This is a genomic window from Streptomyces sp. NBC_01176, from assembly GCF_045039825.1.
GTDB lineage: Bacteria > Actinomycetota > Actinomycetes > Streptomycetales > Streptomycetaceae > Streptomyces.
The window spans coordinates 3,557,356-3,614,481 of record NZ_CP108600.1 but is presented as its reverse complement, the minus strand read 5'-3'; the positions used below and the strand labels follow the sequence as shown (position 1 = coordinate 3,614,481).

Genomic DNA, 57,126 nt, shown 5'->3' with positions numbered 1-57,126 from the left:
GACTCCGGGCTGCACATCGACATCGCGGGTGAGGGCAGCGAGACGCTGCCACGCGACGAGAGTCATCTCCTCGTACGCTCCCTGCGCACCGCCTTCGATCTGCTGGGCGGACAGCCGCGCGGCCTTGAGATCGTCTGCGCCAACCGCATCCCGCACGGACGGGGTCTCGGTTCCTCCTCGGCCGCCATCTGCGCCGGAATCGTCGCCGCGCGTGCCGTGACCATAGGCGGCGACAGCAGGCTCGACGACTCCGCGCTGCTGGAACTCGCCACCGAGATCGAAGGGCATCCCGACAATGTCGCGGCCTGTCTGCTCGGTGGTTTCACGCTCTCCTGGATGGAGGCCGGAGCCGCGCGGGCGATCCGGATGGAACCCGCCGATTCCATCGTTCCAGTGGTTTTCGTACCGGGAAAGCCGGTGCTCACGGAGACCGCGCGCGGACTGCTGCCACGCACCGTCCCGCACGTCGACGCCGCCACGAACGCGGGCCGCGCCGCACTGCTCGTCGAGGCCCTCACCAGGCGCCCCGAGCTGCTGCTGCCCGCCACCGAGGACCGTCTGCACCAGGACTACCGCGCCCCGGCGATGCCGGAGAGCACCGCATTGGTGGAGCGGCTGCGGGCCGACGGCATTCCCGCGGTGATCTCCGGCGCCGGCCCCACGGTCCTCGCGCTCGCCGACGCGGAATCGGCCGACAAAGTCGCCGACCTCGCAGGTCAGGGGTGGGCCGCCAATCGACTGGACCTCGACGCCACGGGGGCGAGCGTGCTGCCGCTCGCGCCGACGGGTGTCCATTAAAAGCGCGCGGTTGCCGGATTTCGAGAGGGGGAATGTTTGTTGGATCCGGTAGTGTTAACCTCAAGTCTGCACCCGACCCCACCATGGCGAGGTGCATCGTGTCCCCGTCCGGGACAACCTTTCTTCCGGGAGCCTCCCAAACTGCTTTGTGCCATGCATTGGGTGCTATGCGCTGAGCAGTGCTGAGCACGCTCCGGAACCGGCGTGACCGTGCCGATGACACCGCAATTCAGTGCCTCGGCTCCGGAATCGTCATCACCAGATATGTCTTCCGCCGCTTTGGCGGACCACCGCCCCGGCGCGGTCCACACCACAAGGACCAAAGCCGGACAGCACAACCGGTCGCCGAGCCAGACAGGCCGACGTCCGCTCCAGGGAAGGACCCTTCGTGAGCGACACCACCGATCTGATGGGCGCGCGTGTCGAGGAGACCGCTGCCGCGCCCGCCACGGACGCCTCTGCCGCGCCTGCCTCCGGTGCCGGCTCCCGGCGGCGCCGCGGTACCGGCCTCGACGGCATGGTGCTGGCCGAGCTTCAGCAGGTCGCGTCCGGCCTCGGTATCAGGGGCACCGCGCGGATGCGCAAGAGCCAGCTGATCGAGGTCATCAAGGAGGCGCAGGCGGGCGGTGCCCCCGCGCAGACCGCCGACACCGCCACCGAGGCCAAGCCGAAGCGCCGGGCCACCTCCAAGGCCCGTACCGGCGACGAGGCCGCTCCGGCCGAGAAGAAGGCCGAGAAGGCCGCCGAGAAGGCCGTGGCCCAGCAGCAGATCGAGATCCCCGGCCAGCCCGCCGGTGGCCCCTCCCGCGCGAGCGAGGCCGAGCAGGACGACGCCCCCGCCGTGGAGCGCCGCCGCCGTCGCGCCGTCGCCGAGGCGGGCAGCCCCGAGACGGTCGCCGTCGAGGCGAAGAGCGAGCCGAGGGCCGACACGGCCGGCGAGGCCAAGGGCGACGCCGGTGACGGCGCCGACGGCCGCCAGGGCCGCCGTGACCGCCGGGACCGCGGTGAGCGCGGTGAGCGCGGTGGGCGCGAGCGCGACCGCCGCGGCGGCAAGGGCGACGAGCAGCAGCAGGGCCAGGCCGGCGGCGGACAGCAGCGCCCGGAGCGCCAGGACCGGCAGGACCGTCAGGACCGTCAGGACCGTCAGCAGCAGGGCGGCGGCCGACAGGACCGTCAGGACCGCCAGCAGCGTGACAACGGCCCGCAGGACGACGACGACTTCGACGGTGGCCGTCGCGGCCGTCGCGGCCGTTACCGCGACCGCCGTGGCCGTCGTGGCCGCGACGAGTTCGCGACCAACGAGCCGCAGCTCGCGGACGACGACGTCCTGATCCCCGTCGCGGGCATCCTGGACATCCTCGACAACTACGCGTTCATCCGCACCTCGGGCTACCTGCCGGGTCCGAACGACGTGTACGTGTCGCTGGCCCAGGTCCGCAAGAACGGCCTGCGCAAGGGTGACCACGTCACCGGCGCGGTCCGTCAGCCCAAGGACGGCGAGCGCCGCGAGAAGTTCAACGCGCTGGTCCGCCTGGACTCGACCAACGGCATGGCCCCCGACTCGGGGCGCGGCCGGCCGGAGTTCAACAAGCTGACGCCGCTCTACCCGCAGGACCGGCTCCGCCTCGAGACCGACCCGGGCGTGCTGACGACCCGGATCATCGACCTCGTCGCGCCGATCGGCAAGGGCCAGCGCGGTCTGATCGTGGCCCCGCCGAAGACCGGCAAGACCATGATCATGCAGGCGATCGCCAACGCGATCACGCACAACAACCCCGAGTGCCACCTGATGGTCGTCCTGGTCGACGAGCGTCCGGAAGAGGTCACCGACATGCAGCGGTCGGTCAAGGGCGAGGTCATCTCCTCGACCTTCGACCGCCCGGCCGAGGACCACACCACGGTCGCCGAGCTCGCCATCGAGCGCGCCAAGCGTCTGGTGGAGCTGGGTCACGACGTCGTCGTGCTGCTCGACTCGATCACCCGTCTGGGCCGTGCGTACAACCTCGCCGCCCCGGCCTCCGGCCGCATCCTGTCCGGTGGTGTCGACTCGACCGCGCTCTACCCGCCGAAGCGGTTCTTCGGCGCCGCGCGCAACATCGAGGACGGCGGCTCGCTGACCATCCTGGCCACCGCGCTCGTCGACACCGGCTCGCGCATGGACGAGGTCATCTTCGAGGAGTTCAAGGGCACCGGCAACGCCGAGCTCAAGCTCGACCGGAAGCTCGCCGACAAGCGCATCTTCCCGGCGGTGGACGTCGACGCGTCCGGTACCCGTAAGGAAGAGATCCTGCTCGGCAGCGACGAGCTCGCGATCACCTGGAAGCTGCGCCGCGTGCTGCACGCGCTCGACCAGCAGCAGGCGATCGAGCTGCTGCTCGACAAGATGAAGCAGACGAAGTCGAACGCGGAGTTCCTTCTGCAGATCCAGAAGACGACGCCGTCGCCGGGCAACGGCAACGACTGACCTCTGCACGACTGAGGGCCGCCCCCGATCCGGGGGCGGCCCTTCGTGCTGTCCGGCATCGGCGGGTGGCCGCGCGTCTCCTGTCAACACACGGATTCCGGCGGGGACTTGACCCGTCGACGCGGACGTCCTCACCCAACACGCGACGACGCGAGAGCGCGAGCACGCGGGAGCGCGAGCGCGGACACGAGCGCGGACACGAGCACAGATACGGGTAGGGGTCCGGGCGGACACCGGCACGGACGCGGGCGTAGGCGCGGATGCGACTCCCCGGCCCGTGCGCCGTCGGCACACCGTGTCCGTACCCGGGCACCGGCATGGTCGCCGGCGAGACCTTCGCCACAGGGATCAAGGCCGGCACCGATTTCGAGCGGGACGGCATCTTCGGCCGAAAGACCAGGTGAGCGCGTTTCCGGCCGGACGCGTCAGGCGTCCGGTGTGCCCGTCGCGGCCGGCGGTGGACACATCGCGTTGTGCAACCCTTTGCCGAGTTTCCCCGTCTGACGGTACGGAGTGACCATGGAGAAGTACGTGTCACGACCGCAGACGGGCCTGGCCCTGACAGACAGGGGTAACCGACAGCACGAGGACTGAGGGAGCACATGCCTGCCGAGAGCACGCCGGGACCCGGGACACCGGGCGAGTCCGGCACGAGCCGCCCGAGCCGCCGTGCGAAGGGCAGCCGCCGCAAGCCGCGGGGAACGCGTCGCAAGGCGTTGCTCATCACGGCCTGGAGCGCGGCGGGCATCGTCGTGCTGGGCGGCACCGGCGTCGGAATCCTGTACTTCAAGCTCAACGACAACCTCAAGACCGTCGACATCAACCAGGCCCTCGGATCGGACCGGCCCACGAAGGCCGACAACGGCTCCGAGAACATCCTGGTGCTGGGATCCGACACACGCGCCGGCGGCAACGAGAAGCTCGGCGGCGGCGCCGACGACGGCAGCGCCCGCTCGGACACGGCGATGGTCGTGCACATATACAAGGGCCACAAGAAGGCCAGCGTGGTCTCCATACCCCGCGACACCCTCGTCCGGCGCCCCTCCTGCACCGACGCCAAGGGCGTCACCCACGACGCCTCCACCGGCGTGATGTTCAACTCCGCGTACTCCACCGGCGGCGCCACCTGCGCCGTGAAGACCGTCGAGTCGATGTCCGGTATCCGCATGGACCACTACGTCGAGGTCGACTTCAGCGGATTCCAGAAGCTCATCGACGATCTGGGCGGTGTCTCGGTCACCACGACCAAGGCCATCAAGGACCCGGACAGCCACCTGAACCTCGCGGCCGGCCCGCACACCCTCGACGGGCGGCAGGCGCTCGGTCTGGTCCGCACCCGGCACGGCGTCGGCGACGGCTCCGACCTCGGCCGCATCCAGCTCCAGCAGGCGTTCATCAAGGCCCTGGTCGACCAGGTCAAGCACCTCGGTGTGCTGACCAGCCCCACGAAGCTCTACCAGCTCGCCGACACCGCCACCAAGACCGTCACCACCGACTCCGACATCGGTTCGGTCAAGGACCTCGCGTCCTTCGCCGACGGCCTCAAGGGCATCGGCTCCTCGCACATGAACATGGTGACGATGCCGGTCCAGTACGACAGCGCGGACGCCAACCGTGTCCTGGTCGACGAAGCCAAGTCCAAGCTGGTCTGGAACGCGCTCAAGGACGACCGGGCGATTCCCGCGGCGGCCACCAAGGGAACCGCCACGGGCACCGCGAAGGGCGTCGTGAACGCCTCCTGAGCCCCGTGCACCGGCCCTGAACGGTCCGTACACGCGCCCGGGAATAGATCATCCATCCCCCCGGTTTTGGGGGATGCGCCCAGTCCTGGCAGACTGGTACGTCGGCTCCGGTTCACGCTCCCGCATCCCGCGGCGGCGACCCGGCGCCCTCCCGAAACTAGGAGACACCTTGAAGCGCGAGATCCACCCCGAGTACGTCGAGACGCAGGTCAGCTGCACCTGTGGCGCGTCGTTCATCACCCGCAGCACGATCGAGTCCGGCACCATTCGTGCCGAGGTCTGCTCCGAGTGCCACCCGTTCTACACGGGCAAGCAGAAGATCCTCGACACCGGTGGCCGCGTGGCCCGCTTCGAGGCCCGCTTCGGCAAGGCTGCCGCTGCCAAGAAGTAGCGAGCCCACAGCGCCGGTCTCCGGCGTCCCCGGCACGGGGGCGCCGGGACCGGCGCTTTGCGGTGCAGCCCCTTCCCCCGGGCTTCCGACCCCGTTCGGGCCGGGGGACCCCCACGCCGTACCTACGTCCCCGAGCCCGTCACGGAGCGGGGGACAGTCCATTGGAGCCGGAGATGTTCGAGGCGGTCGAGGAACTCATCGGTGAACACGCCGATCTGGAGAAGAAGCTCGCTGACCCGTCGGTCCACACCGACCAGGCCAACGCGCGCAAGCTGAACAAGCGCTACGCCGAGCTGACCCCGATCGTCGCGACGTACCGCTCCTGGAAGCAGACCGGGGACGACATCGGGACCGCGAAGGAGTTCGCGGCCGACGACCCCGACTTCGCCGCCGAGGTCAAGGAGCTGGAGAAGCAGCGCGAGGAGCTCACCGAGAAGCTCCGGCTGCTGCTGGTCCCGCGCGACCCCAGCGACGACAAGGACGTCATCCTGGAGATCAAGGCGGGCGCCGGCGGCGACGAGTCCGCCCTCTTCGCCGGCGACCTGCTGCGCATGTACCTGCGCTACGCCGAGCGGGTCGGCTGGAAGACCGAGATCATCGACTCCACCGAGTCCGAGCTCGGCGGCTACAAGGACGTCCAGGTCGCGGTGAAGACCAAGGGCGGCCAGGGTGCCACCGAACCGGGACAGGGTGTCTGGGCGCGCCTGAAGTACGAGGGCGGAGTGCACCGCGTGCAGCGCGTGCCCTCCACCGAGTCGCAGGGCCGCATCCACACCTCCGCGGCCGGCGTGCTGGTCACCCCGGAGGCCGAGGAGGTCGACGTCGAGATCCACGCGAACGATCTGCGCATCGACGTCTACCGCTCCTCCGGACCCGGCGGCCAGTCCGTGAACACCACCGACTCCGCGGTGCGCATCACGCACATTCCCACCGGAGTCGTCGCCTCCTGCCAGAACGAGAAGAGCCAGTTGCAGAACAAGGAGCAGGCGATGCGTATCCTGCGCTCCAGGCTCCTCGCGGCGGCGCAGGAGGAAGCGGAACGGGAGGCCGCGGACGCCCGCCGCAGCCAGGTCCGTACCGTCGACCGCTCCGAGAAGATCCGTACGTACAACTTCCCGGAGAACCGCATCTCGGACCACCGCGTCGGATTCAAGGCGTACAACTTGGACCAGGTCCTCGACGGCGACCTCGACGCGATGATCCAGGCCTGCGTCGACGCGGACTCGGCGGCCAAACTCGCCGCCGCGTAAGAAGCTCACGACAACAGCTCAGCCCCGGAGGACCAGCGTGCAGCAACATCTTGGGGGGCGACCCCCAAACCCCCGCGGCGTGCTGCTCGCGGAAGTGGCCCAGGCCACGCAGCGGCTGGCCGACGCCGGCGTGCCCTCACCGCGCAACGACGCGGAGGAGCTCGCCGCCTTCGTGCACGGCGTGAAGCGGGGCGAGCTGCACACCGTCAAGGACGCGGACTTCGACGCCCGCTACTGGGAGGTGATCGCGCGCCGTGAGGCCCGCGAGCCGCTCCAGCACATCACCGGGCACGCCTATTTCCGCTATCTGGAGCTCCAGGTCGGCCCCGGCGTCTTCGTGCCCCGCCCGGAGACCGAGTCCGTGGTCGGCTGGGCGATAGACGCCGTCCGCGCGATGGACGTCGTCGAACCGATGATCGTCGACCTCTGCACCGGTTCGGGCGCCATCGCGCTCGCCCTCGCGCAGGAGGTCCCGCGCTCCCGCGTACACGCCGTGGAGCTGTCCGAGGACGCCCTGCGCTGGACGCGCAAGAACGTCGAGGGGTCCAGGGTCGACCTGCGCCAGGGAGACGCCCTGGAGGCCTTCCGCGACCTCGACGGGCAGGTGGACCTGGTGATCTCCAACCCGCCGTACATCCCCCTCACCGAGTGGGAGTACGTGGCGCCGGAGGCCCGGGACCACGATCCCGAACTCGCCCTGTTCTCCGGCGAGGACGGACTCGACCTCATCCGCGGCATCGAGCGCACCGCGCACCGGCTGCTGCGCCCCGGCGGCGTCGTCGTCGTCGAGCACGCCGACACCCAGGGCGGACAGGTGCCGTGGATCTTCACCGAGGAGCGGGGCTGGGCCGACGCGGCCGACCATCCGGACCTCAACAACCGGCCGCGGTTCGCGACCGCCCGCAAGGCGATGCCGTGAGTACGCGCATCCCGTTCCCCAGCCAGCAGTACGTGTACGAGGAGGCCCGCTAAATGGCACGGCGATACGACACCAACGACGCCACCGACCGCACGACCGGTCTGCGTGAGGCCGCGTCCGCCGTCCGCCGTGGCGAGCTGGTGGTCCTCCCGACGGACACGGTCTACGGCATCGGTGCCGACGCGTTCACCTCGGAGGCCGTCGCCGATCTGCTCGACGCCAAGGGCCGCGGCCGCAACATGCCCACCCCTGTCCTCATCGGCTCCCCGAACACCCTGCACGGGCTCGTCACGGACTTCTCCGAGATGGCCTGGGAGCTCGTCGACGCGTTCTGGCCGGGCGCCCTGACGCTCGTCGCCAGGCACCAGCCGTCCCTGCAGTGGGACCTGGGGGACACCCGGGGCACGGTGGCCGTGCGCATGCCGCTGCACCCCGTCGCCATCGAACTGCTCACCGAGGTCGGCCCGATGGCCGTCTCCTCCGCGAACCTCACCGGCCACCCGGCGCCGGAGAACTGCGACGCCGCGCAGGACATGCTCGGGGACTCCGTCTCCGTCTACCTGGACGGCGGTCCGACCCCGGGCAACGTGCCCTCCTCGATCGTGGACGTGACCGGCAAGGTGCCCGTGCTGCTGCGCGCCGGGGCGCTGTCGGCGGAGGAGCTGCGGAAGGTCGTACCCGACCTCGAGGTGGCGAATTGACAGCCCCTGTCTCCCCCAGGCTCCCGGGCCCCCTCGACCAGGGGGCACCCCCATGCGTGGCATAGGCACGGGGAGCGCGGGGTCCAACGGTTCCCCCGGGGGGTCCTTCCGCATCCTCCACGTCAGCACCGGCAACGTGTGCCGCTCACCGATCACCGAGCGGCTGACCCGTCATGCCCTCGCCGACCGGCTCGGCGACCCGCTGTGGGGCGGCCTGATCGTGGAGAGCGCGGGCACCTGGGGCCACGAGGGCGCGCCCATGGAGGCCAACGCCGAGACGGTCCTCGCGGACTTCGGCGCGGACGCCTCGGGCTTCGTCGGCCGCGAGCTCCTCGACGACCACGTCATCAGGGCCGACCTGGTGCTGACGGCCACCCGCGACCACCGCGCCCAGGTCATCTCCATGGGCCACTCGGCGGGTCTGCGCACCTTCACGCTGAAGGAGTTCACGCGCCTCGTACGGGCCATAGACACGGCGACGCTGCCCCCGCTGGAGGACGGCGTGGTCGAACGTGCCCGTGCCCTGGTGCGGGCCGCGGCGGCGCTGCGCGGGTGGCTGCTGGCGCCGACGGCGGAGGCGGACGAGGTGTACGACCCCTACGGTGCGCCGCTGCCCTTCTTCCGGTCCATCGGGGACGAGATCAACGAGGCGCTGGACCCGGTCGTGACGGCGTTGACGGGCGTGCGGGCGAGCGCCTGACACGGGCGTACGGGCGACCGTCCGACACGGGCGTGGGACGAGGGCGCGTCCGACACGGGTGGGCCACGCGGGCGCCGGTCCGGGCCGGCGCGGTACCGGACGGGGGTACGGGGCCGGCGAGACCGGGCGGCCTCGGGATCGCGGTTCTACATTGGACGTAGCGCATCCCGCCGCCGAGGACGTGGCGCACCACCTGCCGAGGTCCGGAGACCACCATGCCGGTCACACACACGCTGGAAGCGGATGTCCTGCGTCGACAGGACCCGGAACTCGCCGAGATCCTGCTCGGGGAGCTGGTGCGGCAGTCGACGTCGTTGCAGCTGATCGCGGCCGAGAACTTCACCTCGCCGGCCGTGCTGGCCGCCCTCGGATCGCCGCTCGCCAACAAGTACGCCGAGGGGTACCCCGGCGCCCGTCACCACGGCGGCTGCGAGATCGTCGACGTCGCCGAACGGATGGCCGTGGAGCGCGCCAGGGCCCTGTTCGGCGCCGATCACGCGAACGTGCAGTCCCACTCCGGGTCGTCGGCCGTACTGGCCGCGTACGCCGCCCTGCTGCGCCCCGGGGACACCGTGCTCGCCATGGGGCTCCCGTTCGGCGGTCACCTCACACACGGGTCGCCGGCGAACTTCTCCGGCCGCTGGTTCGACTTCGTCGGCTACGGGGTGGAGCCGGAGTCCGGGCGGATCGACTACGCGCAGGTGCGGGCGCTGGCCCGGGCGCACCGCCCCAAGGCCATCGTCTGCGGCTCCATCTCCTATCCCCGGCACATCGACTACGCGCTCTTCCGGGAGATCGCCGACGAGGCGGGCGCCTATCTCATCGCCGACGCCGCCCATCCCATCGGGCTGGTCGCCGGGGGAGCGGCGCCCAGCCCGGTGCCGTACGCCGACGTGGTCTGCGCGACGACCCACAAGGTGCTGCGCGGGCCACGCGGCGGCATGATCCTGTGCGGCGCGGAACTGGCCGAGCGCGTCGACCGCGCCGTCTTCCCGTTCACCCAGGGCGGTGCGCAGATGAACACGATCGCCGCCAAGGCCGTGGCGTTCGGCGAGGCGGCGACGCCCGCGTTCACGGCGTACGCGCATCAGGTGGTGGCCAACGCGCGGGCCCTGGCCGCGCGACTGGCCGCGGAGGGACTCGCCCTCACCACGGGCGGCACCGACACCCACCTGCTGACCGCCGACCCGGCGCCGTTCGGCCTCGACGGGCGCACCGCACGCGGTCGGCTCGCCGCCGCCGGAATGGTCCTCGACACCTGTGCGCTGCCTTACGGGGAGACGCGGGGGCTGCGGCTCGGCACGGCGGCGATGACCACGCAGGGCATGGGCGAGATGGAGATGGCGCAGGTCGCGGCGGTGTTCGCGGCGGTGCTGCGGGGTGGGAAGGACAGCAGGACCGCACGTGAAGAAGTGCGGGAGCTCACCGGAAGATTTCCTCCCTATCCGGACCTCTGAGGGGTACGCGCACTCGTGTGCACAGCCAGGCGTGCAACCATCGTCGCTACCCGGAAGTCCTCAACCGTATGCGCGCATCGCTAGGGTGTGGGGCTGAGATGGCCAGCGAGACCTGTGGGGAAGCCCGTGCGTGAATATCTGCTGACGCTCTGTGTCACGGCCGCGGTGACGTATCTGCTGACCGGGCCGGTACGGAAGTTCGCGATCGTGGCCGGAGCCATGCCGCAGATCCGGGCACGGGACGTGCACCGGGAACCCACACCGCGGCTCGGCGGCATCGCGATGTTCTTCGGTCTGTGCGCCGGGCTGCTGGTCGCGGACCACCTGACGAACCTCAACGCGGTCTTCTCCAACTCCAACGAGCCGCGCGCGCTGCTCTCCGGGGCGGCACTGATCTGGCTGATCGGCGTGCTGGACGACAAGTTCGAGATCGACGCCCTGATCAAGCTGGGCGGTCAGATGATCGCCGCGGGTGTGATGGTCATGCAGGGTCTGACGATCCTGTGGCTGCCGATCCCCGGTGTCGGCCTGGTGGCCCTCACCCAGTGGCAGGGCACCCTGCTGACGGTGGCGCTGGTGGTCATCACGATCAACGCCGTGAACTTCGTCGACGGGCTCGACGGGCTCGCCGCGGGCATGGTGTGCATCGCCTCCGCCGCGTTCTTCCTGTACGCCTACCGCATCTGGTACAGCTACGGCATCGAGGCCGCCGCCCCGGCGACGCTGTTCGCGGCGATCCTGATGGGCATGTGCCTGGGCTTCCTGCCGCACAACATGCACCCGGCGCGGATCTTCATGGGTGACTCCGGCTCGATGCTGATCGGGCTGGTGCTGGCGGCCGGCGCGATCAGCATCACGGGGCAGATCGACCCCGACGTGATGAACCTCTTCACCGGCTCCCCGCGCAACACCGTGCACCAGACGGTGCCCGTCTTCATCCCGCTGCTGCTGCCGCTGACGATCATCGCCATCCCGGCCGCCGACCTCGTGCTCGCCATCGTGCGGCGCACCTGGCGCGGACAGTCCCCGTTCGCCGCCGACCGCGGGCATCTGCACCACCGTCTGCTGGAGGTCGGCCACTCGCACAGCCGGGCCGTGCTGATCATGTACTTCTGGTCGGCGCTCATCGCCTTCGGTGCCCTCGCCTACTCGGTGAACTCGGGAGCCATGTGGAGCGTGCTCGGTATCGCCGCGTTCAGCGCGGTCGGGCTGGTGCTGCTCCTGCTGCCGCGCTTCACACCGCGTGCTCCGCGCTGGGCCGAGCACCTCGTGCCACCGCGCTACCGGCGTCGTCGCGCCGCCGCCTCGGCGGTCCCGGGCGACGGGGCCGAGGAGACGGCGCAGGGGACCGAGGCGGCGCAGGACGCCGGCTCCGAAGAGCGTGCGCCGGTCGTCGTCGGAGTCTCAGGAGTCAACGGGGCGACGGCAATTGGCACTCGTCCGCGCGTCCTGGACCGTCGCGGGGCCGAAAGTTCACGCTGATGCAAAGTAAGAATTGTGCAAGAGCCGACAGCGGCAAACCGCGTCAATAGCAGACAAGTTGCCCGTTATTTTGCACAGACGCGCGGGTTCACTCTCATGTGTGACAGCGAGCACACCATCTAGGTAAAGACCGCATCAAATAGTTTGTGATACGGTTCACGAGAACCCGGGGTGGAGCCGAAGGACCGTCGAGAGACGGACCCTTGGCGTGAGGATCCCTCTCCGCCCGGGACTACGCTCGTCCATGACGACACCCTGCCCCCCTTAGCAAGCGGAGTTGCCGCCATGCCGTCCAATGACGCCCGGATTCTCCTTCAGGCCGCCGTGCCCACAGCTGCCGTCGGCGCGATCGCCGCCGTGGTCAGCGGTGTGGTCGCGGGTGGCAAGGGAGCGCTCGGGGCGGTCGTCGCGACGCTGGTCGTGATCCTGTTCATGGGCATCGGGCTCTACGTTCTGCAGCGCACCGCCACATCGCTTCCGCACCTGTTCCAGGCGATGGGCCTCCTGCTCTACACGGCACAGATTCTTCTGCTGTTCATCTTCGTCGCCGCGTTCAAGAACACGACGCTGTTCAACCCCAAGGCCTTCGCGATCACCCTGGTCGCCGCCACGCTCGCGTGGATCGGCGCACAGGCGCGTGCCCATATGAACGCCAAGATCCTTTATGTCGAACCCGACTCCGCGAAGGGCGACAAGCCCGAAAAAACGGGGCACTCGTCGTGAGGGGTAGGGCCGGGATAAGTGCCTGTAGGAGATCCTGCTATGGTCCGGTGCCAACTGCGGCATCGCGGGCGCGGGCATCTGAGCTGACGCCTGCTCAATCGCGAGGCTTGATGCCCCACAGCCGCCCCCCCATCCGTAACACCAGTCCAGTGCCGAACCGCGGCTGCGCGCCGCGCCGACACAACGAGGTTGCCGTACCTATGCGCCACGCTGAAGGAGCCCGCGGTGAGTGCTGACCCGACGCAGGTGCTCGCCTTCGAGACCGACTGCCACATCTTCGACGGCTGTGGCTTCCCGGCTCCCGGCCTGCACTCGTTCCTGTTCAAGCCCCTCTTGGGCGACGGGGACAGCAACTTGTACTTCAACAAGACGATGCTGCTGGCGCTGCTCGGCTCGATCATCATCGTCGCCTTCTTCTGGGCGGCCTTCCGCAAGCCGAAGGTCGTCCCGGGCAAGCTCCAGATGGTCGCCGAGACGGGTTACGACTTCGTCCGGCGCGGCATCGTCTACGAGACCATCGGCAAGAAGGAAGGCGAGAAGTACGTACCGCTCGTCGTCTCGCTCTTCTTCTTCGTCTGGATGATGAACCTCTGGTCGATCGTGCCGGTCGCCCAGTTCCCGGTCACGGCGATCATCTCGTACCCCGTGGTGCTCGCTCTGATCGTCTACGTCCTGTGGGTCTCGCTGACCTTCAAGCGTCATGGCTTCGTCGGCGCCCTCAAGAACTTCACGGGATACGACAAGTCGCTCGGCCCCGTGCTGCCGCTGGCCATGCTCATCGAGTTCTTCTCGAACCTGATCGTCCGGCCCTTCACGCACGCGGTGCGACTCTTCGCGAACATGTTCGCCGGCCACACCCTGCTGCTGCTGTTCACGATCGCCAGCTGGTACCTGCTCAACGGCATCGGGATCGCCTACGCGGGCGTCTCGTTCATCATGGTCATCGTCATGACGGCCTTCGAGCTGTTCATCCAGGCCCTGCAGGCGTATGTGTTCGTGCTGCTGACCTGCTCCTTCATCCAGGGCGCGCTGGCCGAGCACCACTGAGCGCCCGCTTCTCGACCCCGCAGTCGTCCGGTGGCCAACCCCCACCGGTCCGTAAAGAAAAGGAAGAACTGGCATGTCCCAGACCCTTGCCGCTGTCTCCGGCTCGCTCGGCTCGATCGGTTACGGCCTCGCGGCCATCGGCCCCGGCGTCGGCGTCGGCATCATCTTCGGTAACGGCACCCAGGCGCTCGCCCGTCAGCCTGAGGCCGCCGGTCTGATCCGCGCCAACCAGATTCTCGGCTTCGCCTTCTGTGAGGCGCTCGCCCTCATCGGTCTGGTCATGCCGTTCGTCTACGGCGTGTGACGTCGGATCGACGACAGCCCCCTAGACGAAAGGCACTGATATGAGCCAGCTGCTCATTCTGGCGGCCGAGCAGGAGAACCCGCTCGTCCCGCCGATCCCTGAGCTTGTCATCGGCCTGATCGCCTTCGTCATCGTCTTCGGCTTCCTCGCCAAGAAGCTCCTTCCGAACATCAACAAGGTTCTGGACGAGCGCCGCGAGGCCATCGAGGGCGGTATCGAGAAGGCCGAGGCCGCTCAGACCGAGGCCCAGAGCGTGCTGGAGCAGTACAAGGCCCAGCTCGCCGAAGCCCGGCACGAGGCCGCGCGGCTGCGCCAGGAGGCGCAGGAGCAGGGCGCCACGCTCATCGCCGAGATGCGCGCGGAAGGCCAGCGGCAGCGCGAGGAGATCATCGCCGCCGGCCACTCGCAGATCGAGGCCGACCGCAAGTCCGCGGCCCAGGCGCTGCGCCAGGACGTGGGCAAGCTCGCCACCGACCTGGCCGGCAAGCTCGTCGGTGAGTCCCTCGAGGACCACGCCCGGCAGAGCCGCGTCATCGACCGCTTCCTCGACGAGCTCGAGGAGAAGGCCGAGGCGACTCGATGACAGCGCACGGAGCGAGCCGCGAGGCATTCGCTGCAGCCCGTGAGCGTCTCGACGCGCTGACGGACTCGACGTCCGTGGACGCGGCACGGCTCGCCGACGAGCTGGCCGCCGTCACCGCACTGCTCGACCGCGAGGTGTCGCTGCGTCGGGTCCTGACCGACCCGGCGCAGCCCGGTGAGGCCAAGGCCGAGCTGGCCCAGCGCCTGCTGGGCGGCCAGGTCGGCGGTCCGACCGCGGACCTGGTGGCCGGACTGGTGCGCTCGCGCTGGTCGCAGTCGCGCAACCTGGTGGACACGCTGGAGGAGCTGGCGAACATCGCCGACCTCACGGCCGCCCAGCGGGCGAACACGCTCGACGACGTCGAGGACGAGCTGTTCCGGTTCGGCCGGATCGTCTCCTCGAACACCGAGCTGCGTGCCGCGCTGACCGACCGCGCCGCCTCGAAGGCGGCCAAGAGCGAGCTGGTGCACAGCCTGCTCGGCGGCCGTGCCAACGCGACCACCGAGCGTCTGGTGACGCGCCTTGTGACCGCGCCGCGTGGACGTAGCCTGGAGGCGGGACTCGAGTCCCTGTCCAAGCTCGCCGCCGAGCGCCGGGACCGCATGGTCGCCGTCGTCACCTCCGCGGTCCCGCTGAGCGACGGCCAGAAGCAGCGCCTCGGCGCCGCTCTGGCGAAGCTCTACGGCCGCGCGATGCACCTCAACCTCGACGTGGACCCCGAGGTCCTCGGCGGGATCCGGGTGCAGGTCGGTGACGAGGTCATCAACGGCGCCATTGCGGACCGGCTCGACGACGCCGGCCGCCGCATGGCCGGCTAGCAGCAACTCCATACACGCAACACGTTGTACTTACGGCCCTGGTTGGGCCGTGCAGAGGATTCCTGGGGGCTGACCCCAGACCCCCAAGAACACTTCGGGCCCAACAAGGAGAGCAGGGAACCCAGATGGCGGAGCTCACGATCCGGCCGGAGGAGATCCGGGACGCGCTGGAGAACTTTGTCCAGTCGTACCAGCCGGACGCGGCCTCGCGCGAGGAGGTCGGTACGGTCACCGTCGCCGGCGACGGTATTGCCAAGATCGAGGGTCTTCCCTCGGCCATGGCGAACGAGCTGCTGAAGTTCGAGGACGGGACCCTCGGTCTCGCGCTGAACCTGGAAGAGCGCGAGATCGGTGCGGTCGTCCTCGGCGAGTTCAGCGGCATCGAGGAGGGCCAGCCGGTGCAGCGCACCGGTGAGGTGCTGTCCGTCGCCGTGGGCGAGGGCTACCTCGGCCGCGTCGTCGACCCGCTCGGCAACCCGATCGACGGCCTCGGCGAGATCGAGACGTCCGGCCGCCGCGCCCTCGAGCTGCAGGCCCCGGGCGTCATGGTCCGCAAGTCGGTGCACGAGCCGATGGAGACCGGCTACAAGGCCGTCGACGCGATGACCCCGGTCGGCCGCGGCCAGCGTCAGCTGATCATCGGTGACCGTCAGACCGGCAAGACCGCGCTGGCCGTCGACACGATCATCAACCAGCGCGACAACTGGCGCTCGGGCGACCCGAAGAAGCAGGTCCGCTGCATCTACGTCGCCATCGGTCAGAAGGGTTCGACCATTGCCTCCGTGCGTGGCGCCCTCGAAGAGGCCGGCGCGCTCGAGTACACGACCATCGTCGCCGCCCCGGCGTCCGACCCGGCCGGCTTCAAGTACCTGGCGCCGTACACCGGTTCGGCCATCGGTCAGCACTGGATGTACGAGGGCAAGCACGTCCTCATCATCTTCGACGACCTCTCGAAGCAGGCCGACGCCTACCGCGCCGTCTCCCTGCTGCTGCGCCGTCCGCCGGGCCGCGAGGCCTACCCCGGTGACGTCTTCTACCTGCACTCCCGTCTGCTGGAGCGCTGCGCGAAGCTCTCCGACGAGATGGGCGCCGGTTCGATGACGGGTCTGCCGATCGTCGAGACCAAGGCGAACGACGTGTCGGCGTTCATCCCGACCAACGTCATCTCCATCACCGACGGCCAGTGCTTCCTGGAGTCCGACCTGTTCAACGCCGGCCAGCGTCCGGCCCTGAACGTCGGTATCTCGGTCTCCCGTGTCGGTGGCTCCGCCCAGCACAAGGCGATGAAGCAGGTCTCCGGCCGGCTCCGCCTCGACCTCGCCCAGTACCGCGAGCTGGAGGCGTTCGCCGCCTTCGGTTCCGACCTGGACGCCGCGTCGAAGTCGCAGCTGGAGCGCGGTCAGCGACTGGTCGAGCTGCTCAAGCAGGCTCAGTACCAGCCGATGCCGACCGAGGACCAGGTCGTCTCCGTGTGGGCCGGTACCACCGGCAAGATGGACGACGTGCCGGTCTCCGACGTCCGCCGCTTCGAGAAGGAGCTCCTGGAGTACCTGCACCGCAAGGAGCAGGGCCTCATGACCTCCATCAAGGAGGGCGGCAAGATGTCGGACGACACCCTCACCGCCATCGCGGACGCCATCGCGGACTTCAAGAAGCAGTTCGAGACCTCGGACGGGAAGCTTCTCGGCGAGGACGCCCCGGCCGCTGCCAAGTGACGTAAGGAAGGGACCTGACTCATGGGAGCCCAGCTCCGGGTCTACAAGCGTCGCATCCGATCCGTCACCGCGACCAAGAAGATCACCAAGGCGATGGAGATGATCGCCGCCTCGCGCGTCGTCAAGGCGCAGCGCAAGGTGGCGGCCTCCGCGCCGTACGCGACCGAGCTCACCCGCGCGGTCACGGCGGTCGGTACGGGTTCGAACACCAAGCACCCGCTGACCACGGAGGCGGAGACGGCGACCCGTTCCGCGGTGCTGCTCCTCACGAGCGACCGCGGACTGGCCGGCGCCTTCAACTCCAACGCCATCAAGGCGGCGGAGCTGCTGACCGCCCGTCTTGAGGCCGAGGGCAAGGAGGTCGACACGTACATCGTCGGCCGCCGCGGTCTGGCCCACTACAACTTCCGCGAGCGCAAGGTCGCGGAGTCGTGGTCGGGCTTCACCGACGAGCCCACCTACGCGGACGCGAAGAAGGTCGCGGGTCCGCTCATCGAGGCCATCGAGAAGGAGACGGCGGACGGCGGCGTGGACGAACTCCACATCGTCTACACCGAGTTCGTCTCGATGATGACGCAGACGGCCATCGACGGCCGGCTGCTGCCGCTTCGCCTCGAAGAGGTCGCGGAGGAAGCGCCCACGGGCGAGATCCTTCCGCTGTACGAGTTCGAGCCATCGGCGGAGGACGTCCTCGACGCCCTGCTGCCGCGCTACGTCGAGAGCCGTATCTACAACGCGCTGCTCCAGTCGGCTGCCTCCAAGCACGCCGCCACGCGCCGCGCGATGAAGTCGGCGACCGACAACGCGGGAGACCTGATCACCACGCTCTCCCGCCTTGCCAATGCGGCCCGCCAGGCCGAAATCACCCAGGAAATCAGCGAGATCGTCGGTGGCTCCGCAGCCCTTGCCGACGCGACCGCGGGGAGTGACAAGTAATGACGACGACTTCTGAGACGGCCGTTGCCACGGGCCGCGTCGCCCGGGTCATCGGCCCGGTCGTCGACGTGGAGTTCCCCGTCGACGCGATGCCGGACATCTACAACGCCCTTCACGTCGAGGTGGCCGACCCGGCCAACGCCGGCGAGAAGAAGACGCTGACCCTGGAGGTCGCCCAGCACCTGGGTGACGGCCTGGTCCGCACGATCTCCATGCAGCCCACCGACGGTCTGGTCCGCCAGGCCGCGGTCACCGACTCCGGTACCGGCATCACGGTCCCCGTCGGCGACTTCACCAAGGGCAAGGTCTTCAACACCCTCGGTGAGGTGCTGAACACCGACGAGAAGTACGACGGCGAGCGCTGGTCCATCCACCGCAAGGCCCCGCGCTTCGACGAGCTCGAGTCGAAGACCGAGATGTTCGAGACCGGCGTCAAGGTCATCGACCTTCTCACCCCGTACGTCAAGGGTGGAAAGATCGGTCTGTTCGGTGGTGCCGGTGTCGGCAAGACGGTGCTCATCCAGGAGATGATCTACCGCGTCGCCAACAACCACGACGGTGTCTCCGTGTTCGCCGGTGTCGGTGAGCGCACCCGTGAGGGCAACGACCTCATCGAGGAGATGTCGGACTCGGGCGTCATCGACAAGACCGCCCTCGTCTTCGGCCAGATGGACGAGCCCCCGGGCACCCGTCTGCGCGTGGCCCTCGCGGGTCTGACCATGGCGGAGTACTTCCGCGATGTGCAGAAGCAGGACGTGCTGTTCTTCATCGACAACATCTTCCGCTTCACGCAGGCCGGTTCCGAGGTCTCGACCCTGCTCGGCCGTATGCCCTCCGCGGTGGGCTACCAGCCGAACCTGGCCGACGAGATGGGTCTCCTCCAGGAGCGCATCACCTCGACCCGTGGTCACTCGATCACCTCGATGCAGGCGATCTACGTCCCCGCGGACGACCTGACCGACCCGGCCCCGGCCACCACGTTCGCCCACCTCGACGCGACGACGGTTCTCTCCCGTCCGATCTCCGAGAAGGGCATCTACCCGGCCGTGGACCCGCTGGACTCCACGTCCCGCATCCTGGACCCCCGCTACATCGCGGCGGACCACTACGCGGCCGCGATGCGCGTCAAGTCGGTTCTTCAGAAGTACAAGGACCTTCAGGACATCATCGCGATCCTCGGTATCGACGAGCTGGGCGAGGAGGACAAGCTCACCGTCCACCGTGCCCGTCGCGTGGAGCGCTTCCTGTCCCAGAACACCCACGTCGCCAAGCAGTTCACCGGCGTCGACGGGTCGGACGTCCCGCTGGACGAGTCGATCGCGGCCTTCAACGCGATCATCGACGGTGAGTACGACCACTTCCCGGAGCAGGCGTTCTTCCTGTGCGGTGGCATCGAGGACCTCAAGGCCAACGCCAAGGAGCTCGGCGTCTCCTGAACCTCGTGTTCGTGAGTGAGGGGGGCGGGGCCGCACCTCGCGGGGTGCGTCCCGTCCCTCTCCGTACGCCCATTAGACTTTGACCCAACACCCGGCGGCAACGGCCGGGTGGTGACCCGAGGAGCCCACCTTGGCTGCTGAGCTGCATGTCGAGCTCGTCGCCGCGGACCGCAGTGTCTGGTCCGGCGAGGCCACCCTGGTCGTCGCGCGTACCGCGTCCGGCGACATCGGCGTCATGCCCGGTCACCAGCCGCTTCTCGGTGTGCTGGAGTCCGGCCCGGTGACCATCCGTACGAGTGATGGTGGAACGGTCGTCGCCGCGGTGCACGGCGGTTTCATCTCGTTCGCGGACAACAAGCTGTCGCTGCTGGCCGAGATCGCCGAGCTGTCGGACGAGATCGACGTCCAGCGCGTGGAGCGGGAGCTCGAGCGCGCCAAGGCGGAGGGCGATGCCTCCGCCGAGCGTCGGGCGGATGTCCGACTCCGGGCGGTGTCGGCGCGCTGATCCGGAGGCACCCCCCGGACCCTTAGGGTACTGGGGGAGTGCCGTGTGATGCTTTGCCTCAGCCGCGGCTGGGACCGGATGATTCCGGCCCCGGCCGCGGCTGAGGCGAATGCGGAGGTTTTTTCTTTTCCGTTACCTAGGAGACGAGGAGGTCGGTGTCGATGGTCCTCGCTCTGACTGTGTGCGGATTGGTAGTGGCTCTCGTGGTGGTGGGGCTGTTCGTCTTCGGCCTCCGCCGCCGGCTCATCCAGCGTTCCGGCGGCACGTTCGACTGCAGCCTGCGCTGGGACGTGCCCGAGAAGAGCGACACCAGTGGCAAGGGCTGGGGCTACGGCGTCGCCCGCTACAACGGCGACCGCATCGAGTGGTACCGGGTCTTCTCGTACTCCCCCCGCCCGCGCCGTGTGCTGGAGCGCTCGGCGATCGAGGTGGCCGGCCGGCGTGCTCCGGACGGTGAGGAGGAGCTCGCGCTGCTCTCCGACGCGATCATCCTGGCCTGTGTCCACCGGGGCACGCGGCTGGAGCTGGCGATGAGCGAGGACGCGCTGACCGGTTTCCTCGCGTGGCTGGAGGCGGCCCCGCCCGGACAGCGTGTGAACGTGGCCTGACCTTCGCCCGCCGATGCCCGTGAACCGGGAGGACCGCGGTCGCCCATGAGCCGGGAAGACCGCCGCGGACGGACCCGGAGGCCCGCCCGCGGCGGCTGTGGGGGGTGGTGCCAGGTCAGCTCAGGCCGGTGTTGACGGCGCTGACCAGTTCACCGTTGCTGGTGTCGCCGCTGAAGTCCCAGAAGAACGCGCCGCCCAGACCCTGGCTCTTGGCCCACGACATCTTCGTGCCGATGGTGGCGGGGGTGTCGTAGCTCCACCAGTTGCTGCCGCAGTGCGCGTACGCGGTGCCGGCGACCGTGCCGGTGGCCGGACAGGACGTCTTGAGGACCTTGTAGTCCTCGATGCCCTGCTCGTACGTGCCCGGCGCGGGTCCGGTCGCCGTGCCGCCCGGCGCGTCCTGGGTGACGCCCGTCCAGCCGCGGCCGTAGAAGCCGATGCCGATGAGCAGCTTGCTCGCGGGCACGCCCTTCGACTTGAACTTGGCGATCGCGTCGGCCGTGGTGAAGCCGGGCGTCGGGATGCCGCTGTACGAGGTGAGCGGCGAGTGCGGGGCGGTCGGGCCCTGTGCGGCGAACGCGCCGAAGAAGTCGTACGTCATCACGTTGTACCAGTCGACGTACTGCGCGGCGCCCGCGTAGTCGGCGGCGTCGATCTTGCCGCCGGAGGTGCCGTCGGCCGTGGTGGCCGCGGTGACCAGGTTGCCCGTGCCGAACTTGGCGCGCAGGGCCTGCATCAGGTTCTTGTAGGCCGCGGCACCGCTGGTGTCACAGGACAGACCGCAGGCGTTCGGGTACTCCCAGTCGATGTCGATGCCGTCGAAGACGTCGGCCCAGCGCGGGTCCTCCACGAGGTTGTAGCAGGACTGCGCGAAGGCGGCCGGGTTGGCGGCGGCCTGGGCGAAGCCGCCGGACCAGGTCCAGCCGCCGAAGGACCAGAGGACCTTGATGTTCGGGTACTTGGCCTTCAGCTCGCGCAGCTGGTTGAAGTTGCCGCGCAGCGGCTGGTCCCAGGTGTCGGCGACGCCGCTGACCGACTGGTCGGCGGTGAAGGCCTTGTCGTAGTCGGCGTAGGAGTCGCCGATCGCGCACTGACCGTTGGTGACGTTGCCGAAGGCGTAGTTGATGTGCGTGATCTTGGCGGCCGAGCCCGACGTCACCAGGTTCTTGACGTTGTAGTTGCGGCCGTAGATGCCCCACTCGGTGAAGTAGCCGAGTTTGACGGCGTTGCCACTGGCCGGCGGGGTGGTGGTGCCGCCGGTGGTGTGCACCGAGACCGCGCCGCTGGCCGGACCGGTCTGATCGGCGGTGTCACGGGCCTGGACGGTGTACGAGTAGTCGGTGCCGGCGGTCAGGCCGGTGTCCGTGTAGGTCGTACCGGTCACGGTGGCGACCTTGGCGCCGCCGCGCAGGACGTCGTAGTTCTTGACGCCCTTGTCGTCGGTGGCCGCGCTCCAGGAGAGCTTCACCGAGGTGTCGGTGAGGGAGGAGGTGGTGGGAGTGCCGGGCGCGGAGGGCGGGTTGTCACCCGGGACGGTGGTTCCGCCGTCGCAACTGCCGCCGTTCAGGGTGCAGTTGGAGGGGGAGCCGGAGCCGGCGCCGTTGAAGCCGAAGGAGACGGAGGCGCCCGCGGCGAGGGTGCCGTTGTAGGACTTGTTCTTGGCGGTCCAGTGGGTGCCGGAGTTGGTGACGTCCGCGTCCCACGCCGAGGTGACGGACGTGCCGGAGGGGAAGTCCCAGTTGATCGTCCAGGAGCTGATGGCGGTGGTGCCGGTGTTCTTGACGGTCCACTGGCCGCCGAAGCCCGTACCCCAGTCCTGGGTCTTGGTGTAGGTGGCGGTGGCGGAGGTGGCCGCATGAGCGGGGCTCGCGAGGCCGACGAGGGCGGCGAGGGGGAGGAGCAGGGTGGTGAGACCTGCCACGGTTTTCTGTCGGGCTCTGTGCCGGAAGCGCATGATGCCTCTCCTCGGGGGTGTCGTGGGCATGACTTAGCGCAGTGCGGTGAGAATAGAAAGGTCTGGACCATAGGTCAATAGGTCTGGACCAGTGAACGCAGCACTGTGCGAAGCCCCAACTCCCCCGCCGGAAAGGCGGCTTGGGCCCGGCGATCAGCCGCCGGGCCCGCCCGGTCCCGGGCCGGGGTGGGTCAGCGCTCCCCGCCGGGCACCCACAGGACGTCGCCGGTCGCCTTGTTCGCCGTCCGCGCCAGGATGAAGAGCAGGTCGGAGAGGCGATTGAGGTAGGTGGCGGTCAGCGGGTTCATGAGCTCGCCGTGCACCTCGAGCGCGGCCCACGTCGAGCGCTCGGCCCGCCGTACCACCGTGCACGCCTGGTGCAGCAGTGCCGCGCCGGGTGTGCCGCCGGGCAGGATGAAGGAGCGGAGCTTCTCCAGTTCGTCGTTGAAGCGGTCGCAGTCCGCCTCCAGTCGGTCGATGTAGAACTGCTCGACGCGCAGGGGCGGGTACGCGGGGTTCTCGGCCACGGGGGTCGACAGGTCGGCTCCCACGTCGAACAGGTCGTTCTGCACACGGGTGAGGACGGTGACGACGTCCTCGTCGAGCCCGCCGAGCGCGATCGCCGTACCGAGCACCGCGTTCGCCTCGTTGGCGTCCGCGTACGCCGAGATCCGCAGATCGGTCTTGGAGACCCGGCTCATGTCCCCGAGGGCGGTGGTGCCCTGGTCGCCGGTCCTGGTGTAGATGCGCGTCAGATTGACCATGGGGTCAGCGTAGTTACGCCCCGGCCTTCCGGTGGGCACGTGTGCCCACCGTCACGGCGGGCGTCGCGGGACTCGACGGCGACCGGGACGCCGTACGGCCCGCGCGCGGTGGGGAGGATGCCCGCGCACCGGTCCCGTACCGGTCCACCGGACGGCGCAGTGGCACGAGGGGGAGGGCACCGCCGGACCGTCGCGGCGGTCGGCGGGCGGGGGGCAGCCGGTCGTAATGCGGACGAAGTGTCACGCGAGGCGGTCGCCCTCCTCGGCGGGACACCGGACCTGTTGGGCGGGAAGGGGCTCAACTAGGGGGTGCGCGACGCGGGGTGAGCCATCCGGTGTGATGTCCGTCAGTTGAGACGTGACGCGCATTACTTACCGGTCACACAGGCCCTCGCGAGCGCTAGTGTCCGCCGAGAGGTAGACATATACAGCGCGTCAGGGGAGTCGCACAGTGGCACGGAAGCTCGCCGTCATCGGAGCCGGCCTGATGGGGTCCGGCATCGCCCAGGTGTCCGCGCAGGCGGGCTGGGACGTCGTCCTGCGCGACGTCACCGACGAGGCGCTGAAGCGTGGCACGGACGGCATCAAGGCCTCCTACGACAGGTTCGTGAGCAAGGGCAGGCTGGAGGCGCACGACGCCGACGCCGCGCTCGCCCGGATCACCGCGACCACCGACCTCGACGCCGCCGCGGACGCGGACGTCGTGGTCGAGGCGGTGTTCGAGAAGCTCGAGGTCAAGCACGAGATCTTCCGGACCCTGGACAAGATCGTCCGTCCCGACGCCGTGCTCGCCTCCAACACCTCCGCGATCCCGATCACCAAGATCGCGGCGGCCACCGAGCACCCGGAGCGGGTCGTCGGTGTCCACTTCTTCTCGCCGGTGCCGATGATGCAGCTGTGCGAACTGGTGCGCGGTTACAAGACGAGCGACGAAACCCTCGCCACCGCGAAGGAGTTCGCCGAGTCCGTCGGCAAGACCTGCATCGTCGTCAACCGGGACGTGGCCGGCTTCGTGACGACCCGTCTCATCTCGGCGCTCGTCGTCGAGGCCACCAAGCTGTACGAATCCGGCGTGGCGAGCGCCGAGGACATCGACCTGGCCTGCAAGCTGGGCTTCGGACACGCCATGGGACCGCTGGCCACGGCCGACCTGACCGGCGTCGACATCCTGCTGCACGCCACCGGCAACATCTACACCGAGACCCAGGACGAGAAGTTCGCCCCGCCGGAGCTGATGCGCCGGATGGTTGACGCCGGTGACATCGGGCGCAAGAGCGGGCAGGGCTTCTACAAGCACTGAAACCGCGTGCACCTCTGGAGCATCACCCCATGAGGTGAATTCGGTATCGGTTCGCTTACAGACGGCAACCTCTGAGCCCTCAGGGCAGTCAGACGGTGCACATGAAAGACGCAGGCTGACGCAGCGTACGAGACGCACTCCCGGGGAGCGCATATGTACATCAGGGGCGACCACGCCGAGGTGGTCGTCGGGGGCCGCCTCGACGTACGCAGCGCGGCGGACGCCCGTACGGTCCTGCACTCGGCCGTCGACGGCGGAGCCGGCGACCTGGTGCTGGACCTGTCCGAGCTGGACTCGTGGGACGCCACCGGACTCGGCGTCATCATGGGGGCCCACCGACGGGCCGGGCGGTGCGGCCGTCGGCTCGTGCTGCGCGGCGTACCACCGCAGATGCAGCGTCTGCTGGTGGCCACCCGGCTGCACCGGATCCTCGCGATCGAGGGCGGCATCGGGGTCGAGTCCCTGCCCCGGGTGTGACCCGGTCGCGGCCCCTCGTGCGGAGCCGGCCGGGTGCGCCCCGGCGTGCGCGCCCCGAGCGACGTACCACCTGAGCGGCGTACGAAACGCACGACGCGCACAATCCTCATGAAGCTGTGACGTCTCGGGCGGCGCGGTACCCCGGCTGTTCCTAGATACTGTGCGAAGGTTTAGGGTTCGGCTGCCCGCCGCCCGAAACCCTGAGAGCGGGCACCGGACCAGAAGCGACAGCGCGGTGTGCAGCAAGGCCGGGAGGGGCTCGGCACACGACGCTTTTGGGGGGCTTGGAACATGGACCCGAACAACCAGGGATCCGAAGAGTACGTCCATGACGACGACGGTCGGGCGCCTCGCCCGCGTCCGCCACGCGATCCGCTCACCGCGGACCTGGGGCAGCACACGCCCGCACTGGCCCGTACCGTCCAGCTGGTCTCGGGCGACTTCCTGCTCACCGTCAATCCCGTCGACGGCAGCGAGATAAAGACCTGCCCGCCGGACGAGCATCCGCCGCGGCCCGTGAAGTTCACCGCCGCGGAGCGCGCCGAACTGAACCGTGCCGCCAAGCCGCCCGTACCGCCGGGACCGGCCCAGCCCCGGCTGCCGCTCCTGGAGCGCCAGGAGGAGCGCGAGCAACTGGTCCGTCTGCTGGCACGCGGGCGCTCCGTACGCCTCACCGGCCCCGCCGGCTCCGGCCGCACCAGCCTGCTCGAAGCCGTCGCCGAGGACTGCGCGGACCTCGCGCCCGACGGCGTCGTCCGTCTCTCCGGCTACCGGCGCGGCGCGAACGACCTCCTGCACGACCTCTTCGCCGCCGTGTACCGCGCGCCTCTGCACCGGCCGGAACGGGACGAGCTGAGCGAACTCGTCCACTCGATCGGCGCGGTCGTCGTCCTCGACGACGCGGAGATCGGCGGCGCCGCGCTGGACGAGCTCCTCGAGGCCACGCCCGAGTGCGCCTTCCTCGTCGCCGCGACCCCCGACGTCCCCGCGCCGTCCGCCGACTCCCTCCTCGAAGGGGTGCACCTCGGCGGCCTCGGACGGGCCGGCGGCCTCGAACTGCTCGAGCGGGCCGTCGGACGCGCGCTGACCGAGGAGGAGTCGAACTGGGCGGGCGACCTCTGGTTCGAGTCCGAGGGACTTCCGCTGCGCTTCATGCAGGCAGGCGCCCTGCTGCGGCAGCGCGACCAGCTGAGCGCGGACCCGGGCGCCTTCGACGCGTACGGCTACTTCGAGGACGCCCCGGTGGACGCGCCGGCGGACGACGACGAGCGCACCGCGGTCCCGCTGCCCTCGCTCGCCGAGGGCGCCGCGCCCGCCTCGCTGCTCGCGTCCCGGCTCAGCGAGTCGGCCCGCGCGACGCTGCGGTTCGCCGTCGCCCTCGGGGGCGAGGTGCCGCACCAGGCGCATCTGCCCGCCCTCATGGGCGACACCCACGCCGACGCCGCGCTCGCCGAACTGGCGAACTGTTCGCTGGTCTCCCCGGTCGGCTCCCGCTACCGGCTCGCGGCCGGTGTGCAGGCCCAGCTGGAGACCGCCGGATACGCCGACGACATCGAGGAGCAGGCCCGCACCGCGGCCCAGCACTACACCTGGTGGGCCGGCCATCCCTCGGTCACCCCGGAGCGGGTCTGCGCCGAGGCCGACGCCGTGCTCGCCGCGCTCGGGGTGCTGGTCCCGCTCAGCACGGCCCCGGCCGACGAGCAGGACGAGAACCCCGCCGTGCTGCTGGCGCGCACGGCCGCGCCCGCGTTCGCCGCCGGGCTGCACTGGAGCGCCTGGGAGCGGGCCCTGCGGGCCGGTGCCGAGGCCTCCCAGCTCGCCGGAGAGGTAGGCGAACAAGCCTACTTCCACCACGAGTTGGGCATCCTCGCGCTCTGCGGCGGCCAGCTGGACCGGGCCCGCGCCGAGCTGGAGGCCTCCATCGGGCTGCGCGGCGCCCTCGCCGACAAGCGTGGCACCGTGGCGGGCCGCCGCGCCCTCGCGCTGGTCGCCGACCGCTCCGGCGAGGTACTGCCCGGCGCCCGTGCGACGGCGGGCGAGGAGGTGCCCGACGCACGGCACGAGGAGTCCGCGTCGCCGCCCGGTGGTGTACCGGCCGCGTTCCCCGCGGTGGCGCTGTCCGATCCGTACGGCGAGGTCTCGACGCTGATCACCCAGCGGTCGCAGCCGGGTCAGGACAAGCACGTCGGGGTCGCCGGGCGTCTGGTCAGCGGTACCCGGCGCAATCTGGTCGCGGCGGGCGCGGGCGCGCTCCTGGTGGCCGTGCTCGGCACCGTGGTGACGCTCGGCGCGACCTCGAACAACAACAGCGACACCCCGTCCGAGAAGGTCGGCGTCAACCCGTCGGTGAGTCAGGGCTCCGACGACGACAGTCTCGGCGCGGACAAGCCGAAGAAGGGCGGGGACGACGGCGCGAGCGGCTCGGGCGTGGAGAGCACGCCGACCGATCCAGGCCCCGACGGCACGTACGGGACCTCGGACGACCCGACGCCGCCGGCCGACGGGAAGCCGTCGGACGACCCGAGCGGAACGCACGGGTCGGGAGGCGGGCCGTCGAAGTCGCCGTCCAAGTCGCCTTCGAAGTCGCCGACGACCAAGCCGCCGTCGTCCTCGTCGAAGCCGCCGACGAGCCCTTCCACGTCGAAGCCGCCGACGAATTCCGGGTCGCCGTCTCCCTCCGACAGCCCCACCCCGTCGATGTCGCCGTCCACCTCGGACACCGCGAGCGGCCCCGCCTCCGGCGCACCGGCTAGCAGCGCCACCGTCGGCGCTCCGGCGAGCAGTTCCGCGGGTGTGCCGGTGAGCGGCGGCGCCGGGTCCCCGAGCGGCGCGGTGATCTGAGACCGGGTACAGCAGGGAGGGCCGGGTCCGTCACCGGACCCGGCCCTCCCTGCTGTGCGCTCGTGCGCGTCGCGGCGACGCGCGTCAGAACAGGCGCAGTTTGTCGTCCTCGATGCCGCGCAGCGCGTTGTAGTCCAGGACCGTGCAGCCGATGCCGCGGTCCGTGGCGAGGACGCGGGCCTGCGGCTTGATCTCCTGGGCGGCGAAGATGCCGCGGACCGGCGCGAGGTGCGGGTCGCGGTTGAGGAGTTCCAGGTAGCGGGTGAGCTGCTCCACCCCGTCGATCTCGCCGCGCCGCTTGATCTCGATGGCGACGGTCCGGCCCTCGGCGTCGCGGCACAGGATGTCGACGGGCCCGATGGCCGTCATGTACTCGCGGCGGATGAGCGTGTAGCCCTCGCCGAGCGTGTCGATGCGGTCCGCGAGGAGCTCCTGGAGGTGCGCTTCCACGCCGTCCTTGATCAGGCCGGGATCCACGCCGAGTTCGTGCGAGGAGTCGTGCAGGATCTCCTCCATCGTGATGATGAGTTTCTCGCCCGCCTTGTTGATGACGGTCCAGACGCCCTCCTCCTCGCCCGTGCCCTCCTTCAGGGTGCACGGCGGCGACATCCAGTTGAGGGGCTTGTAGGCGCGGTCGTCCGCGTGGATCGAGACGCTGCCGTCCGCCTTCACCAGGATGAGGCGGGGGGCCGACGGGAGATGGGCGGTGAGCCGGCCCGCGTAGTCAACGGAGCAGCGGGCAATGACGAGACGCATGGTCGGCAACGCTACTCGACGGGCACAGGTCCACGCGATTCGCCCTGGAAGACGCCTGTTCGGTCGTGGCTGATTGTGGGCCTAGTGGGAGTTCACTATGTGCGCATTCTCCTGGTGCCGTCACGGTCCGTTGCTTACCGTATAAACGGGAGGTCGCGATGCGTGTACTCAGCGTGTTGGAGATCGCGAGTTCCCTCATCTGTCCGGCAACCCCCGCGCTCTGGGGGTGCGAGAGGAGAACCCATGTCGCTCGACGTCTCACCGGCCCTACTCGAAAAGGCCGAGCGAGGCGAGGTCGACGAAGCTGAATTCGTCGACTGCGTCCGGACCTCCCTGCCCTACGCATGGGAGATGATCAGCTCCCTGGTGGCTCAGCTGAAGGTGGACGGCGGCAACTTCGCCGACAACCAGACGCCTCCGCCGGACGAGCAGGCACGTGGCCAGCTGCTGCGTGCGCTCGCGAGTGACGCGATACGCGGCGCGCTGCAGCGGCACTTCGGTGTGCGGCTGGCTTTCCAGAACTGCCACCGGGTGGCGGTGTTCCCACTGGACGCCTCAGTGGACGACACACTGGCACGCTTCACCTCGGTGCGCAGTCAGTTGCTGAACCAGTCACCGGAGTTCCGCGACTGCTGACGCCTTGATGCCGCACTGCTTGCCGCTCCGTACGCGGGAGGTGCATCTGTACCGGGGCGGCAAGCTTCCCGCGTGCGGGGCTCAGCCGAGGTGGGGGAGCACCTCGGCGCCGAGCCTGCGCACGTTCTCCTCCGTCGCCGCCAGATCGCCCGAGCCCTCGACGAGCAGGGCGAAGCGCGAGATGCCGGTCCGCTCCGAGGTCGCCGCGAGCCGGTCCGCGCACAGCCGCGGGGTGCCCACCGGGTGCAGTCCGCAGAGCAGTTCGGTGTACGCGTGCGGGTCCCGCATCGAGCGCGCGCGGCCGTCGACCGTGACATGCGCGTCCAGTCCCTGCTTCAGCCAGCCCGGCATCGCCTTGAGGAGCGTCTCCACGGCGTCGGTGCGGCGGTCCGCGATCTGGCAGACGCCGGCGGACACATGGGCCGCGGCGCGGATCTCGTCCGCGGAGCGTCCCGCCACACGCGCGTACTGCCGCCACAGGGTCACCATTTCGGCCTTCTCCTCGTCACCCACGTGCATGCCGAGAAGCATCGGCAGTCCGCGCTCGGCCGCCAGTCGCACACTCGCCGGTGAGGTGCAGGCGACCACGACCTCGGGACCGGGGGAGCCGCTCAGGGTCTCCGAGGGCCGGGGGACGACGGGGACCTCGCGGAAGGCGAACCGCTCGCCGTGGGCCTCGACGGACGGTTCGCGCAGCCAGCGCACCAGCAGATCGAGTGATTCGGGGAACCCCTTCTCGTACGCCTCCAGGCCCGCGCCGAAGACCTCCAGGTCGACCCAGGGGCCGCCGCGTCCCACGCCCAGCGAGAAGCGGCCGCCGGAGGTCACGTGCAGCAGCGCGGCCTGCTCGCCGAGTGCCACCGGGTGGACGGTGGGCAGTACGCTCACCGCGGTGCCGACGCGGATGCGGCTGGTGCGGCCGAGCAGCAGGGCGGCGAGGGTGACGGCCGACGGGCACGTCCCGTACGGCACGAAGTGGTGCTCCGCCAGCCACACCGCGTCGAGGCCGGCCGCCTCCGTGACCTCGGCCGTCCGCACCGCGCGGTGCAGTGCCTCTCCCTGGCCCTGTCCGGGGAACTGGGCCGCCAGTACAAAACTTCCCACGTGCATGGTGCTTCCTGCTTCCTCGGCTCCGACGCGGAGCTCCCCCGACCGGCATAACCGTCCGACACGTGCCGAAGACACGGCCTGTCGGAGGGATTTCCGGATTGTCTGCAGAATGCTCCGACGGGTGGTCGATCCGAGCGGGTTCGAGGTACGCCTACCCCTGCGCGTGCCGCGTAGGCTGGATGGGGTCTCTGCCCCCTGTACAGCTCCGTGAGGTGTCCTGTGTCCCCGCGTCGTAACCGTTCCAAGGGTTCCGACCCCTCCGGCCGGAGCGCGGAGGACGACCGCTCCGGGCGGTACGGCGGCTGGCAGTCCACGGAGAGCTGGCGGGGCGAGGAGTGGAGCGTGCGTCATGTGGCGGGCGCCAGCGCGCAGGGCAAGACCTACCGCTGTCCGGGCTGCGACCAGATGATCCCCTCCGGCCTCCCGCACGTGGTGGCCTGGCCGGAGCACTCGGGCGTCGACGAGCGCCGTCACTGGCACAAGGCCTGCTGGAACGCGAAGGACCGCCGCACCACGCGGGTGCAGCGGTCCCGTAACGCGCCCAGGTTCTAGGGCGTGTGGCGAAAGTCCCGCCTGCCTCGCGACGCCTGGCACGCCCTGGCGCCGCGGCTCGCGACGGGGTGAACGTCGCCTGCCGGGGCACGGGGAGACGTCACACGTCTCGGCGCTCCAGCAGGACGAACGCGCCGATGATCGCCGCCGCCGTCACCCCGACGAGCAGGCCGAGTTGCGCGCCGCCGGCGCTGTTCTCGCTGTCCAGTCCGAAGATCTTGGCGAGGGAGTTGGGAGCGTTGTACTCCTGCATCTTCTCGCCGATCGTGCGCATGCTCTGGGACATCATCAGGAACGCGGGCATGATCGCGGGCACCAGGACGACGCCGAGCATCGTGGTGATCGCGCCCGCCGAGTGCCGCAGCATCGAGCCCACCGCGAGCGCGAGGACGCCGAGCAGCGAGACGTACAGCGCGCCCTTGAGGACCGAGCCGCCCCAGGAGACGTTCGAGGCGCCACTGTGCATCCCCGAGGTGATCAGGCCGACCAGGCCGATCGCGAAGGCCGAGGCGGCGAAGGCGACCGCGAAGAAGATGATCAGCTTGGCGGCGAGCACCCGGTGGCGCTGGGGCGAGGCGGTGAAGGTGGTCCGGATCATGCCCGTGCCGTACTCGGACGAGACCACCAGGACGCCGAGGGTGATCAGGCAGATCTGACCGAGTATCAGCCCGAAGAAGGCCGGGATCGTGTACGGCACGTCGCCGAAGTCGGTGTCCCGGGTCTGCGCGGCGACCAGGAAACCGATGCCGATCACCAGGAGGAGGAAGATGCCGAGCGTCCACAGCGTGGAGCGCACCGACCTGATCTTCGTCCACTCGGAGGTGAGCGCGTGCCCGAGGTGGGTGCGGGTGATCGGGATCGGCGAGGTGTACGACGCGCCGGGCGCCCCCTGCCAGTGGGGGGCAGCGGCGGTCTGCTGCGGCATCGGCGGCTGGGGCGTGCTCATCGGGCGTCCTCGGGCTTGGTCAGGTCGGGGGCGGCGGGGGCCGCGGGCGGCTGTGCGGGGGCCTGCGGCGCGGGCTGCGCGTACGGGTTGGCGTCCGCGGCGCCGGGAGCGGCCGGAGCGCCGTAGGGACCCTGGCCGGCGGCCGGGGCGCCCGCGGTGCCGTACGGGCCCGCCTGAGGCGCTGACTGGGGCATCGCGAACGGCTGCCCGCCCTGCTGGGGCGGCGGCGGTGCGTACCAGCCCGGCTGGCCCTGCCCCGGCACCGGCATCTGCGGCGGCGGCATCGCGCCGGGCGGCAGCTCCTGCTGGAGTCCGGCCCGCTGGTCGATCGTCGAGCGGTAGTCGACGGCGCCCTGCGTCATCCGCATGTACGCCTCCTCCAGCGAGGCCTGGTGCGGCGACAGCTCCCACAGGCGGACGTCGGCGGTGTGCGCGAGATCGCTGATGCGGGGCAGCGGCAGCCCGGTGACCCGCAGGCCGCCGTCCTGCTCGGGCAGTACCTGGCCGCCCGCCTCGGTCAGCACGGCCGTCAGCTTCTCGCGCTGCTGCGGCTCCGTTTCCGGAGTGCGGACCCGCGCGAAGTCGGCCGAGTTGTGCGAGATGAAGTCCTTGATGTTCTGGTCGGCGAGCAGCTGGCCGCGGCCGATCACGATCAGGTGGTCGGCGGTCAGCGCCATCTCGCTCATCAGGTGCGAGGAGACGAAGACCGTACGGCCCTCCGCCGCGAGCGCCTTCATGAGGTTGCGGACCCAGAGGATGCCCTCCGGGTCGAGGCCGTTGACCGGTTCGTCGAAGAGCAGCACCTGCGGGTCGCCGAGCAGCGCGGCGGCGATGCCGAGCCGCTGGCCCATGCCGAGCGAGAAGCCCTTGGAGCGCTTCCTGGCCACGTCCTGCAGACCGACCACACCCAGCACCTCGTCCACCCGGCGGGCCGGGATGCCCGACAGCTGGGCGAGGCAGAGCAGGTGGTTGCGGGCGTGCCGGCCGCCGTGCACGGCCTTGGCGTCGAGGAGCGCGCCGACCTGCCGGGGCGCGTTCGGCAGCTTGCGGTAGGGGAAGCCGCCGATCGTCACCTGGCCCGAGGAGGGGTTGTCGAGGCCGAGGATCATCCGCATCGTCGTCGACTTGCCGGAGCCGTTGGGCCCGAGGAAGCCGGTGACGGCGCCCGGCCGCACCTGGAAGGAAAGGTTGTACACGGCCGTCTTGGCGCCGTAGCGCTTCGTCAGGCCGACTGCCTCGATCATGCTCCGCACCCATCGAAAGGTTCAGGACGTCGGGGCGCACGCCCCCGTAAGGGTTAGGAGGATATCGGGGCGCTGACGGTTCCGCTCAAGAGAAAGTAAAACCGTGCAGGTCACGCCGGGAAGAGGTACGGGGAAGATCGACGGGAGGTACGGTCCCCGCCCCCGTCCTTGTCAGGTACCCGTCGTCCCAGGTCAGGCCGGAAAGGGATCTCCGGAGCCGGCCGCGCACACCCCGGCCCAGCCGCGTCCTCAGCCCCGGTGCGGCAGTGAGTCGTCCAGGGGCGGCAGGTCGTCGTACAGCCGCAGTTCGGCCGCGTCGTCGACGTACGGCAGGAAGTCCGTCTGCGGCAGTACCCAGCCCTCCTCGCCGAAGACGAGCGTGCCCCGCTCGCGCAGCGCGCGGTCGGCCCCGGCCTGCCGCACCCAGGCCGTTGGATCGGGCCCCAGCAGCTCCCGCAGCCGGGCGGAGCCGGCGAGCAGCGCGGCGAGCAGCTCCGCCTGGTCGCCGCCGCCCGGCCGCGGCTGTCCGGTGGCCGGGTCCGCCAGCACCCCGTGCGCGCTGAAGTAGATGTACGCGCCGCCGAGCCGCTCCCCGGACGGCATCGTCATCTCGAACGCGTCGCCGGGCAGTATCGCCCGTCGGTAGTCCGGGAACTCGGTGTCGTCGACCGCCTTCAGCTGCGTCGGGTCCAGCCAGGTGACGACCAGCGTGGTCGCGGCTCCCCGGTCGACGTACGGCGTCCCCGCCACGTAACCCGCCGGACTGATGTGCCCCGAGCAGCCCACCCCGATGCCGCGCACCCGCACCGGCACCATCGGCACGGTCGCCGGGATGCCGAGCCGGGTGAGCTTGTGGGCGACCTGGCCGGGGGAGGCGTTCGAACCGACCGCGATCACCGGGTGGCGGTTTCCGGTGCCGGCCTGGCCGAGGTCGGCCAGCGCCTCGTCCAGCCGCTGCTGCGCCTGGCGCTCCTCCACGTACCACTCGCCGAGCCGCAGCGGCCGTACATCGAGCTGGAGCAGCTCGCCGCCGGTGAGCAGGGACGGCTCGGGGGTGGGCCGGCCCGGATAGGTGAGCGGCTGCTTGGCGGGCACGTCGTCCAGGCCCAGCGCCTGGAGGCTTCGGTCCTTCGTGGTCACGGTGACGCCCTTCGGGGGTGGTCGCGCGATACGGGCACAGCCTTTCACGCGAGGTGTACCCGGGGCGGGGCCCGCTCTCGCCCGCCGCGGCAGGGTTGGCCGGAACGGACACCGGGAATCATGCCGTCCCATTCTATGAGTGGGGGCCAAGTCGGTTACGGGGGATACGAGTTGAGGCGCACGAGGCAAGGAGCGGACGCCAGGGGAGCGGCGGGGCGGGGCCGGACGCATCCGCGCTTCCGTACGTCCGTTCGCTGGTGGATCGCCGGACGCACCGTCCATGCGCTGCTGTTGATGACGCTCGGCGCGCTGGCCGGGCTCTCCGTCGTCATCGCGGCGGCCTGGACACTGACCGAGCACTCCGCGCGGTCGATGGCGGAGCGGTTCTCGAACGGGGAGCGGCTGCTCGACCTCAGTCTCGCGGTGCTGCGGGCCAGCGTCGGCACGGACAGTCTGGCGCCCGAACCGGACAGCACCGCGCACCAGCTGCTCGCCACGGTCGCCTCCGTCACCGGCGCCATGGTGCCCGCGGTGCTGCTGGGCATCGTGCTGATCAAGATGTTCGCGCTGCGGCCGTTCGTCTGGCGGCAGCGGGCCAGCATCTCGCACGCCTGGACCGCCGACTTCCCGGGCTACTCGCGGCAGCACGCGAACAGCGAGGACGCGATCATCGCCGTCCGCTTCTACAACCGTTTCGACAACCTGTCCGTCGTGGACCTGCGCGCCCGTGTCCATCTGCGTTATCTGGAGCGCTCCCCGCACGACGGCAGCCTGGTCATCTACAAGCAGTGGCTGAAGGTCCTGGACGCCAAGGGGGAGCCCGCCGACGAGCGGTACTGGCTCGCCGTCGAGCGCGGGGCGCCGTTCACCGTGTGGATACCGGTCCAGGCGCCGGTGGCCGAGCTGCCGTTCCGGTATATCCAGGGCAACGACCTCACCGGTTCGCACGGCGTGAAGCTGCTGGTGCGGCTGACGGCGCGGACCGTGGGCCTGGGCACCGAGGTCGCCGACGAGCGCTGGTTCGACCTGGAGGGCGGCGACTTCGAACTCGGCCGCTTCGTGCCGCTGCAGCCCGACCTCGACAGGGACGTGTGGCGCTGGGAGGGCTGGACGGACTTCGACGGGCTGATCCCGGGGCCGTCGCCGGCCGGCGACGACGACGTCACGCGCCCCGTCTCCTGAACGCGCGCACCCTGTCGGTCGGCCGGGCGGCTTGCGCCCCGTGCGGCTTCCGCCCGCGGCTCCCGGCTCTCGGCTCCCGCTTCTTCTAGGCGTCCCGCCTCTTGAGCAGCACATAGCCGCCCAGGAGTGCCGCGACCACCCACAGCACCATGATCGCGAGGCCGCCCCAGGGGCCGTACGGGGTGTCGTCGCCGATCGGGGTCACCACCCGCATGATCTTGCTGCCGGCCTGGTCGGGCAGATAGCGGCCGATCTTCTTGGTCGCGGAGACCGCGCCGAGGATGTTGGAGATCAGGAAGAAGAACGGCATCAGGATGCCGAGCGAGAGCATCGGACTGCGCAGCATCGTCGCCACACCCATCGAGAACACCGCGATGAGCGTCATGTACAGCCCGCCGCCGATCACCGCGCGCAGCACCCCGTGGTCGCCGATCGACGCCCGGTGCGCGCCGAGCGTCGCCTGCCCGAGGAAGAACGCGACGAAGCTGGTGATGATGCCGACCACGAAGGCGAGCCCCGTCGCCACCGCGACCTTGCTGAAGAGGAAGGTGGCACGCTGCGGGACCGCAGCGAGCGAGGTGCGGATCATGCCGGTGCTGTACTCGTTGCCGACCACCAGCACCCCGAAGACGATCATCGCGAGCTGACCGAGACTCATGCCAGCGAAGCTGATGTACGTCGGGTCGAAGGAGAGCCGGTCCTTCGCGTTCATCTTGTCGAACTCGTTCTTGGACAGCAGCGAGATCAGGATGCCGAGCGCGATCGTGACGACGGCGGCGAGGCTGAGTGTCCAGACCGTGGAGGCAACGGACCGGATCTTGGTCCACTCGGACCTGAGGACCTGGGAGGCCGCCATGCTCAGGATTCCTTCCGCCAGTCGCCGCCCCACTCGCGGGGCGGGGTGTCGGAGTGCGCGTGGTATTCCACCGACTCCGCGGTCAGCTGCATGAAGGCCTCCTCCAGGGAGGCCTGCTGGGGACTCAGCTCGTGCAGTACGAGCTGGTGACGCGCGGCCAGTTCACCGATCTGCTCGGACTTGCCGCCGTCCACCTCCAGGGCGCCGCTGCCGCTCTCGACGACGGTGATCCCGGCCTCGTGCAGTACATCGAGCAGCCGTTCGCGCTGCGGGGTCCGGATCCGCACGTACGACCGGGAGTTGCGCTGGATGAAGTCGGCCATGGAGGTGTCGGCCAGCAGCCGGCCCTGCCCGATGACGACGAGGTGGTCGGCGGTCAGCGCCATCTCGCTCATGAGGTGGCTGGACACGAACACGGTCCGTCCCTGGGAGGCCAGCGACTTCATCAGGTTGCGGATCCAGTGGATGCCCTCGGGGTCGAGGCCGTTGACCGGCTCGTCGAACATCAGGATCCGCGGGTCGCCGAGCAGCGCGCCCGCGATGCCGAGCCGTTGGCCCATGCCGAGCGAGAAGCCCTTGGCCTTCTTCCGCGCGACCGCGGTGAGCCCCACCGTGTCGAGGACCTCGTCCACCCGCGCCCTCGGGATGCCGTTGCTCTGCGCGAGACAGAGAAGGTGGTTGAAGGCGCTGCGGCCACCGTGCATGGCCTTGGCGTCCAGCAGGGCGCCGATGTACTTCAGCGGGTCCTTGAGGTGGTCGTAGTGCTGTCCGTCGATCCGTACGTCGCCCGCGGTGGGCCGGTCGAGCCCGAGCATCATCCGCATGGTGGTGGACTTGCCGGCGCCGTTGGGCCCGAGGAACCCCGTCACGATGCCGGGTCTGACGGCGAAGGAGAGCTGATCGACCGCCACCTTCTCGCCGTACCGCTTGGTCAGCCCCTCGAGCTCGATCATGCGGCCACGGTAGGGCGGACCCCAGGGCCGCGCTACTTGAGCGAGCGGGTCTTTGCCGCTTGTTCACCGGGGTTCACGGCCGCGCCGCCGGGCCTTGTCGCGCCGTTCCCCGTGCCCCTGCCGGCGCCCACGGCTGCGGCCCGCACCCGAGGAGGGTGCGGGCCGCAGCCGTGGACAGGAAACGGTTACCGGGTCTGCTGGGCCGGAACCCCGCGCGAGATCGGCTCGTCCTCGGCCGGCGTGCTCGCGGCGGCCACCGCGGCGCCCGTGAGCGTCGCGAGCATCTCGCGGACGTTCGTGAGCTGGGCGTTGATGGAGTCGCGACGGTTCGTCAGCGCCGCCAGCTCGCGCTCGGATTCCGAGCGGATACGGTCGGCCTTGGCGTTGGCGTCGGCGACGATGTCCTCGGCCTGGCGCTGGGCCGTCTCCACGGTCTGGCGGGCGCGGCGCTCGGCGTCCGTGCGCAGCTTCTCGGCCTCCAGGCGGAGCTGCTCCGCGCGGTGCTCGATCTCCGCGAGGCGCTTCTCGGCCTTGGCCTGACGCGAGGCCAGGTCACGCTCGGACTGCTCACGGCGCTTGGCGAGGTTCGTCTCGAAGTCGGCGGCGGCCTGCGCGGCCTTGGCGCGGGTCTCCTCGAAGAGGGCGTCCGCCTCCTCGCGCTTCGACTGGGCGTCCTTCTGCGCCTCCTGGCGCAGCTGAGAGGCGTCGCTCTTGGCCTTCTCGACGATCCGGACGCCCTCGTCCTCCGCCTTGGACTTGCGGTCCGCAGCGAACGATTCTGCATCGTTGCGGACCTGCTGCGCGGCGGACTCGGCGAGCTCACGGTGCTGCTCGGACGCGCGACGGGCCTCGTCGCGCAGATCCTTCGCCTCCTCCTCGGCGAGGCGGAGGATCTTCTCGACCCGCGCGCCGAGACCCGCGTACGACGGTTCGGCGTCGGTGACCTGGGCCTGGGCGTTCTGCGTTTCGAGGTGGAGCTCCTCGATGCGCTTCTCGAGAGCAGTGATACGGGCCAGAGCGCTGTCACGGTCGGAGACGAGCTTCGAAATGCGTTCGTCCACCTGAGCGCGGTCGTACCCACGCCGCACAAGCTCGAAGCCGTAGGGGGAAGTGTCGCTCATGGGGTTCCTGTCGAATGAGACCGGTGAGGTGATAGGGGGAATCCTAGGGGCCAAAGCGGTGTGTCATCGAGCGGATACGTGTTTGATCTGGAGAATGACACTCCTTTTGGGTGGCTGGCCGTCAGAGTGCTTGCCAGAGTCCGCACCAAAGGTCCGAAAGGTGCGGAATGGGATCTTCTGGTTAGCCCTCTGACGACTTGCCACCCGAACGTGGTGCGCCGACGGCGGCGCCCGCCTTGACCCCACCGTCCTTGTTGCCCGACGGGGCCTCAAAGGATTCCAACGCCTCCAGGACGTCCTGGACACGGGAGATCTCGGCGTTGATGTCCTCGCGCCGGCGGACCAGCACCTCCAGCTCGTGCTTGCCCTCCTCGACCGCGCGCCGTGCCTCACGGATGGCCTCGGCCTTGATCTCCGTCGCCTCGGCGACGAGCGAGGTCTTCTTCTGCTCGGCCTCCTTGAGGAGACCCTCGGCCTTCTTGACGGCGGCGATGCGCACCTTGCTCGCCTCGGAGTTGGCCTCCGAGACGAGGTCCTTCGCCTTCGCCTCGGCCTCGGCGAGCTGGTCCTCGGCCGCCTTCACGAGCGCGTCGCAGCGCTCGCCGGCGTTCTTCATCGTCTCGGCCGACTCGCGGCGGGCCCGCTCGTGCAGCTCCTCGATCTCGGAGGTGACGCGGTCGCGCAGCTCCTCCGCCCGCTCCCTTATGGCGGTCGCGTCCCGGCGGGCACCGACCAGCAGCTCGTCGGCGTCCGTACGGGACCGCTCCACAAGGGAGTTGCCCTCCACGGTCGCCTCGGAGACAAGGCGCTCGGCCTCGTTGCGGGCCGCGCCCACCATCGTGTCGGCCTGGCTCTCGGCGTCCGCCGTGGTCTTCTGCGCGCTCTGCTGAGCCTCCGCCAGCAGCTTGTCGGCCTCCGACGCCGTCTCCGAGATGAGCGTGTCGACCTGCTCGGCCGCCTCGGAGCGCCGCTTGTTGGCCTCCTGGCGCGCCGCGTCCAGCGTCCGGTCGGCCTCCTCGCGCGCGGCCGAGGTGAGCCGCTCCGCCTCCGCCTCCGCCTCGGACTTGACCCGCGCGGCCTCGGTACGGACCCGCTCGGCGTGCTGCTGCGCGGCGCCGACCGTGTCGGCGGCCTCGGCGCGCAGCCGCTCCGCGTCCCCGGTCGCCTCGGAGAGCAACTGATCGGCCTTGGCGGTGGATTCGGCGCGGACCCGCTCGGCCTCCGCGTTCGTCTCGTTCGTCAGCCGCTCCGCCTCGGAGCGCGCCTCGTTGATGAGGGTGTCCGCCTGCGTGGCCGCGTCCGAACGGATCCGGTTGGCGTCCTCCCGGGCCTCCGCGCGGGTGCGCGAGGCGTCCTGGTCGGCGTTGGCGATGGCGTCCGACACCTCGGTCCGCACCCGCTGGGCGTGTTCCGAGGCCTCCGAGCGCAGCCGCTCGGACTCCGTGATGGCCTCCGAGACCGTGCGCTCCGCGAGGGACTTCGCGGCCTCCGTCTCCTCGGCCGCCTCGCGCCGGACACGGCCGGCGTCCTCGGAGGCGCGCTCCCGCTCGGCGTACGCGTCGGCGCGGACCCGGTCCGCCTCCTCCTGCGCCTCGGTGCGGGTGCGCTCGGCCGCGTGCTCGGCGGCGGAACGCAGGCCCGAGATCTCCTCCTGGGCCTGCTCGTGCAGCCCGGCCACGGAGTCGCGCACCTGCTGTGCGGTCTGCTCGGCGTTCGAGACCATCTCGGTCGCGCGCCGGTCGGCCTCCTCGACCAGCCGTACGGCCTCGGCCTGGGCCTCCTCCACACGGTTGCGCGCGGAGGCGAGGAGCTCCTCGCTCTGCTCGCGGGCCCGCTCGCGCTCCTGGTCGGCCTCCTGGCGTGCCGAACCGAGCAGTTCCTCGGCCTCGCGGCGGCGCCGGACGGCCTCCTCCTGAGCGGCGGCCAGCGTCTCGGCGCCCTCCGTCGCCAGCCGCTCGGCCGCGGCCTGGGCCTCGGCCCGTACCCGGTCGGCGCTGTCCTGGGCCTCCGACTTCAGCCGCTCGGCCTCCGCCGCGGCCTCCGAACGCAGCCGTACGGCGATGTTCTCGCCCTCGGCCCGCGACGCCGAGGCGTCCGCGGCGGCCTCGTTGCGCAGCCGGTCCGCCTCCGCCTCGGCCTGCGCCTGCAGCGTACGGATCCGCTCGGCGGCCTCGCCGCGCAGCCGCTCCGTCTCCTCGGCGGCCTCGCGGCGGATCCGCTCGGCCTCCGCCCGCGCGTCGCTCAGCGCCTGCTCGGCCGAGGCGAGCCGCTGCTCGGCCTCGGTGTGCAGCCGGGTCAGCTCCTCGGCGGCCTCCGTCCGGCGGGCCGCTATGGCGCGCTCGGAGTCCTCGCGCACCGCCTCGGCGGCCCGCTCGGCCTCCGCCTTGATCGTCTCGGCCAGCTCGACGGCCTCGGCGCGGTTGTTCTCGGCCTCCTTGCGGGTGCGCTCCAGGGTCTCCTCGGCCTGTCGGCGCAGCGTCGTGGCGCGCTCGATGGCCTCGGTGCGCACGCGCTCACTGTCGGTCGTCGCGGTCGTCCGCAGCTCGTCCGCGTCGGCCTTGGCCTTCGCGAGCAGTTCCTCGGCGGTCTTGGCCGCCTCCTCGATCTGCTGGACGGCCTCGCGCCGGGCCTCGCTGCGGATGCGTTCGCCCTCGGCGTTCGCGTCGGCACGCAGCTGCTCGGCCTCGCCGCGCAGCCGGCGCGCCTCCTCCTGCAGCTCGACCGTCTTGGCGCGGTACTCCTTGGTGTCGTCCTTCGCCGTGCCCTTGAGCTGCTCGGCGATGTCGTGCGCCTCGGCGCGCAGCCGGTCCGCCTCGGACTCCGCCTCGGTGCGGATCCGCTCGGCCTCCTCGGCCGCCGCCTTCGTGGTCTTCCTGGCGTCCTCGGACGCCTTGTTGAGCACGTCCTCGGCGGTACGGGCCGCCTTGGACAGCTGGGAGGCGGTCTCCTCCGCGGTGAGACTGCGGGCGTTCTCCTCGGCCTCGGCGACGATCTTCTCGGCCTTGGCACGGGCCTCCGCGACGACCTGCTCGGCCTCGGACCTGGTGGTCTCGGCCTCCTTGGTGGCCTCGCTGACCAGCCGGGCGACCTGCTCCTTCGCCGTGCGGGTGCGCTGTTCGTTCGCCGACTCGGCGCCGGCCAGGGCCTTGGCCGCGGCGTCCTTCGCCTCGGTGACGACCTTGTCCGCCTCGGCCCTTGCCTCGCGCAGTGCCGTCTCGGCGGCCGTCATCCGCTGCTCGGCGGCCCGGCTCAGCTCGGTGGCCTGGCGGCGGGCGCTGTCCGACTCGTTCGCCGTGGAGCTGCGCAGCTGCTCGGCGTGTTCGGTGGCCTCCTGGGCCTGGGTGGACGCGGCGTTCAGCAGCCGTTCGGCGTCGGTACGGGCCCGGCGCAGCAGCGCCTCGGCCTCGGCACGGGCCGACTCGGCGTCGTTCGTCAGCCGCTGGCGGGCCTCGGCCGCGATCCGCTCGGCCTCCGCGCGGGCGGTGCTCAGCGCCTGGTCCGCCTCGACCCGCGACTCGTCGAGGAGTCGGCGGGCCTGCTGCTCGCTGCGGGCGCGCAGCTGCTCGGCCCAGGCCACGTTCTCGTTGACGTGCGACTCGACGGTCTGGCGGCGTTCGGCCAGCTCCTGGTCGAGCTGCTGACGCCGCGCGACCGCCTCGGCGTGCAGCTCGGCCTGCAGGCGGGCGGCCTGCTCGGCGTGCTCCTGGAGGATGCGCTGCGTCTGCGCCCGGGCCTGGCTCATCTCGCGCTCGGCATCGGCGCGCAGCTGATCTGCCTGGATCTGGGCGTTACGGAGCAACTGCTCGGCCTGGTAGCCGAGGTCGCCGCCGCTGTCGTAGGCAGGCCGGGTCGCCAGACTGCGGCGCGCCTCGTGCAGCTTGGCGCGCAGCACCTCGACCTGATAGCCGAGGTCCTCGGCGTGCTGGACGGCCTTCTCCCGCTCGGTCTTCAGCCGCTCCATCTCGGCCTCGAACCGAGAGAGGTGGTCGACGTCAGCCGCCGGCTCTCGCTCCTGGCGTTCGTAGCCCCGCACTGCGCGGTCCCATCCGTCCCCTGGTCGCAAGTCTCTCCAAACGAGCCCCGTCCATCCGCCGAACGGTGCCCCCGGGGAATGGTGTCAGATCAACAGCGGAGCACGGGCTGCTGCCCCGACGCTCGTCCCCCGAAAACCTGGACCCCGGCCCTCGGTCATGCCGTCGTCACGGCGGCACGACCTCGGAGCCCGTCGCCGGACAGGCCCCGGGCCGCCCCGAAATGGCAGCGGCCGCCCCCAACCCTACCGGCCCAGATATACGGAGGTCAGTGCTCAGGTGACTCAACAGCCGCCGAAGTGACCAGTTCTGTCAGCACACCGTGGCAATCCTTGGGGTGAAGGAAGGTGATTCGTGACCCCATGGAGCCGCGTCGCGGCTCGTCGTAGAGGACGCGTACGCCTTTGTCCCTGATGTCGCCCGCGTCGGCGTCGACGTCCGCCGTGCCGAAGGCGATGTGATGGACGCCCTCGCCGTTCTTCGCCAGCCACTTCCCGACGGCCGAGTCCTCGCGGGTCGGCTCCAGGAGCTGGAGGTAGGAGGCGCCGCCGTCGGACGTCTCGTTGATCTTGAGCATGGCCTCGCGCACGCCCTGCTCCTCGTTGACCTCGGAGTGGAAGACTTCGAAGCCGTACGTGGCCCGGTAGAACTCGACAGTCCTGTCGAGGTCGAAGCAGGCGATCCCGATGTGGTCGATTCGCGTCAGCATGGAGCCAGTGCAGCGCTCCCGCGGCGGTTACGCAACGTGCGCGCGATCACACTGACAGCCGGATGACGGGTGGCCTACCGCTCAGTACATTCAAGTAAACCCTCGTTCACTCCTCAGCTGTGCAAGCTGGAAGGGGATCGCACCTCATGTCTGGAACGAACAGCACGACCTCCGTGATCGTCGCGGGTGCCCGCACCCCGATGGGGCGGTTGCTCGGCTCGCTGAAGTCCTTCTCCGGAGCCGACCTCGGAGGATTCGCGATCAAGGCCGCCCTCGACCGTGCGGGGATCGGCGGTGACCAGGTGCAGTACGTGATCATGGGCCAGGTGCTGCAGGCCGGGGCCGGTCAGATCCCGGCGCGGCAGGCGGCCGTCAAGGCGGGCATCCCGATGAGCGTCCCCGCGCTCACGATCAACAAGGTGTGTCTGTCGGGCCTGGACGCGATCGCCCTCGCGGACCAGCTGATCCGGGCCGGTGAGTTCGACGTCGTGGTCGCGGGCGGCCAGGAGTCCATGACGAACGCCCCCCACCTGCTCCCGAAGTCCCGTGAGGGCTTCAAGTACGGCGCCATCGAGATGCTCGACGCCATGGCGCACGACGGTCTGACCGACGCCTTCGAGAACATCGCCATGGGCGAGTCCACGGAGAAGCACAACACGCGCCTCGGCATCGCCCGTCCGGCGCAGGACGAGATCGCGGCCCTCTCGCACCAGCGGGCGGCGGCCGCCCAGAAGAACGGCGTCTTCGAGGCGGAGATCACGCCGGTGGAGATCCCGCAGCGCAAGGGCGAGCCCGTCGTCTTCAGCAAGGACGAGGGCATCCGCGCCGAGACCACGGCGGAGTCGCTCGGCAAGCTGCGTCCCGCGTTCACCAGGGACGGCACGATCACGGCCGGCTCCTCCTCGCAGATCTCGGACGGCGCGGCGGCCGTGGTCGTGATGAGCAAGACCAAGGCGCAGGAGCTCGGCCTGGAGTGGATCGCCGAGATCGGCGCGCACGGGAACGTGGCCGGACCGGACAACTCTTTGCAGTCGCAGCCGTCGAACGCGATCCTGCACGCCCTGAAGAAGGAGGGCCTGGACGTCTCGGACCTCGACCTGATCGAGATCAACGAGGCGTTCGCGGCGGTCGCCGTGCAGTCGATGAAGGATCTCGGCGTGACCTCGGAAAAGGTGAACGTCAACGGCGGGGCGATCGCCCTGGGTCACCCGATCGGCATGTCCGGCGCCCGTCTCGTACTGCACCTGGCGCTGGAGCTGAAGCGGCGCGGCGGCGGTGTGGGCGCGGCGGCGCTGTGCGGTGGCGGCGGTCAGGGTGACGCGCTGATCGTGCGGGTACCCACGGCGTAGGTGCCGCGCCGCGGATGTGCCGCCGCGTTGTTTCGTACGACTCTGAACGGAGCTGTGATGCAGGACGTCTCCTCGCTGGTGGCCCAGGCCAGGGAAGGCCGGCCGCGGGCCGTGGCCCGGCTGATCTCCCTGGTGGAGGGGGCGTCCCCGCAGTTGCGTGAGGTGATGGCGGCGCTGGCTCCGCTGGCCGGCGGGGCGTACGTGGTCGGGCTCACCGGGTCGCCGGGCGTCGGCAAGTCGACGTCGACCTCGGCGCTGGTGAGCGCCTACCGGCGGCAGGGCAGGAGGGTCGGCGTCCTGGCCGTCGACCCCTCGTCCCCGTTCTCAGGGGGCGCGCTGCTCGGCGACCGGGTCCGGATGTCCGAGCACGCCTCGGATCCCGGTGTGTACATCCGCTCGATGGCGACCCGCGGTCACCTCGGCGGTCTGGCCTGGGCGGCCCCCCAGGCGATCCGCGTCCTGGACGCGGCGGGCTGCGACGTGATCCTGGTCGAGACCGTCGGGGTGGGCCAGTCGGAGGTCGAGATCGCCTCCCGGGCGGACACCTCGGTCGTGCTGCTCGCCCCCGGCATGGGCGACGGCATCCAGGCGGCGAAGGCCGGAATCCTGGAGATCGGCGACGTGTACGTGGTCAACAAGGCCGACCGGGACGGCGCCGACGCGACCGCGCGCGAGCTGAACCACATGCTCGGCCTCGGCGAGTCCCGCGGGCCCGGGGACTGGCGCCCGCCGATCGTCAAGACGGTCGCGGCGCGCGGCGAGGGCATCGACGAGGTCGTCGAGGCCCTGGAGAAGCACCGCGCCTGGATGGAGGAGCACGGCGTCCTCGCCGAGCGCCGGCTCGCCCGGGCCTCCCAGGAGGTCGAGACGATCGCGGTCACGGCCCTGCGCCGGCGCATCGGCGACCTGCACGGCGACCGCCGCCTGAGCGCGCTGGCGGAACGGATCGTCGCCGGCGAACTCGACCCCTACCGGGCCGCCGACACGCTGGTGGAGGGCCTGACCGAGGCCTGACGGAGCCTGCCGGCGGCTTGGCCGCGGGACGGTGGGCCTTCTGATCCCGCCGCCCTCGGGACGGTAGCGTCCGCGACCGCGCCGATGTCGGGACGGCGGGCTTGCTGATCCTGCCGCCCCTCCCCGGGACGGTCGGGACTGCGACCGCGCCGCTCCCGGGCGCCGGGCCTTCCGGTCCTGCGGGTCCCCGGAGCGGTCGGTCCTCGCCGTGCCGCCTGGGACGGTTCGCCTTTCATCGTGCGGTCCCCGGAGCGGTCGGCCTCTCGTCGTGCCGCCCCTGGGACGGTCGGCCTAGCGGTCCTGCGGGTCCCCGGAGTGGTCGGCCTTCGCCGCGCCGCCCCTCGGACGGTCGACCTTCCGGTCCCGTGGGTCCCCGGACTGGTCGGCCTTTGGCCGCCCCGCCACCGGGACAGGTGGCCTTTCGCTGCGCCGTTCCCGGGATGATCGGCCTTCCAGTCCGTCGATCCCGGGACGAATGGTCTTCCGGCCGGCCCGCGGCCGGGGCGGGTGGTGGTTCGGCACAGTCGGGTCCGGGGCGGGTGGTCGCATCCTTCGTCGTGTGCCGGGGCGCCGTACTCCGGGCGGGTGATCCTCCCGCCCGTCGGGTCCGGGACCGTTGATCCCTCCGTTCCGCCGGTGCCGCGGAGGGGTGGCCCTCCCGCCCCGCCGTGCGCGGAAGGAGGGTCACCCGCCCCGCCGTACGCCCCGCCCGCGGCCCCACCAGGGCCCCTACGGGACGACCGTGGAATCAGTCGTCGTGGCCGCCCCGGTGCCCCGGCTCCGTGTGGGCGGCGACGACCTTGCCCGTGCCCGCGTCGACGCGCACCTCGTACCAGGTGCCGCCGGTGGCGAGGATCCCGATCTCCCACGTCGGGGTGGAGCGGTCGTCGTCCAGATCGGCGGAGGCGGCGGTGCCCGGTGTGTGACGCAGCGCCGTGGCGAGGGCTTCGGCCGCCGTCACCCGGGCGGACCTCAGCCGGGCGGCGTCGTCGCCGTGATCGTCCGCGCCGGAAGCGTGATGCCCCGTTCGGGTGCGGTCGTCCGGGTGAGGGTGGTCGTCCGTCCGGGCGGGACCGTCCGCCCGTGTCCCGTCGTCCGTCCCGGTTCGGCCGTCCGTCCGCGTCCGGTCGTCCGCCCGGGTGTCGTCGTCGTGGCGTACGTGGTCCGCGCGGTCGTCGTCCGCCGCCCGGGGCGACGACCGGGTGGCGGAGGCCGTGCCGTCGTCCGTGACGGCGAGGGCCGTCGCCGTGCCGCCCCCGATCAGGGCCGCGGCCGCCACGGTGGCGATGACGATGTTGCGCTTCATATCGGTTCCTCCTGATGTGCCGGACCTCTCGGGCGATCCGGGTGAGACCGGCCCCAAGTCGTCCGGTGCGTTGCTGCGTTGCCGACGGGAACCACTGTCGGCGAGGGTCGCTGAACGCAGCCTGAAGCCGCCTGAAGACTTCTTCAGGTTCGGTTTGGGACGCTGGGCGCATGCGCCTGTTGATCGTGGAGGACGAGAAGCGGCTGGCCCTGTCGCTCGCCAAGGGACTGACGGCCGAGGGGTACGCCGTGGACGTCGTCCACGACGGAGCCGAGGGACTGCACCGGGCGAGCGAGGGCGCCTACGACCTCGTCGTCCTCGACATCATGCTGCCCGGCATGAACGGCTATCGCGTCTGCGCCGCACTGCGCGCCGCCGGACACGACGTGCCGATCCTCATGCTCACCGCGAAGGACGGCGAGTACGACGAGGCGGAGGGGCTGGACACCGGCGCCGACGACTACCTGACCAAGCCGTTCTCGTACGTCGTGCTGGTGGCCCGGGTGAAGGCGCTGCTGCGGCGCGGGCGCGCCGCCCACCCGCCGGTGCGGGTCCTGGGCGAGCTCACCGTCGACACCGCCGCCCGGCGCGTCTTCCGCGGCGCGGACGAGGTCGCCCTCACGGCGAAGGAGTTCTCGGTCCTCGAGCAGCTCGTGCTGCGGGCCGGACAGGTCGTCTCGAAGGCCGAGATCCTCGAACACGTCTGGGACTTCGCCTACGACGGGGACCCGAACATAGTCGAGGTCTATGTGAGCACCCTGCGGCGCAAGCTCGGGGCGGCGTTCATCCGGACGGTGCGCGGGGCCGGCTACCGGCTGGAAGCGCGATGAGAGGGCCCTTCGGTTCCGTCCGGGCCAAGGCCACGCTCGGCGCGACCGTCGTGGTGGCCATCGCGCTCGTGGCCGCGGGCACCGCCGTCCTGCTGTCCCTGCGGTCCAATCTGAACGGCCAGGCCGGCACACAGGCGGAGCGCAGCGCCCGCGAGGTCGCGGCGGACCTGTCCGGCGGGGCGTCCTACGACCGGCTGCGACTGGACGACGACCAGCGTCCCGTCCAGGTGGTCGACGCGAAGGGCGTACTGGTCGCCGCCAGCGAGGATCTGCGGCGGATCAGCGGCACGGGGACCCTCGCGGTGAAGCCGCGGCCCCAGCAGACGGCCCCCGCGGCGGGCGCGGGTGACGCTGCGGACGACAGGAGCGGCGACGACCACGGCGGCGACGACAAGAGCGACGACAAGGGCGGCGACGGCAAAGGCAGCGACGGCAAAGGCAGCGACAGCAAAGGCAGCGACGACAAGAGCGGCGACGGCCGAGGGAAGGACGGCCGGGGACGCGGCGGCGAGGACGACGACTACCCCTCTCTCGAACCCGGCCAGATCGGCGCCGAGGTGACCTTCAGCGAGGGGTCCGCCACGCTCGACGGGGACACGGCGGACTACCGGTTCGCCGCCGTCGAGGTGAGCGTCAAGAGCAAGGGCGCGCTGACCGTGTACGCCGGCGCGCCGCTCTCCGCCGAACAGGGCGCCGTACGCACGGCCCTGACGGTCATGCTGACCGGGTTCCCCTTGCTGCTGGCCGTGGTGTCCGCCGTGACCTGGCGGGTCACCCGGCGGGCACTGCGGCCCGTGGAGGGCATCCGGAGCGAGATGGCCGCGATCACGGCCTCCGAGGACCTCGCACGGCGCGTGCCGGTGCCGGACACCCAGGACGAGGTCGCCGGCCTGGCACGGACCACCAACGAGACGCTGGCCGCGCTGGAGACGTCCGTCGAGCGGCAGCGCCGGTTCGTCGCCGACGCCTCGCACGAACTGCGCAATCCGATCGCCTCCCTGCGCACCCAGCTCGAAGTGGGCGCCGCGCACCCCGAACTGCTGGATGTGACAGGGGCCGTCGAGGACACCGTACGGCTGCAGCGGCTCGCCGCCGATCTGCTGCTGCTCGCCCGGCTGGACGCGGGGGAGCGGCCCTCGGGCACCCGGTTCGACCTGGCGGCGCTCGCCCGGGAGGAGGTGTCCCGGCGCCCGGGGGTGACCGTGGAGGGCGCGAGCGCCGAAGTCGTCGGATCCCGGGGGCAGTTGACCCGGCTGCTCGGCAATCTGCTGGACAACGCCCGACGGCATGCGCGCGGCCGGGTCGCGGTCACCCTGCGCACCGAGGGCACGTGGGCCGTTCTGGAGGTCGCCGACGACGGCGCGGGTGTACCCGCCGCCGATCGCGAGCGGATCTTCGAGCGGTTCGTGCGGCTCGACGAGGCCCGCAGCCGGGACGACGGCGGGGCCGGTCTGGGCCTCGCCATCGCCCGCGATGTGGCACTGCGCCACGGCGGCACGCTCACCGTCGGCGAAGCCCGGGGAGGCGGAGCGCTCTTCACGCTCCGACTGCCCGGCCCCGCCGCCTGACGCGGAGCGGAACCGGGAAGCGGAGAGCGGCGTCCGTCCTGCCGCTGCCGCTGCCGCTGCCGCTGCCGCTGCCGCCGTGATCCCCGTGTCCGAGGCTCAGGTGTCCGCGCTCACGCGTCGCACGTGTCCCGCGCTCACGCGTCGCACGTGTCCTGCGCTCACGCGTCGCACGTGTCCTGCGCTCACGCGTCGCACGTGTCCTGCGCTCACGCGTCGCACGTGTCCCGCGCTCACGGGGCGTGCGTTCACGCAGCGCGCGTCCCCGCGTTCCCGCGGAGCGTCACGGCTTGCCGCGTTGCCCCCGCAGGTGTTCCGCGATCGGCTGCAGGGACTTGTGCAGTTCTTCCAGGGCCTCGGGGGACAGCAGGTCCATGAAGTGCCTGCGGACGGACGCCACATGGTGCGGGGCGACCTTCTTCATCGTCTCCAGGCCGTGCTCGGTGAGGACGGCGTACAGACCCCGGCGGTCGGACTCGCAGTTCTCCCGCCTGACCAGGTCCGCGTTCTCCATGCGGGTGATCTGGTGCGAGAGCCGGCTCTTCGACTGCAGGGTGGCGGCCGCGAGGTCGCTCATCCGCAGCCGGACGCCCTCCGACTCGGAGAGGTTCACCAGGATCTCGTAGTCGTTCATCGTCAGCCCGAACGGCTGCAGGTCCCTCTCGAGCTGGTACGTCAACAGCCTGTTGACCTCCAGGTGGGTGCGCCAGGCGCACTGCTCCGCATCGGTCAGCCAGCGCGTGGCCGTCTCGGTCTCCATGAATGAAGTCTACCTAAAATGTTGAAATGCGAACTAGTGAGGGTGGTGTGACGGTGCGCACGCGTTCGATGTCACACTCCGCAGACTACCGCTCACAGCCCGAAGCGACGCTGGAGGTCTCCGAGCTGTCCGGGAAGGCGCGGTGCCGCGGCCTGGTGTCCGTGCTGGCCCTGCTGGCCGGGTGTGCCGCCGCCGCCGGGCACTCCCGGCTCGTGCGGAACGGCCCCGGTGGCCTGCTCGGCCATCAGGATCTCCGTGGACTGGAGCAGCACGGTGCCGGCTCCGACGAACTCGAACTGATGCTCCTCTCCGGAGGCCCCGCCAAGGCCTGTCAGCGCACGTAGGCCGCCCATGACGCCCGTCATGTACCCGTGGTCGTAGTGATGACACGGGGACGGGCAGTCGGCCCATCCCACCAGTGCCTGGGGGTCCACCCGGATCGGGGGTTCCATGAACACCACCGGACCGTTCGACGCCGCCACGAACTTGCCGGTTCCGATGAGTGTCAGAAAGCCCGGCACGATCGACTGCTTGAGCGCGAGACTTGGCTGAAAAGCGAGCAGGTTGCCGGAGCGAATGGTCAGGTTGCCGTCGTCCAGGTCGTACGAATTCACGTCGAAGGCCCGGTCGGCGAGGAGCATCTTGCCCGAACCGTCGGCCACCACCCAGTCGCTCGCGTGCAGAGGCGAATGGAACGAGGAACGGACAAGTCGGTCGAGTCGGCCGTGTCCGACGCCGTTGAACTCCATCGACCCGTAGTAGGCGATCATCTTGCCCTTCTGCAGGAACCACTGGCTCCCCTTGAGCTCCACGCAGAAGGTGTACTTGTTGACGTTGTCGTCGGCGGGCAACGTCATGGGGTCGTGGACCGTGGGGCCACCGGGAGTTCCGTACGCGCTCACAGCTTCTCCTCCGAGGCCTGGACGTACACCGCACCACTGCCGCTCAGCTCGAGCTGGAAGGCCTCGCCCGAACCGCGGCCCACCATGTCGCGCCAGCCGAGCGCGGTGGACAGCTTGTTGCGTACGTCGCCGTGGTGCGCCACGTACGCCTGCGGGTCGACGTGGACCGGGCGCTGCGGGGTGATCGGCACCTCGATGACCCCGCCGTGCGCCATCACGGCGACCGCGCCGTGTCCCTTGAGGGTCGTGGTGAACAGGCCCTGGCCCGTCACCTGGCCGCGGACCATGCCCATGACCCCGCCCTGCGAGCCAAGGAACATCGTGCCCTGCTGGAGCGTGCCGTCGAAGGCCAGCAGCCGGTCCGCCTCGACGTAGAGCGTGTCGCCCGTGAGGCTGATCACCTGGATGTGATGGCCGCCGTGCCCGAACAGGACCGTGCCGCTGCCCTCGACGGTCATCAGCGGGGTGGCCTCGCCCGCGACCCGGCGGCCGAGCATCGACATGACCCCGCCCTGGCCGCCCTGGATGTTGGGCGTGAAGGACACCTCGCCCTTGTAGGCGAGCATCGCGCCGCGCTGACTGAACAGGCGCTGGCCCGGCAGGACCGTCGCCTCGATCATCTTGGAGTTCACTTCGCGGAACGGCATGTCACAGATCCCCCGCGATCGTGTTGCGCTCACTGGGCTGTACGTAGACCAGGCCGTCGCCCTCGAAGCGGATCTGGAAGGCCTCGCCGCCGCCCTCGCCCATGAATGTGCGGAACGTCACACCGGCCTGGAAGGACTGCCTGACGTTGCCCTGGTGCGCGATGTACGCACCCGGGTCCACCGTCAGCGGGTACTGGGAGCTGACGCGCAGCACCACCGCCGGCCCGTCGGACATGATCGCCGCCTGGCCGTGGCCCTCGACGGTGGTCGTGAACAGCCCGTTGCCCTGGGAGGCGCCGCGCAGTCCCGTGAAGGTCGTGCCCGTGCGCAGCCCGGCGTCGGTCGCCAGGAGGTTGCTGGACTCGACGTACAGCTTGTCGCCCTGGAGGCTCACCAGGTTGATCTCGCTCGCCCGGTCCGCGAACCAGCAGGTCCCGTGCCCCTTCACCTCCATCACCGTCATCTGCTCGCCGGTCAGGCGCCGCGTCACCATCCCGCGGATCCCCTCACCGCCGCCGCTCAGCTTCTTGAAGGCCATCTGACCGTCGTACGCGACCATCGAGCCGTTCTTCGCCTTCACGGCGTCCCCGGTCATGTCGACGGCCAGCACCTTGCTGCCTTGAAGTCGGAACATCGCCACAGTTGTGACGGTAGCGGCCGGTTGCGGACGGGGACAGGGGCCACGGGTGGATCTCATCCCTGAGCGGACCCTTAGGGGCCGACGGGGCGACCTGCGAGGCGGCGGGCCGGGCGGAATGCCGGGCCGCGCGGGGCGCGCCGTGCGCCACCCCCGGGCCGGGGCGCGGCGTCCCGGGTGCCACAATGGCCGGGGCCTTGTGCTTGCGTTCACAAAGCTCAGAGCCTGGACGACCACGACTCTCCCCCCGAACCCACCGAAGGTGACCCGTGGACATAAAGACCGCCACCGCCCTCCGCCGCCTGCGCCTGGTCTCGGCCCCCGAGGCCGTCTCCTTCCTGCTGCTGCTCGTCTGCTCGGTACTGAAGCGGACCACGGACTTCAACGCGGTGCCCGTCATGGGCGCGATCCACGGTGTGCTCTTCATCCTCTACGTGATCTTCTGGGCAGACGCCTGGAACCGTGCCCGGTGGAGCGCCGGGACCGGGATCCTCTACTTCGTCCTCTCCGTGCTGCCCACCGGCGGGTTCTTCGCCGAGCGCAAGCTGCGTCGCGAGACCGAGGACGCGGTCATCGCCTCCCGCGCCCGCCGTGAGGGAGTCGTGGGGTCGTCGTGATCGTCGCCTTCTCCGTGACGCCGCTCGGTGTCGGCGAGGACGTGGGGGAGTACGTCGCCGACGCCGTCCGGGTCGTCCGCGCGTCGGGGCTGCCGAACCGCACCGACGCCATGTTCACCTCCGTCGAGGGGGAGTGGGACGAGGTGATGGACGTGGTCAAGCGCGCCGTCGCCGCCGTCGAGGCCCGGGCGCCGCGCGTCTCGGTCGTCCTCAAGGCCGACATCCGCCCCGGGGTCACGGACGGTCTGACCTCGAAGGTGGACACGGTGGAGCGGCATCTGTCCGCCTAGCCCCCGCCCGAACGGCGCGAACACCGCGAACACGGCGAACACGGCACCACCCGGAACCCCGGTCCACAGTGGGCCGGGGTTCCGCGCGCCCAGGGCTCGAGCGGCCGCCGCGACCGTCCACGCCCTACGCGAACGTATGCGCGACCGATAGGCGAGACGGGGCAGACCACGATATGACCGGCGGGTAAGGTCTCATGCCGTGCCGAAGCCGCTCAGCCTTGCCTTCGATCCCATCGCCCGCGCCGACGAACTCTGGCAGCAGCGCTGGGGATCCGTGCCCTCCATGGCCGCGATCACCTCGATCATGCGCGCACACCAGATCCTGCTCGCCGAGGTCGACGCCGTCGTCAAGCCGTACGGACTGACCTTCGCGCGCTACGAGGCCCTGGTGCTGCTCACCTTCTCCAAGGCCGGCGAACTGCCGATGTCCAAGATCGGCGAGCGGCTGATGGTGCACCCCACCTCCGTCACGAACACGGTGGACCGCCTGGTGCGGTCCGGGCTCGTCGACAAGCGCCCCAACCCCAACGACGGGCGTGGCACGCTCGCCTCCATCACCGAGAAGGGCCGCGAGGTCTGCGACGCGGCGACCCGCGACCTGATGGAGATGGATTTCGGGCTCGGGGTGTACGACTCCGAGGAGTGCGGGGAGATCTTCGCGATGCTGCGGCCGCTGCGGGTCTCGGCGCACGACTTCGACGACGAGTAGACGGGCAGGGGCGCGCGAAGATCGCGCAAAAGGGGCCGTTACGCTCGTACGCATGAAGAAGAGCGTGCTGACCCGCTACCGCGTGATGGCCTACGTCACCGGTGTGCTGCTGGTCCTGCTGACCCTCGGTGTGATCGCCAAGTACGTGCTCGACATGAACGGTGCCGTGGACTTCACCCGCGTCGTCGCCATCGCGCACGGCTGGCTCTACGTCGTCTACCTCGTGTTCGCCTTCGACCTGGGCGCCAAGGCGAAGTGGCCGGTCGGCAAGCAGCTGTGGGTGCTGCTGGCCGGGACGATCCCGACGGCGGCGTTCTTCGTGGAGCGCAAGGTCAGCCGCGAGCTGGAGTCGAAGATCACGGACGGTTCCCCCGTGGTCGCCAAGGCCTAGTCCGGGCCGCCGCACCAGCCGCAACCCCCCGGGACGCCTGCCGCCACCGGACCCTCCGTACCGCCGTCGGTGTGGTCCGTGGCGGTTTCCCATCGACATTTACTAGGACGTCCTAGTAAATTTGAAGCATGGACGCTGACGCCATCGAAGAGGGCCGCCGACGCTGGCAGGCCCGGTACGACGCATCGCGCAAGCGCGACGCGGACTTCACCACGCTCTCCGGGGACCCCGTGGAGCCGGTGTACGGGCCCCGGCCCGGGGACACGTACGACGGCTTCGAGCGGATCGGATGGCCTGGCGAGTACCCCTTCACCCGCGGGCTCCACCCGACCGGCTACCGAGGGCGCACGTGGACGATCCGCCAGTTCGCCGGATTCGGGAACGCCGAGCAGACCAACGAGCGGTACAAGATGATCCTCGCCGCGGGCGGCGGCGGTCTCTCGGTCGCCTTCGACATGCCGACCCTCATGGGGCGCGACTCCGACGACCCCCGCGCGCTCGGCGAGGTCGGGCACTGCGGGGTCGCGATCGACTCCGCCGCCGACATGGAGGTCCTGTTCAAGGACATCCCGCTCGGTGACGTCACCACGTCGATGACGATCAGCGGCCCGGCCGTGCCCGTCTTCTGCATGTACCTGGTCGCCGCGGAGCGCCAGGGCGTGGACCCCGCCGTCCTGAACGGCACGCTCCAGACCGACATCTTCAAGGAGTACATCGCCCAGAAGGAGTGGCTCTTCGAACCCGAGCCGCACCTGCGCCTCATCGGTGACCTGATGGAGCACTGCGCCTCGAAGATCCCCGCCTACAAGCCGCTGTCCGTCTCCGGGTACCACATCCGGGAGGCGGGCTCCACGGCCGCGCAGGAGCTGGCGTACACGCTGGCGGACGGCTTCGGCTACGTGGAACTGGGCCTCTCGCGCGGCCTGGACGTGGACGACTTCGCCTCCGGCCTCTCCTTCTTCTTCGACGCGCACCTCGACTTCTTCGAGGAGATCGCCAAGTTCCGGGCGGCCCGGCGGATCTGGGCCCGGTGGATGCGGGACGTGTACGGCGCGAAGTCCGACAAGGCGCAGTGGCTGCGCTTCCACACCCAGACGGCCGGAGTCTCACTGACGGCCCAGCAGCCGTACAACAACGTCGTCCGTACGGCGGTGGAGGCGCTCGCCGCGGTGCTGGGCGGCACGAACTCGCTCCACACCAACGCCCTGGACGAGACGCTCGCGCTGCCGTCCGAGCAGGCCGCCGAGATCGCCCTGCGGACGCAGCAGGTGCTGATGGAGGAGACCGGCGTCGCCAACGTCGCCGACCCGCTGGGCGGTTCCTGGTACGTCGAGCAGCTCACGGACCGGATCGAGGCCGACGCGGAGAAGATCTTCGAGCAGATCAGGGAGCGGGGGCTGCGGGCGCACCCCGACGGGCAGCACCCGATCGGGCCGATCACCTCCGGCATCCTGCGGGGGATCGAGGACGGCTGGTTCACCGGGGAGATCGCCGAATCCGCGTTCCAGTACCAGCGGGCGCTGGAGAAGGGCGACAAGCGGGTGGTCGGGGTGAACGTCCACCACGGGTCCGTCACCGGCGACCTGGAGATCCTGCGGGTCAGCCATGAGGTCGAGCGGGAACAGGTGCGGGAGTTGGGGACGCGGCGGGGCGCGCGGGACGACGCGCGGGTGCGGGAGTCGCTGGACGCGATGCTCGCTGCCGCGCGTGACGGGTCCAACATGATCGTGCCGATGCTGGAGGCGGTACGGGCGGAGGCCACGCTGGGCGAGATCTGCGACGTCCTCCGGGAGGAGTGGGGGGTGTACACGGAGCCGGCGGGCTTCTGAACCCCGGGTGTCCTCGCCCCCGCTGCCCCTGGGGGCTCCGCCCCCAGACCCCCGTTCGGCCCGGACGGCCTCGTCCTCGAACGCCGGACGGGCTGAGACCAATTGCCGGACGGGCTGAGATCAATTGCCGGACGGGCTGATGATGCGGGCCCGGGCTGAAATTCCGCAGCCCGGGCCCGCATCATCAGCCCGTCCGGCGTTTGAGGACGAGCCCTTCGGGCGATGCGGGGGTCCAGGGGGCGCTGCCCCTTGGCGGGGTCTGGGGGCGGAGCCCCCGAGAACGGGACGGGTAGGGGCGGCGGGGGCGCGGGAACGTCCGGTCAGGGGGCGTCGGTGGCGCCCGCCAGGCCGAGCAGGAGAACACGGGTGAACGCCCGCACCCACTCCTCGTCCGCGGCCTCCGCACTGACGAGCGTGCGATGCACCACCGCCCCCGCGACCACGTCGAAGATGAGATCCGCCGTCCGCGCGGACGCCTCGGGATCGGACTCCGGCGGCAGCTCGCCCCGGGCGGTGGCCCGCGCCCTCCCCTCCACCACGAGCCGCTTCTGCCGGTCGACGATGGACGTGCGGATCCGCTCCCGCAGGGGCTCGTCACGGGTGGACTCCGCCACCACCGCCATCAGGGCGGTCTTCGTCTCGGGCCGGTCCAGGATCGCCGCGAACTGCAGCACCACGCCCTCGATGTCCGCCGCCAGACTGCCGCGGTCGGGCAGCTCCAGTTCGTCGAAGAGTACGGCGACCGCGTCGACCACGAGCTCGTTCTTGCCGGCCCAGCGCCGGTAGAGGGTCGTCTTGGCGACCCCGGCCCGGGTCGCCACATCCCCCAACGTCAGCTTCGACCAGCCCAGTTCGACCAGCGCCGCCCGCGTCGCCTCCAGGATCGCGGCGTCCGCGGCAGCGCTGCGCGGGCGCCCCGTACGCGGGACGGAAGAGCGACTCTGCATGTCAGGACCATATCCGCCGTTGTGGGCGGGCAAATCCGGCGGTTCTGTGAAGCCGTGAGGGAGATCACCGGGGGAAGGCGGGCGAAGGCGCTCCCGGACAGTTACGCTACGACCCGTAGCGAAAGCTGCGGACGACGCTCGTACACCATGACCCGTGCGCGAGCGGCAACCACAGGCGCCAG

The 57,126-nt window shown here is 70.5% G+C and carries 53 protein-coding genes (1 of these 53 only partly in view); 35 read left to right on the top strand and 18 right to left on the bottom strand.

Going from position 1 to position 57,126, the window contains the following annotated elements; all coding sequences use genetic code 11:
* The 20 genes from thrB to OG199_RS15190 all read left to right on the top strand — a co-directional run.
* Positions 1-798 carry the 3' portion of a homoserine kinase gene (gene thrB, locus OG199_RS15285; protein WP_266701389.1) on the top strand. It extends 132 nt beyond the left edge of the window, so 798 of the gene's 930 nt are visible here — the last part of the coding sequence; its start codon lies off the left edge, out of view; its stop codon occupies positions 796-798.
* A 388-nt stretch (positions 799-1,186) separates the two neighbouring features.
* Positions 1,187-3,262: a transcription termination factor Rho gene (gene rho / locus OG199_RS15280; RefSeq protein WP_405829891.1), complete on the top strand. Its 2,076-nt coding sequence runs from the start codon at positions 1,187-1,189 to the stop codon at positions 3,260-3,262.
* A gap of 602 nt (positions 3,263-3,864) precedes the next feature.
* Positions 3,865-5,004 (top strand): LCP family protein, encoded by a 1,140-nt coding sequence (locus OG199_RS15275; protein ID WP_356804062.1) that lies wholly within the window; start codon positions 3,865-3,867, stop codon positions 5,002-5,004.
* 169 nt (positions 5,005-5,173) lie between these two features.
* Complete coding sequence (gene rpmE / locus OG199_RS15270; protein ID WP_266701393.1) at positions 5,174-5,395, top strand: 50S ribosomal protein L31; 222 nt, start codon at positions 5,174-5,176, stop codon at positions 5,393-5,395.
* Between the two features lie 173 nt (positions 5,396-5,568).
* A complete protein-coding gene (prfA, locus tag OG199_RS15265; RefSeq protein ID WP_266701394.1) occupies positions 5,569-6,645 on the top strand; it encodes a peptide chain release factor 1 in 1,077 nt (358 codons plus the stop codon).
* Positions 6,646-6,724: 79 nt separating this feature from the next.
* Positions 6,725-7,564: a peptide chain release factor N(5)-glutamine methyltransferase gene (prmC, locus tag OG199_RS15260; protein WP_356804060.1), complete on the top strand. Its 840-nt coding sequence runs from the start codon at positions 6,725-6,727 to the stop codon at positions 7,562-7,564.
* A 53-nt stretch (positions 7,565-7,617) separates the two neighbouring features.
* Positions 7,618-8,265, top strand: a complete 648-nt coding sequence (locus OG199_RS15255; RefSeq protein WP_266701396.1) for an L-threonylcarbamoyladenylate synthase — start codon at positions 7,618-7,620, stop codon at positions 8,263-8,265.
* Positions 8,266-8,317: 52 nt separating this feature from the next.
* A complete protein-coding gene (locus tag OG199_RS15250; RefSeq protein WP_266701397.1) occupies positions 8,318-8,965 on the top strand; it encodes a protein-tyrosine-phosphatase in 648 nt (215 codons plus the stop codon).
* A 215-nt stretch (positions 8,966-9,180) separates the two neighbouring features.
* Entirely contained in the window at positions 9,181-10,422 is a 1,242-nt protein-coding gene (gene glyA / locus OG199_RS15245; RefSeq protein ID WP_405829888.1) for a serine hydroxymethyltransferase, read from the top strand.
* 126 nt (positions 10,423-10,548) lie between these two features.
* Entirely contained in the window at positions 10,549-11,904 is a 1,356-nt protein-coding gene (locus OG199_RS15240; protein ID WP_401799685.1) for an MraY family glycosyltransferase, read from the top strand.
* A gap of 285 nt (positions 11,905-12,189) precedes the next feature.
* Positions 12,190-12,627: a hypothetical protein gene (locus tag OG199_RS15235; protein WP_405829886.1), complete on the top strand. Its 438-nt coding sequence runs from the start codon at positions 12,190-12,192 to the stop codon at positions 12,625-12,627.
* Between the two features lie 225 nt (positions 12,628-12,852).
* Entirely contained in the window at positions 12,853-13,674 is an 822-nt protein-coding gene (gene atpB, locus OG199_RS15230) for a F0F1 ATP synthase subunit A (protein ID WP_356804053.1), read from the top strand.
* A gap of 73 nt (positions 13,675-13,747) precedes the next feature.
* Entirely contained in the window at positions 13,748-13,978 is a 231-nt protein-coding gene (gene atpE / locus OG199_RS15225) for an ATP synthase F0 subunit C (RefSeq protein ID WP_031039373.1), read from the top strand.
* Positions 13,979-14,018: 40 nt separating this feature from the next.
* Positions 14,019-14,561: a F0F1 ATP synthase subunit B gene (locus OG199_RS15220; RefSeq protein ID WP_356804052.1), complete on the top strand. Its 543-nt coding sequence runs from the start codon at positions 14,019-14,021 to the stop codon at positions 14,559-14,561.
* On the top strand, positions 14,558-15,379 hold the full coding sequence (locus OG199_RS15215) for a F0F1 ATP synthase subunit delta (protein WP_356804050.1): 822 nt from the start codon (positions 14,558-14,560) through the stop codon (positions 15,377-15,379). Before OG199_RS15220 ends, OG199_RS15215 begins: the two co-directional genes overlap by 4 nt.
* A 125-nt stretch (positions 15,380-15,504) precedes the next feature.
* The gene (gene atpA, locus OG199_RS15210) at positions 15,505-17,094 is read left to right on the top strand and encodes a F0F1 ATP synthase subunit alpha (protein WP_266701403.1); all 1,590 of its coding nucleotides are present in this window, start codon (positions 15,505-15,507) and stop codon (positions 17,092-17,094) included.
* A 21-nt stretch (positions 17,095-17,115) separates the two neighbouring features.
* Complete coding sequence (locus OG199_RS15205; protein WP_266701404.1) at positions 17,116-18,030, top strand: F0F1 ATP synthase subunit gamma; 915 nt, start codon at positions 17,116-17,118, stop codon at positions 18,028-18,030.
* Positions 18,030-19,466, top strand: coding sequence for a F0F1 ATP synthase subunit beta (gene atpD / locus OG199_RS15200; RefSeq protein ID WP_401799691.1), 1,437 nt, complete (start codon positions 18,030-18,032; stop codon positions 19,464-19,466). The genes OG199_RS15205 and atpD overlap by 1 nt, the downstream gene beginning before the upstream one ends.
* A 130-nt stretch (positions 19,467-19,596) precedes the next feature.
* Positions 19,597-19,971, top strand: a complete 375-nt coding sequence (locus OG199_RS15195; RefSeq protein ID WP_054233220.1) for a F0F1 ATP synthase subunit epsilon — start codon at positions 19,597-19,599, stop codon at positions 19,969-19,971.
* 161 nt (positions 19,972-20,132) lie between these two features.
* Positions 20,133-20,579, top strand: coding sequence for a DUF2550 domain-containing protein (locus OG199_RS15190; protein ID WP_153288573.1), 447 nt, complete (start codon positions 20,133-20,135; stop codon positions 20,577-20,579).
* A gap of 115 nt (positions 20,580-20,694) precedes the next feature.
* Here OG199_RS15190 and OG199_RS15185 read toward each other — a convergent pair whose 3' ends face one another.
* Both OG199_RS15185 and OG199_RS15180 read right to left on the bottom strand, forming a co-directional pair.
* Positions 20,695-22,533 carry a glycosyl hydrolase family 18 protein gene (locus OG199_RS15185; protein ID WP_401799694.1) on the bottom strand — a complete coding sequence of 613 codons (1,839 nt, stop codon included), beginning with the start codon at positions 22,531-22,533 and terminating at the stop codon, positions 20,695-20,697.
* Between the two features lie 191 nt (positions 22,534-22,724).
* The gene (locus OG199_RS15180) at positions 22,725-23,297 is read right to left on the bottom strand and encodes a cob(I)yrinic acid a,c-diamide adenosyltransferase (protein WP_356802395.1); all 573 of its coding nucleotides are present in this window, start codon (positions 23,295-23,297) and stop codon (positions 22,725-22,727) included.
* 451 nt (positions 23,298-23,748) lie between these two features.
* Between OG199_RS15180 and OG199_RS15175 the strand changes: the two genes are divergently transcribed.
* The 3 genes from OG199_RS15175 to OG199_RS15165 all read left to right on the top strand — a co-directional run bounded on the left by OG199_RS15175 (position 23,749) and on the right by OG199_RS15165 (position 27,915).
* Positions 23,749-24,597: a 3-hydroxyacyl-CoA dehydrogenase family protein gene (locus tag OG199_RS15175; protein ID WP_356802396.1), complete on the top strand. Its 849-nt coding sequence runs from the start codon at positions 23,749-23,751 to the stop codon at positions 24,595-24,597.
* 153 nt (positions 24,598-24,750) lie between these two features.
* A complete protein-coding gene (locus OG199_RS15170) occupies positions 24,751-25,074 on the top strand; it encodes an STAS domain-containing protein (protein ID WP_356802398.1) in 324 nt (107 codons plus the stop codon).
* Between the two features lie 291 nt (positions 25,075-25,365).
* Positions 25,366-27,915, top strand: a complete 2,550-nt coding sequence (locus OG199_RS15165) for an ATP-binding protein (RefSeq protein WP_405829882.1) — start codon at positions 25,366-25,368, stop codon at positions 27,913-27,915.
* An 84-nt stretch (positions 27,916-27,999) separates the two neighbouring features.
* Here the strand turns inward: OG199_RS15165 and nucS are convergent, their stop codons facing one another.
* Complete coding sequence (gene nucS / locus OG199_RS15160) at positions 28,000-28,671, bottom strand: endonuclease NucS (protein ID WP_266701411.1); 672 nt, start codon at positions 28,669-28,671, stop codon at positions 28,000-28,002.
* Between the two features lie 243 nt (positions 28,672-28,914).
* On the opposite strand from nucS, the gene OG199_RS15155 reads away from it, so the two are divergent.
* Positions 28,915-29,307: an SCO5389 family protein gene (locus tag OG199_RS15155; RefSeq protein WP_101400700.1), complete on the top strand. Its 393-nt coding sequence runs from the start codon at positions 28,915-28,917 to the stop codon at positions 29,305-29,307.
* A gap of 81 nt (positions 29,308-29,388) precedes the next feature.
* Here OG199_RS15155 and OG199_RS15150 read toward each other — a convergent pair whose 3' ends face one another.
* Positions 29,389-30,417 carry an LLM class flavin-dependent oxidoreductase gene (locus OG199_RS15150; RefSeq protein ID WP_356802402.1) on the bottom strand — a complete coding sequence of 343 codons (1,029 nt, stop codon included), beginning with the start codon at positions 30,415-30,417 and terminating at the stop codon, positions 29,389-29,391.
* Positions 30,418-30,636: 219 nt separating this feature from the next.
* Here OG199_RS15150 and OG199_RS15145 point away from each other — a divergent pair, with 219 nt between their 5' ends.
* Positions 30,637-30,969: an ATP/GTP-binding protein gene (locus OG199_RS15145; RefSeq protein WP_356802404.1), complete on the top strand. Its 333-nt coding sequence runs from the start codon at positions 30,637-30,639 to the stop codon at positions 30,967-30,969.
* 100 nt (positions 30,970-31,069) lie between these two features.
* On the opposite strand, the gene OG199_RS15140 is transcribed toward OG199_RS15145, so the two are convergent.
* The 3 genes from OG199_RS15140 to OG199_RS15130 form a co-directional block, all read right to left on the bottom strand.
* Positions 31,070-31,915: an ABC transporter permease gene (locus OG199_RS15140; protein WP_356802406.1), complete on the bottom strand. Its 846-nt coding sequence runs from the start codon at positions 31,913-31,915 to the stop codon at positions 31,070-31,072.
* Entirely contained in the window at positions 31,912-33,159 is a 1,248-nt protein-coding gene (locus tag OG199_RS15135; RefSeq protein WP_356802408.1) for an ABC transporter ATP-binding protein, read from the bottom strand. Before OG199_RS15135 ends, OG199_RS15140 begins: the two co-directional genes overlap by 4 nt.
* A 249-nt stretch (positions 33,160-33,408) precedes the next feature.
* Entirely contained in the window at positions 33,409-34,299 is an 891-nt protein-coding gene (locus OG199_RS15130) for a hypothetical protein (RefSeq protein ID WP_401799702.1), read from the bottom strand.
* A 171-nt stretch (positions 34,300-34,470) separates the two neighbouring features.
* Between OG199_RS15130 and OG199_RS15125 the strand changes: the two genes are divergently transcribed.
* Entirely contained in the window at positions 34,471-35,481 is a 1,011-nt protein-coding gene (locus OG199_RS15125) for a hypothetical protein (protein ID WP_356802411.1), read from the top strand.
* An 85-nt stretch (positions 35,482-35,566) separates the two neighbouring features.
* Here the strand turns inward: OG199_RS15125 and OG199_RS15120 are convergent, their stop codons facing one another.
* The 5 genes from OG199_RS15120 to mce all read right to left on the bottom strand — a co-directional run bounded on the left by OG199_RS15120 (position 35,567) and on the right by mce (position 43,151).
* Complete coding sequence (locus tag OG199_RS15120; protein ID WP_356802413.1) at positions 35,567-36,337, bottom strand: ABC transporter permease; 771 nt, start codon at positions 36,335-36,337, stop codon at positions 35,567-35,569.
* Positions 36,338-36,339: 2 nt separating this feature from the next.
* Positions 36,340-37,290 (bottom strand): ABC transporter ATP-binding protein, encoded by a 951-nt coding sequence (locus tag OG199_RS15115; protein ID WP_266701419.1) that lies wholly within the window; start codon positions 37,288-37,290, stop codon positions 36,340-36,342.
* Positions 37,291-37,475: 185 nt separating this feature from the next.
* A complete protein-coding gene (locus OG199_RS15110) occupies positions 37,476-38,411 on the bottom strand; it encodes a cellulose-binding protein (protein ID WP_266701420.1) in 936 nt (311 codons plus the stop codon).
* 181 nt (positions 38,412-38,592) lie between these two features.
* On the bottom strand, positions 38,593-42,444 hold the full coding sequence (gene scy, locus OG199_RS15105) for a polarized growth protein Scy (protein WP_405829877.1): 3,852 nt from the start codon (positions 42,442-42,444) through the stop codon (positions 38,593-38,595).
* A gap of 266 nt (positions 42,445-42,710) precedes the next feature.
* Entirely contained in the window at positions 42,711-43,151 is a 441-nt protein-coding gene (gene mce, locus OG199_RS15100) for a methylmalonyl-CoA epimerase (RefSeq protein WP_266701422.1), read from the bottom strand.
* Positions 43,152-43,297: 146 nt separating this feature from the next.
* On the opposite strand from mce, the gene OG199_RS15095 reads away from it, so the two are divergent.
* Together OG199_RS15095 and meaB are read left to right on the top strand one after the other, a co-directional pair.
* The gene (locus tag OG199_RS15095) at positions 43,298-44,500 is read left to right on the top strand and encodes an acetyl-CoA C-acetyltransferase (RefSeq protein ID WP_356802418.1); all 1,203 of its coding nucleotides are present in this window, start codon (positions 43,298-43,300) and stop codon (positions 44,498-44,500) included.
* Positions 44,501-44,557: 57 nt separating this feature from the next.
* Positions 44,558-45,514 carry a methylmalonyl Co-A mutase-associated GTPase MeaB gene (meaB, locus tag OG199_RS15090; RefSeq protein WP_356802419.1) on the top strand — a complete coding sequence of 319 codons (957 nt, stop codon included), beginning with the start codon at positions 44,558-44,560 and terminating at the stop codon, positions 45,512-45,514.
* A 748-nt stretch (positions 45,515-46,262) separates the two neighbouring features.
* Here meaB and OG199_RS15085 read toward each other — a convergent pair.
* Positions 46,263-46,820 carry a PepSY domain-containing protein gene (locus tag OG199_RS15085; protein ID WP_356802421.1) on the bottom strand — a complete coding sequence of 186 codons (558 nt, stop codon included), beginning with the start codon at positions 46,818-46,820 and terminating at the stop codon, positions 46,263-46,265.
* Between the two features lie 170 nt (positions 46,821-46,990).
* Here OG199_RS15085 and OG199_RS15080 point away from each other — a divergent pair, with 170 nt between their 5' ends.
* Entirely contained in the window at positions 46,991-47,650 is a 660-nt protein-coding gene (locus tag OG199_RS15080; protein ID WP_148010506.1) for a response regulator transcription factor, read from the top strand.
* Positions 47,647-49,218 carry a sensor histidine kinase gene (locus OG199_RS15075; RefSeq protein ID WP_405829874.1) on the top strand — a complete coding sequence of 524 codons (1,572 nt, stop codon included), beginning with the start codon at positions 47,647-47,649 and terminating at the stop codon, positions 49,216-49,218. The genes OG199_RS15080 and OG199_RS15075 overlap by 4 nt, the downstream gene beginning before the upstream one ends.
* Before the next feature lie 280 nt (positions 49,219-49,498).
* On the opposite strand, the gene OG199_RS15070 is transcribed toward OG199_RS15075, so the two are convergent.
* The 4 genes from OG199_RS15070 to OG199_RS15055 all read right to left on the bottom strand — a co-directional run bounded on the left by OG199_RS15070 (position 49,499) and on the right by OG199_RS15055 (position 52,158).
* On the bottom strand, positions 49,499-49,975 hold the full coding sequence (locus tag OG199_RS15070; RefSeq protein WP_148010508.1) for a MarR family winged helix-turn-helix transcriptional regulator: 477 nt from the start codon (positions 49,973-49,975) through the stop codon (positions 49,499-49,501).
* Positions 49,976-50,067: 92 nt separating this feature from the next.
* Positions 50,068-50,877, bottom strand: coding sequence for an AIM24 family protein (locus OG199_RS15065; protein WP_356809321.1), 810 nt, complete (start codon positions 50,875-50,877; stop codon positions 50,068-50,070).
* Positions 50,874-51,524 carry an AIM24 family protein gene (locus tag OG199_RS15060; protein ID WP_168530290.1) on the bottom strand — a complete coding sequence of 217 codons (651 nt, stop codon included), beginning with the start codon at positions 51,522-51,524 and terminating at the stop codon, positions 50,874-50,876. The genes OG199_RS15065 and OG199_RS15060 overlap by 4 nt, the downstream gene beginning before the upstream one ends.
* A gap of 1 nt (position 51,525) precedes the next feature.
* The gene (locus tag OG199_RS15055) at positions 51,526-52,158 is read right to left on the bottom strand and encodes an AIM24 family protein (RefSeq protein WP_356809320.1); all 633 of its coding nucleotides are present in this window, start codon (positions 52,156-52,158) and stop codon (positions 51,526-51,528) included.
* 272 nt (positions 52,159-52,430) lie between these two features.
* Here OG199_RS15055 and OG199_RS15050 point away from each other — a divergent pair, with 272 nt between their 5' ends.
* The 5 genes from OG199_RS15050 (at position 52,431) to OG199_RS15030 (ending at position 55,997) form a co-directional block, all read left to right on the top strand.
* Positions 52,431-52,778: a DUF3817 domain-containing protein gene (locus tag OG199_RS15050; protein ID WP_168530291.1), complete on the top strand. Its 348-nt coding sequence runs from the start codon at positions 52,431-52,433 to the stop codon at positions 52,776-52,778.
* The gene (locus OG199_RS15045; protein ID WP_356809319.1) at positions 52,775-53,068 is read left to right on the top strand and encodes an MTH1187 family thiamine-binding protein; all 294 of its coding nucleotides are present in this window, start codon (positions 52,775-52,777) and stop codon (positions 53,066-53,068) included. Before OG199_RS15050 ends, OG199_RS15045 begins: the two co-directional genes overlap by 4 nt.
* A 199-nt stretch (positions 53,069-53,267) precedes the next feature.
* Positions 53,268-53,777 (top strand): MarR family winged helix-turn-helix transcriptional regulator, encoded by a 510-nt coding sequence (locus tag OG199_RS15040; RefSeq protein WP_266701429.1) that lies wholly within the window; start codon positions 53,268-53,270, stop codon positions 53,775-53,777.
* A 52-nt stretch (positions 53,778-53,829) separates the two neighbouring features.
* A complete protein-coding gene (locus OG199_RS15035; protein WP_405829870.1) occupies positions 53,830-54,168 on the top strand; it encodes a DUF3817 domain-containing protein in 339 nt (112 codons plus the stop codon).
* Between the two features lie 128 nt (positions 54,169-54,296).
* Positions 54,297-55,997, top strand: coding sequence for a methylmalonyl-CoA mutase (locus OG199_RS15030; RefSeq protein WP_401799720.1), 1,701 nt, complete (start codon positions 54,297-54,299; stop codon positions 55,995-55,997).
* A gap of 320 nt (positions 55,998-56,317) precedes the next feature.
* On the opposite strand, the gene OG199_RS15025 is transcribed toward OG199_RS15030, so the two are convergent.
* Entirely contained in the window at positions 56,318-56,944 is a 627-nt protein-coding gene (locus tag OG199_RS15025) for a TetR/AcrR family transcriptional regulator (protein WP_168530296.1), read from the bottom strand.
* Between the last annotated feature and the right edge of the window lie 182 nt (positions 56,945-57,126).

Coding starts and splice junctions, on each gene's coding strand:
- OG199_RS15165 (WP_405829882.1), top strand. CDS start 25,366: ATGGACCCGAACAACCAGGGATCCGAAGAGTACGTCCATGACGACGAC.
- OG199_RS15085 (WP_356802421.1), bottom strand. CDS start 46,820: ATGAAGCGCAACATCGTCATCGCCACCGTGGCGGCCGCGGCCCTGATC.
- OG199_RS15205 (WP_266701404.1), top strand. CDS start 17,116: ATGGGAGCCCAGCTCCGGGTCTACAAGCGTCGCATCCGATCCGTCACC.
- OG199_RS15080 (WP_148010506.1), top strand. CDS start 46,991: ATGCGCCTGTTGATCGTGGAGGACGAGAAGCGGCTGGCCCTGTCGCTC.
- OG199_RS15235 (WP_405829886.1), top strand. CDS start 12,190: ATGCCGTCCAATGACGCCCGGATTCTCCTTCAGGCCGCCGTGCCCACA.
- OG199_RS15155 (WP_101400700.1), top strand. CDS start 28,915: ATGTCGCTCGACGTCTCACCGGCCCTACTCGAAAAGGCCGAGCGAGGC.
- OG199_RS15190 (WP_153288573.1), top strand. CDS start 20,133: ATGGTCCTCGCTCTGACTGTGTGCGGATTGGTAGTGGCTCTCGTGGTG.
- nucS (WP_266701411.1), bottom strand. CDS start 28,671: ATGCGTCTCGTCATTGCCCGCTGCTCCGTTGACTACGCGGGCCGGCTC.
- OG199_RS15110 (WP_266701420.1), bottom strand. CDS start 38,411: ATGAGCGACACTTCCCCCTACGGCTTCGAGCTTGTGCGGCGTGGGTAC.
- meaB (WP_356802419.1), top strand. CDS start 44,558: ATGCAGGACGTCTCCTCGCTGGTGGCCCAGGCCAGGGAAGGCCGGCCG.
- OG199_RS15115 (WP_266701419.1), bottom strand. CDS start 37,290: ATGATCGAGCTCGAGGGGCTGACCAAGCGGTACGGCGAGAAGGTGGCG.
- atpA (WP_266701403.1), top strand. CDS start 15,505: ATGGCGGAGCTCACGATCCGGCCGGAGGAGATCCGGGACGCGCTGGAG.
- OG199_RS15120 (WP_356802413.1), bottom strand. CDS start 36,337: ATGGCGGCCTCCCAGGTCCTCAGGTCCGAGTGGACCAAGATCCGGTCC.
- OG199_RS15170 (WP_356802398.1), top strand. CDS start 24,751: ATGTACATCAGGGGCGACCACGCCGAGGTGGTCGTCGGGGGCCGCCTC.
- OG199_RS15150 (WP_356802402.1), bottom strand. CDS start 30,417: ATGCACGTGGGAAGTTTTGTACTGGCGGCCCAGTTCCCCGGACAGGGC.
- OG199_RS15275 (WP_356804062.1), top strand. CDS start 3,865: ATGCCTGCCGAGAGCACGCCGGGACCCGGGACACCGGGCGAGTCCGGC.
- OG199_RS15255 (WP_266701396.1), top strand. CDS start 7,618: ATGGCACGGCGATACGACACCAACGACGCCACCGACCGCACGACCGGT.
- OG199_RS15215 (WP_356804050.1), top strand. CDS start 14,558: ATGACAGCGCACGGAGCGAGCCGCGAGGCATTCGCTGCAGCCCGTGAG.
- OG199_RS15055 (WP_356809320.1), bottom strand. CDS start 52,158: ATGTTCCGACTTCAAGGCAGCAAGGTGCTGGCCGTCGACATGACCGGG.
- OG199_RS15140 (WP_356802406.1), bottom strand. CDS start 31,915: ATGAGCACGCCCCAGCCGCCGATGCCGCAGCAGACCGCCGCTGCCCCC.
- OG199_RS15095 (WP_356802418.1), top strand. CDS start 43,298: ATGTCTGGAACGAACAGCACGACCTCCGTGATCGTCGCGGGTGCCCGC.
- mce (WP_266701422.1), bottom strand. CDS start 43,151: ATGCTGACGCGAATCGACCACATCGGGATCGCCTGCTTCGACCTCGAC.
- OG199_RS15185 (WP_401799694.1), bottom strand. CDS start 22,533: ATGCGCTTCCGGCACAGAGCCCGACAGAAAACCGTGGCAGGTCTCACC.
- atpD (WP_401799691.1), top strand. CDS start 18,030: ATGACGACGACTTCTGAGACGGCCGTTGCCACGGGCCGCGTCGCCCGG.
- OG199_RS15075 (WP_405829874.1), top strand. CDS start 47,647: ATGAGAGGGCCCTTCGGTTCCGTCCGGGCCAAGGCCACGCTCGGCGCG.
- OG199_RS15180 (WP_356802395.1), bottom strand. CDS start 23,297: ATGGTCAATCTGACGCGCATCTACACCAGGACCGGCGACCAGGGCACC.
- glyA (WP_405829888.1), top strand. CDS start 9,181: ATGCCGGTCACACACACGCTGGAAGCGGATGTCCTGCGTCGACAGGAC.
- OG199_RS15070 (WP_148010508.1), bottom strand. CDS start 49,975: ATGGAGACCGAGACGGCCACGCGCTGGCTGACCGATGCGGAGCAGTGC.
- OG199_RS15250 (WP_266701397.1), top strand. CDS start 8,318: ATGCGTGGCATAGGCACGGGGAGCGCGGGGTCCAACGGTTCCCCCGGG.
- OG199_RS15220 (WP_356804052.1), top strand. CDS start 14,019: ATGAGCCAGCTGCTCATTCTGGCGGCCGAGCAGGAGAACCCGCTCGTC.
- OG199_RS15035 (WP_405829870.1), top strand. CDS start 53,830: ATGAAGAAGAGCGTGCTGACCCGCTACCGCGTGATGGCCTACGTCACC.
- OG199_RS15025 (WP_168530296.1), bottom strand. CDS start 56,944: ATGCAGAGTCGCTCTTCCGTCCCGCGTACGGGGCGCCCGCGCAGCGCT.
- OG199_RS15030 (WP_401799720.1), top strand. CDS start 54,297: ATGGACGCTGACGCCATCGAAGAGGGCCGCCGACGCTGGCAGGCCCGG.
- OG199_RS15060 (WP_168530290.1), bottom strand. CDS start 51,524: ATGCCGTTCCGCGAAGTGAACTCCAAGATGATCGAGGCGACGGTCCTG.
- prfA (WP_266701394.1), top strand. CDS start 5,569: ATGTTCGAGGCGGTCGAGGAACTCATCGGTGAACACGCCGATCTGGAG.
- OG199_RS15135 (WP_356802408.1), bottom strand. CDS start 33,159: ATGATCGAGGCAGTCGGCCTGACGAAGCGCTACGGCGCCAAGACGGCC.
- atpE (WP_031039373.1), top strand. CDS start 13,748: ATGTCCCAGACCCTTGCCGCTGTCTCCGGCTCGCTCGGCTCGATCGGT.